Genomic DNA, 57,671 nt, shown 5'->3' on the forward strand with positions numbered 1-57,671 from the left:
TGAAGCGGTTCCACAATGCGCAGCCGGACTGGGCGGAGAAAGCTGCGCCGTCGCGGCCCTTCGGCCGGCTGATCAATTCAGATGATGTGGCGCGGATGGTGGCGTTTCTGGCCGGGCCCGAGTCGTTTCCAATGACCGGCTCGAACATCGATTTCGAGCAATCGGTGTTCGGTGGCAATGCCGGGGCGATGGGGATGGCCGGTTATCCGGTGGCCAGCAAGGACTAGACCGGAGCCGCGATGCGCGGCCCCGATGCAGTGGTCTTCGATCAGGCGTGGCTGAGCGCCTGTGGCCGGTTGTTGGCTTCGACCCAGTAGATGAAGGCCGATGCGCCGATGATCAGCAGGGCACCGGGCCAGAACAGGACGCCCGGCACCTGACCCAGCGCGATCCAGGCGATGAGGCCCGAGAGCGGTACCTTGATATCTCCGAAGGGCTGCAGATAGGTGGCATCGGCCACGCGATAGGCGAAGGCCAGCAGATATTGCGCGATCGCCGTAAGCAGCCCGAGCAGGCCGAGCATCCACAGGCCGTCGCCCGAGGGAAGGGCGAAGGGGAAGCCCGTCGCGAGGCCGGCCGGCATCACGGTTGGCAGCAGGGCGCCGAGGGCGTTGACGATCAGCAGGATGGCGAGGTGGTTCGGCGTCATCAGCACCAGCAGTGAAACGGTCAGGGTTTCAGGGCTTTCGGTGCGGGCCAGATACTTGGTCAGGACGTCGGTGACGGCCCAGAGCGCCGCAGCGGCGATTGGGATCAGCGTCAGCAGTCCCAGGCCCTCGGTGCCGACGCCGGAGACGATCACCGCGCCGACGAAGCCGACCATTGCCGCGCCGATGCGGGCGGGCGAGGCGCGTTCGCCGAGAAACAGCACCGAACCGAGGATGATGAACAGCGGGCCGGTCGCCAACAGGGTCACCATCTGCCAGATGGGGACACCGGCGGCATAGCCGTAAACGAAGACATGGACGCCGAGCGCCGAGGCGAAAGCGCGCCACTCATGCAGCATCGGGCGGCTGGTGCGCAGGTTCTTGAGCCCGATGCGGAAGATGAGCGGCAGGGCCAGCACCGAGGCAATGAGATATTGCCAAAAGGCCATGCCGGTGGAGCTCATGCCCACGCCGCCATACTCGACGGGGGTCGGCAGGATGGATTGCAGCGTATTGGAGCCCGCGAAGGCCAAAGACGCTGCGATCATGAAGGCAGCGCCGAAAGCGGCGGTGCGGGTGGGAGCAGAGGAAATCTGGTTCATCGTCGATCCTTTCCGTAACCAGTTTCCTCAGGGTTACGGGGATCGGCGCCGCGCAGGACCCGGCCTTCGCAGCATGCGAATAGGCACAGGCGCCGCAAAGGCGCGCATCCCGTTCTCTTTCATCCGGACTATGACCGTCGGCTTCGGAGTTACACCGAATCTGCTGACCCTTCGCCGGAAACGGCCAAGGCGCTCGCGGGCTTTGGGAGAAACCTCCCATCTACCGCCGGTGGGGAGTTTCACCCCGCCCTGAGAACATGCCGCCCTGATCAGGGCAGCGCTGTCTATTTAAGAGGGGCGGGCCGGCGGATCAATCGCCAAAATTGCATCAGCGCCGTTCGCAAATCGCGAACGCTGTGCCCTGCACGCGCTCTGGCGGATGCTGGCCCTCAGGAGTGAGTGGGTTTGGGCCGCCGCATCTGCAGCAGGGTCGCGGTGACCACGCCGAGCGCGACAACGGCGATGATGATGGTCGCGAGCGCGTTGACGTCGGGCGAGACGCCGAGGCGGACTTTCGAGAAGATCACCATGGGCAGCGTCGACGAGCCCGGTCCGGACACGAAGCTGGCGATCACCAGATCATCGAGCGACAGGGTGAAGCTCAGCAGCCAGGCCGAGATCAGGGCCGGGGCGATCATCGGCAGGGTGACGTCGAAGAATACCCTGACGGGGGTGGCGCCGAGATCCATCGCCGCTTCCTCGAGGCTCAGATCGAGATCGAACAGGCGGGACTGGACGACGACGGTCACATAGGCCGTGCAGAAGGTGGAGTGTGCGAGAATGATGGTCAGCATGCCGCGGCCATTGGGCCAGCCGAACATCGCCTGCATGGAGACAAAGAGCAGCAGCAGGCTGAGCCCGGTGATGACGTCGGGCATGACCAGTGGCGCCGACACCATGCCCTGCATCAGCGTCTTGCCGCGGAAGCGGCGGAAGCGGACCAGCGCCACAGCGGCTAGCGTGCCGAGAACGAGCGCGATCGAGGCGGAGATGAAGGCGATCTGCAGGCTCAGGACCGCTGCGTCGATCATCTTGGGGTCGGCAAACAGCTCGGAATAGGCGTCCAGCGAGAAGCCCGACCAGACCGTCACGAGCCGGTTGGCGTTGAAGGAAAAGACGACCAGCGAAATGATTGGGGCGTAGAGAAAGGCGAAGCCGAGCGCCGCGACGATGGGGACGAAGAGACCGCGGCGCATCAGCTTTTCTCCGTCACGGCGGTCTGGGCGCGCTGCATCAGAACGATCGGGATAATGACGACGACCAGCAGTGTCACGGCGAGGGCCGAGGCGCGGGGCCAGTTGGTCTTGGAGAAGAACTCGTCCCACAAGACGCGGCCGATCATCTGCGTGCCAGGGCCGCCGAGCAGCGAGGGAATGACGAATTCGCCGATCGCCGGGATGAAGACCAGCATGCCGCCGGCGATGACGCCGGGCATTGAGAGCGGCAGGGTGACCGACATGAAGGTGCGGAACGGGCGCGCGCCGAGATCGGCGGAGGCCTCGAGCAGCGCCGGATCGAGCTTCACCAGGCTGGTGTAGAGCGGCAGGACGAAGAAGGGCAGATAGGAATAGACGATACCGACATAGACCGCGAAATCGGTCTGCATCATGGTCAGCGGTTCGATGCCGACGAGGCCGAGCAGCTGATTGATGATGCCATTGCCGCGCATGAAACCGGTCAGCGCATAGACGCGCAGCAGGAAGGACGTCCAGAAGGGCAGGATCACCAGCATGAGAAGCAGGTTGCGCCATTTGTCGGGCGCCCGGGCGATCGCATAGGCCATGGGATAGCCGATCAGGATGGCGATGGCGGTCGAAATGGCGGCGATGCGGATCGAGGAGATGAAGGCGCGGAAATAGATGCCCGCCGGGTCGGTGAAAATGCGGGCGTAATTGGTGAGATTCAGCGTCAGCTGAACCGTGCCGTCCTTGGCGGTGACGAGGTCGGTATAGGGCGGCTGACCAAATTGCTTGGCGGTCAGCGATATGCCGAACACCACGGCGAGCGGGATCAGGAAAAACAGGGTCAGCCAGAAAAAGGGCGCGGCGACGACCAGCGTTCTGCCCGACAAACCCAGCGCGGCAAGGCCCCGGCGCAATAGTCGAAGGGCGGGCAACTGGTCGGGAGCGCCGCTCATGATGTCAGCACCGAGCCGGACTCGCTGCCCCAGGTAGCCCAGACATATTCGTCCCAGCGAATGGCGTCGGGGTCGCCGCGCAGCGAATTGGCCTTGGTGACGCGGATGCGCCGGCCGGAATCGAGCAGGACCTGATAAACCGAGGTGTCGCCCAGATAGGCGATGTCCTCGACATAGCCGCGCACGATATTGGCGTCGCCATCGGGGCGCTCGCGATGCAGCGAGATCTTTTCGGGGCGGATGGCGTACCACAAGGTCTGGTCGGGCGCGCAATCGACGCCATGGCCGACATGGATGTCGGCACCGAGTTCTTCGGACCGGATGCGGATATGGTCGGCTTCGTTCTCGGTGACCGTGCCCTCGAACATGTTGACCGAGCCGATGAAGCCGGCAACGAAGCGCGAATTGGGAAATTCATAGACATCGGCCGGCTCGCCGACCATGGCGATTTCGCCGTAGTTCATCACCCCGATGCGGGTGGCGAGGCTCATTGCCTCTTCCTGGTCGTGGGTGACGACGATGAAGGTGATGCCCAGCGTTTCCTGGATCTTGACCAGTTCGAACTGGGTTTCCTCGCGCAGCTTCTTGTCGAGCGCGCCGAGCGGTTCGTCGAGCAGCAGCAGCTTGGGGCGTTTGGCCAGTGAGCGAGCGAGGGCGACACGCTGGCGCTGGCCGCCGGAGAGCTGATTGGGCCGGCGCTTGCCATAGTCCTGCAGCTTGACCAGCGTCAGCAGTTCGGCGACGCGATCCCTGATCTCTGCGGAGGGCAGGCCGTCGCGCTTCAGGCCATAGGCGATATTCTGTTCCACGTTCATGTGCGGGAACAGCGCGTAGGACTGAAACATCATGTTGACCGGGCGCGCATAGGGCGGGACGCCCGTCATGTCGACGCCGTCGATCTCGATTGTCCCTTCGGTCGGCGCCTCGAAACCGGCCAGCATGCGCAGCAGGGTCGATTTTCCCGAACCGGAGCCACCGAGCAGGCAGAAGAGTTCGGAATGGTAGATGTCGAGCGAGACTTCGTCGACGGCGATCACGTCACCGAACTGTTTGGTCACGTTGCGGATTCGCACGAAGGGCTTGGCGTTCGGATCGCGCCAGGGCCTGGTATCCGCGGCGGTGGGTGCCGTCTTGGTCAATCTGTCCCCCGAAAAAGTCGGGGAGCGGGACGGATCCCACTCCCCAGGTCAGCTTACTGGCCGGCGCGGACGCGCTGCCAGGCCTCGGTCATGATCTCATCGTAGTCCGGGGTGTGGGCCTTGAGCGTGAACAGCTTGGCCGAGACTTCCGGGGTCGGGTAGATCGAAGGATCGTTCTTGACCTCGTCGTCAATCATGTCGAGCGCCGCCTCGTTGCCCGAGGCGTAGTAGACATAATTGGTGTTGGCGGCCGCCACGTCGGCGCGCAGCATGTAGTCGATGAATGCGTGCGCGTTCTCGGGATGCGGGGCATCGGCGGGAATGGCGAACAGGTCGAACCACTTCACCGCGCCTTCCTCGGGAATGACATAGGCGATCTCGACGCCGGCATCTGCTTCGGCGGCAGAGGCCTGGGCGATGAAAACGTCACCTGAATATCCGACCGCCAGGCAGATTTCGCCATTGGCGAGGTCGTCGATGTACTGCGAGGAGTTGAAGTAGCGGATGTAGGGGCGCACCGACATCACCAGCTCTTCGGCCTTGGCGAGATCTTCGGGGCTTTCCGAGTTCGGGTCGAGACCGAGATAGTTCAGCGCGGCCGCGAAGATTTCCGACGGAGCGTCGAGCACCGATATGCCGCAGTCGGCGAGCTTGGCGGCGGTTTCGGGATCGAAGAGCAGGTCCCAGCTGTCCAGCGCTGCGTCTTCGCCAAGCGCCTCGGTCAGCATGCCGACATTGTAGCCGATGCCGGTGGTGCCCCACATGTAGTCGACCGAATAGGTGTTGTCGGGGTCATGCTCGGCGGTCGCGGCCATGACGTCCGGGTCCATGTTGCCCAGATTGGTCAGCTTGGACTTGTCGAGCGGCTGGAACAGACCGGCGGCGGCCTGGCGCTCGAGGAAGAAGCCCGAGGGGACGACAACGTCGTAGCCGGAATTGCCGGCCAGCAGCTTGGCTTCGACCAGCTCGTTGGAATCGAAGACGTCGTAGTTCACCTTGATGCCGGTTTCGGCTTCAAAGTTCGGGATCGTATCCTCGGCGATATAATCGGACCAGTTATAGACATTGACCACTTTTTCCTGCGCGAGCGCGGGGGTGGCGACGAGCAGGGCGCCGAGTGCGACCAGCAACGTGTTTTTCATCGAGATACTCCTTGGACGAGGGGGCGGCCGCGCAATGCGGCACGTGCAAAGACCGCCACGCGGACAAACCGGGTGGCGGGCGTTTGGTCACGGCCGAATGACAAAGGTGTGTCATGCCGGCCGGTGAATGTGGGGTAGCGGGACTGGGCCGGGTGCGATTGTGCACCGGCAGGATGATCATCAAGGGGCCGTGCGGCCACGAAGTCACCGGACACGCGCAGGATCGGCGCGAGCCTCGGGGAAACACAAGACGTGTTCAGCGAAGTAACCCTTCCCGCGCGAGAGAGCCGTTGGGTGGCACGCTAGTGGCAAATCCCCCATGGAGCAAGGGGATGGCGGTAAATCATCGCGGACGGTTCTGTCCATGATGACGCATCTGGCGCCGTGCCATGCCAGTGGCACAGGCCAACAGTTGAAATCATCGCTTTTCGGGTGCACACCGGGCGCCGTATCAACCTGCCTGGAGTGCCCGCCTCGTGAGCCTCACCGACCATATTGCCATCTCCCCCGACGTGCAGACCGCCCTCGATGCCGGCAAGCCGGTCGTGGCGCTCGAATCGACCATCATCACGCATGGCATGCCCTATCCGCAAAATCTCGAGATGGCGCGGCAGGTGGAGCAGGTGATCGTCGACAATGGCGCGGTGCCGGCGACGATTGCGATGATGGACGGGGTGTTCAAGGTCGGGCTGACGGACGCCGATCTCGAAACGCTGGCCAAGACCGGTCAGGCGGCGGCGAAGGCGTCGCGGCGCGATGTCGCAGCTCTGCTCGCCGGCAAGGTGACGGCGGGGACGACGGTGGCGACGACGATGATGGCGGCCGACGCGGCAGGCATCCGGCTGTTCGCAACCGGTGGCATCGGCGGGGTCCACCGCGGGGCGGAAACGAGCTTCGACATTTCCGCGGACCTCGACGAACTCGGCAAGACCCAGGTCGCGGTGGTGTGCGCCGGGGCGAAATCGATCCTCGATATTCCGAAGACCTTGGAGGTGCTGGAAACCAAGGGCGTGCCGGTGCTGGGCTTTGGTACGGATGCCTTTCCGGCGTTCTGGACCCGCGACAGTGGTGGCGGTGTCGACCAGCGGGTCGATGACGGCGCGGCTGCGGCGGCGATCATCGGGCTGCAGTTCGAGCTTGGTCTGGGTGGCGTACTGGTGGCGAACCCGATCCCCGAAGCCGATGCGCTCGATGCCGCCGAGATCACGGCGCGGATCGAGGAAGCCGTCGCGGATGCCGAGGCGCAGGGTGTGACGCGCAAGGCGCTGACGCCGTTCCTGCTCAAGCGCATCTTCGAGTTGACCGAAGGCAGGAGCCTCACGGCCAATATCGCGCTGGTGAAGAACAATGCCAAGGTGGCGGCACAGATTGCCGTGGCGCTGGCGGCGCGCGGCTGATGCGCAATGCCCCCGGCCGGGTTCTGGTCATTGGCGATGTGATGACCGATGTCATCGTGCAGCCCGAGGGGCCGCTGGTGCGGGGCTCGGACCGGCGCGCGGCGATTGCGTCGCATCCCGGCGGATCCGGCGCGAACCAGGCGATGTGGCTGGCGGACAAGCAGGTGCCGGTGGGCTTCGTGGCGCGCGTCGGTGCAGCGGATGTGACGGCGCTGGCGGCGCATTTTGCGGCGCGCGGGGTGACCCCGCTGTTTGCGGCGGACCGTGACGCCGGGTCAGGCGTGCTGGTCACTATTGTCGACCCCGATGGCGAGCGGAGTTTTCTCACCGATCGCGGCGCGAATGCGCGGCTGAGTGACGCCGATCTGCCCGAGACGCTGCTGGACGGGACCCGGGTGGTGATGGTTTCGGGTTACGCGCTGTTCGAGCCCGGACCACGGGCCGCGGTGCAGCAGCTGGCGCAGGCGGCCATGCGCCGGGCCATCCCGGTGATGGTCGATGCGGCCTCGACGGGGTTTCTGAACGAGGTCGGTCCCGAGCGGTTTCTGGCCTGGACGGACGGGTTTCACACGCTGTTCGCCAATGTCGAGGAAGCCGAAGCGCTGTCGGGGACGGCGGCGCTGAACACCCAGGTCACCCGGCTCGGTGCGTCCTATCGGCGGGTCATCATCAAGCGCGGCGCCTATGGTGCAGCGCTTGGTGGACGCGACGGGGTGCGCTGCAGCCTGCCGGCGCCGATGGCTACGGTGGTCGACACGACCGGCGCGGGCGATGCATTCGCCGCAGGGTTTCTGGCGGCCGAACTCGGCGGGATGATCGAGGATGTCACGCTCGGCCATGGCATCGCGGCGGGATCGGCCGCGATCGGTTTCGTGGGCGGACAGCCGCGACGATAGGTTCTTTCGTCAGCTTTCTTGGCGCAGGAAGGTGGCGGGGCGCCGCGAGAGGGCGCTCCAGGTGGTCGCCATGCCGACCACGATTGCCAGAGCGATGGTCGCCAGCACCACCCAGACGACCAGCATCAGATCGAGCCGGAAGTCGATTTCGAGCAGGAAGGTGACGAAGGCCCAGGTGCCGGCGATGCCGATGAGCGCCGCGAGGACGGCCGAGAGCGCGCCGAGTAGCCCATACTCGACGAGATAGGCCCACAGCACATTGCCGCGGGTGGCGCCGAGCACTTTCATCACCACGGCATCGGCTTCGCGCTGGCGGCGGCCGGCCGCCATGGCGCCGGCGAGCACCAGGACGCCACTGACAACGGCGAGGCCGCCAATGACCTCGATGGCGCCGGTGACGCCGTTGAGGATGACGGCGAAGGTTTCGATGGCGTCGGAGATGGGGACGAAGATCAGTTCGGGGAAATCGGCGATGATGCGTTTTTGCACCCCGGTCTCGGCGCCGGGCACGGTTTTCATCAGGCCCAGATAGCTGATCGGGAAATCGGCGAGGGCGTTGGGCGACAGCAGGAAGGCGAAGTTCACGCCGCCGTCGCGCCAGGCATAATCGCGGAAGCTGCCGACGGTGGCGGTGACGGTGTCGCCGAAAATGCGGAACTCGAGTTTGTCGCCGAGTTCGAGGCCGAGCGGGGCGCGGAGGCGGTTGAAGACCGAGACCAGCGGCGTGCCGTCATAGTTTTCCGGCCACCACTCGCCTTCGGTGATGGTGGTCTTTTCGGGGATGTCCTCGGCGATGGTGAGCGGAATCTCGCCGCTGAGGAGGCCCGAGAATTCCGAGGGGACGTCGGCTTCGCGTTCGGCCAGCGGGGTGCCGTTGATGGTGGCGAGCGTGCCGGTGATCATCGGGGTGGCGCTGAAGCTCTCGATCTCGGGATCGGCGGCGGTGTAATCCGTCAGCATCGTCACTTCGTCGTCGAACAGGTCCATGTAGACGAAGCTCGGCGCGTCGGGGATGGACTCGCTGTCGAGCTGGGTGCGCAGATTGCCGTCGATCAGGGCGATGAGCAGGAGCAGCGCCAGACCAAGGCCAAGCGAGAGGATAACGACGGGGGCGGGTGCGCCGGGGCGGTAGATGGCCTTGAGCGCATTCCGCGGGAAGGCATGGGGCAGCGGCGGGATGAGGCGCAAGAGGCGCTGCAGCAGCCAGGCAGCGGCGCGCAACAGCGCAATGGCGACCACCGAGCCGATGGCGACCCAGACGACGACGATCGGGCGGCCGGTCGAGAGGACGGCGAGGCCGAAGACCATGGCGAGTGCGATGCCGAGCGGCAGCCAGAGGCCGGGCTTCAGATAGTCGCGCCAGCCGAGGCCGCCTTCGACCGCCGAGCCGGCGGAGCGAAAAAGCAGCGCCGGCTGCAGGGTCTGGGCGCGGCGGAGCGGCAGATAGCCGAAGACGAAGCCGGTCAGGAGGCCGAAGCCGGCCGCGGTGAGCAGCGCCGGCAGATCGACGACCGGGGCGAGGGTGATGCCGAGCAGCCCGCCGAGGATCGGCAGGGCGATGATGGTGACGACGGCGCCGAGGATCAGGCCGAGGATGATGCCGACGAGGGTGAGCAGCATCACCTGCAGCAGGAAGTGCCCCATGATGCGGCCGCCGGTGGCGCCAAGTGCCTTGAAGGTGGCGATGGAGCGCTGGCGCTCGGTGACATAGGCGGCGATGGCGTTCGAGACGCCGACGCCGCCGACGAGCAGCGTCGAAAGCCCGACGATGGTCAAGAAGCGCGAGAAGATATCGAAAAAGCGCGCCAGATCGGCGGTCGCATCTTTCGGCGCGCTGATTTCCCAGCCGGCGGTCGAGAACCTGTCGGTGATGGCGCCGGAGGCGGTGTCGAAGTCGGTGCCGTCGAGCAACGTGCGATAGCGGTAGCGGGCGAGAACGCCGGGTTCGAGAATGCCGGTTGCCGTCAGCGCCTCGGTGGAGATGACGACCGGCAGGCCGAGCGACAGACCGCCGCCGATCTGGTCGGGCAGATGGGTGATGGTGCCGGTGAGGGTGAAGCTGGCACTGCCCAGCTCCAGCGTGTCGCCGATGGCGATGCCGAGGCGATCGAGCAGCAGCGGATCGGCGACGAGGCCGAAGCTGTCGCCGGTTTTTGCCGTCAGCTGCGGGATGGGCGTCTCGCCTTCAGAGGTCTCGGCTGTGCCGAGCAGCGGATAGGTGTCGTCGACGGCCTTGATGGAGACGAAAGCGGTGTTGGGGCCGGCATTGGCGCGGCCCATGACTTCGATGACCTCGCCGGTGGGGCCGAAGCCCTCGAACAGCGCGCGTTCCTCAGGCGTCGCGGAACGGTAGGACAGCCGTGCTTCGATATCGCCACCAAGCACGGTGCTGGCATCGCGCAGGAGCGCCGATTGCAGCGCAGCGCCGGTCGAGCCGACGATGGTTATGGTGCCGACGCCGAGCGCCAGACAGGCGAGCAGCACTGCGAAGCGTTTGACGCCGCCCCGCATGTCGCGAAACGCAAGGCGCAGCCAACCGGCAATGACGTTCATGCGAGGGCGCTTTCGGTCAGGCGGCCTTCGTTCATTCTCAGCGTGCGATCGGCTTCGGCGGCCAGCGCCGGATCGTGGGTGATCAGCAGGATGGCCGTACCGCGCTTGCGGGCCAGCGAGAACATCAGCTCGATGACGCGGGCGCCGGTCTCCTGATCGAGATTGCCGGTCGGTTCGTCCGCGAGCAGCAGGCGCGGCTCGGCCACCATGGCGCGGGCGAGGCCGACGCGCTGCTGCTCGCCGCCCGAAAGCGCATTGGGCAGGTGATCGAGGCGGGTGCCGAGGCCGACATCGGCCAGCGCCGCGGCGGCCTTGTCGCGCAGGGTCTGCCAGCGGGCGCCGGGATCGGCGATCTCAAGCGTCAGGGTGACGTTTTCGAGCGCCGTGAGCGAGGGAATGAGATGGAAATTCTGGAACAGGATGCCGAGGTTGTTGCGCCGGAAGATGGCGAGGCGATCCTCATCGAGGCCGGAGATAGTTTCGCCGGCGATGGTGATGGTGCCGGAGGTGGGCCGTTCCAGACCGCCCAAAAGCATTAGCAGCGAGGTCTTGCCGCTGCCGGACGGTCCGACAATGGCGGCGACTTCGCTGGCGCCGAGGGTGAGATCGACGTCCTTGAGGATGTGCAGCGCGCTGGTGCCGCTTTGCAGCTTGAGGTTGACGCCATGGGCATCGACGATTGGAGCGGCCACGGGTTCACCCTGAGCTGTTGATCCTTCCGCACATAGGGGTTTGACGGGGCAGATCAATGGGGTGCGACGTTGCCGCACCCCGATGTGATCAGAGGCCGAGCTTGTCTTTCAGCGCGTACCACCACGAGCCGAGCGTGGAATAGGGGGCGCGGAAGACGCGGCCACCGGGGAAGGGAATCCACGGCAGGGCGGCGAAGGTGTCGAAGCGGGTCATGTCGCCATGGATCGCTTCGGACAGAATGCGGCCGAACAGGTGCGAGCCGGTGACGCCGTGGCCGGAATAGCCGTGGGCGAAATAGACCGATTGGCCGAGCCGGCCCATCTGCGGGACGCGGGAGAAGCTGAGGGCGAAATTGCCGCTCCAGGCGTAATCGATCTTCACGTCCGCGAGGTGGGGGAAGACCTTGACCAGGTTGGGCCGGATCTTGGCGACGACATCGGCGGGATCTGTGCCGCCGTAGACGACGCCACCGCCGAAGATCAGCCGGTGATCGGCCGAGACGCGGAAGTAATCGAGGATGTAGCGCACGTCCTCGACGCACATGCCGGTGGGCAGCAGCGCATTGGCGCGCTCCTCGCCCAGCGGCTGTGTGGCGATCATCTGGGTCGAGACCGGCATGACGCGGGCGGTGAGTTCGGGGACGACATTGCCCAGATAGGCGTTGCCGCAGACGATGGCGGTATCGGCGATGACGCGGCCATTGGCGGTGGTGACGGTGGCCTTGCCATTGGCCTGGGTGACGCCGGTGACCGGGGAGTGCTCGTAGATCACGCCGCCGAGGCTTTCGAGCGCCCTGGCTTCGCCGAGAGTGAGATTGAGCGGGTGCATGTGGCCGCCCGAATGATCGATCATGCCGCCGGCGTAGACGGTCGAGCCGATGTGCTGGCGAATCTGAGTGGCATCGAGCAGCTCGTGGTCGTCCATGCCGTAGCGCCGCCAGAGGGCCTGCTTGTCGCGCAGCTCGCCCATCTGCTTTTCGGTATAGGCGGCATAGATGTTGCCGGTCTTGAGATCGCAGTCGATGTCGTAGCGGCTGACGAAATCCCGGATGATCCCGGCGCCTTCCTGGATCAGCCCGCCGACAAAGCTGGCGGTCTGATCGCCATAGCGGCGCTTGATGGTGTCGAGGCTGGCGTTCAGGCCGTTGACGACCTGGCCGCCATTGCGACCCGAGGCGCCCCAGCCAACCGCCGCGCCTTCGACCAGAACGACCTTGTAGCCCTTTTCGGCGAGATGTAGCGCCGAGGAGAGGCCGGAATAGCCGGCGCCGACAACGACGATATCGGCAGTGACTTCACCCTCCAGCCGCACCGGGGTGCGTTCGATGTTGCGCGAGGCGGCGTAGTAGGACGGCGGATAGGCACCGTCGCCGGCATAGGACTGCGCGGACATCAAACGATCTCCAGATAGGCGGAAAACTCGAGGTCTGTGACCTGCGTCGCGAAGCCGGCGATTTCCTGACGCTTGCAGGCGACGAACATGGATTGCAGCATCGGATTGAAGATGCGCGGGATCATGGCGCCGTCCTCGAAGGCGTTGACCGCCGAGGCCCAGTCGGCTGGCATTTTCGGCAGGCGCTCGGAATAGGCGCGGCCAGTGGAGGGTTTTGGCGGCTTGATTTCGTCCTCGATGCCGACCAGAGCGGCGCCGAGAATGCCGGCCAGAACGAGATAGGGGTTGGCATCGGCCCCGGAGACGCGATGCTCGATGCGGCGGGCCTTGTTGGAGCCACCCGGAATGCGGACCGCGGTGGTGCGGTTCTCATAGCCCCAGGAAATGGCGGCCGGCGCGTGGGTATCGGGCCGCAGGCGGCGGTAGGAATTGAAGTGCGGCGCAAACAGCAGCGTGGTTTCCGCCATGCCGTTGAGCAGGCCGCCCACTGCATGGTGCATGATGTCGGAGCCGGACTCGGTGCTGTCGTCGAAGACATTGTTGCCGGCCGCATCATTGACTGAGAAATGCGCGTGGAAGCCGTTGCCCGAGCGCGTGCCGTAGGGCTTGGCCATGAAGGTGGCGACCAGGCGATGCTTGCGGGCGACGCCCTTGACGATACGCTTGAACAGCACCGCGTCGTCGGCGGCCTTCAGCGCATCGGTGTGCAGCAGGTTGATCTCGAACTGGCCGATGCCGTTCTCGGCGATGGCGGTGTCGGCTGGAACGTTCTGCTGTTCGCACTGCTGATAGACGTCGCGGAAGAACTCGCCGAAATCCTCGAGCTCGTCGAGCGACAGGATGGCATCGGAATCGAGGCGCTTGCCGGTATAGGGCGAGATCGGCGGGACGGCGGAATCAGCGTCGGGGTCGACGAGGTAGAATTCGAGCTCCGTGGCGACGACCGGATGCAGGCCGTGTTCGGCATAGCGGCGGACGACGTGGGCGAGGGCCTGCCGGGGATCGGCGAGAAAGGGGGTGCGTGCATCCTCGAACAGCCACAGCGGAATCATGGCGCTGGGGCGGGCGGTCCAGTTGATCGGCAGGGCGCCGCGGCCGGTGGGGGCGCAGATGCCGTCGGCGTCACCGCCGGCAAAGACCATGGGGTTGCCGAGGATATCCTCGCCCCACACGTCCACGCCAACGATGGACAGTGGCATGCGGATGGCGTTTTCGGCGATGCGCCGCGCCTGATCGATGGGAAGGCGCTTGCCGCGCATGATGCCGTTCAGATCGCAAACGGCGGTGTGCAGGACTTCAACCTGCGGGTGACTGTCGAGCCAGGCGACAATGTCGGTGGTATCATTGGGGTCGGCGGGCATGCTGGTCCTGGCGAATTGTGAAAGCTGAACGCAACCCTAGCAGGTGCTTGCCGCTTGTGGGAGATTGCAGCTTGCGAAGCGACCGCGGAGCCAACGGCGACAAATGCTTACACATGAACCTCCCGTAATCGGCGTGATCGCCTGCACGCGCGCCGTGGAAGGCGAGCCGGCGCAGGCGGTCAAGCATCGCTATCTCGAAGCGGTGGCACGTCATGCGCATGCCGTTCCGGTGATCGTGCCGACGAATCAGCCGGTGGAAAATGCGGCGGCGATCGTGGCGCGGCTCGACGCGGTGCTGCTGACGGGCAGCAATTCGAACATCGCGCCGGGGCGGTACGGTTCACTCGAGGCGCAGAGCGGCATTCATGATCCGGGCCGGGACGATCTGAGTACGGCGCTTATCCATGCGGCGATTGCCGCGGGCAAGCCGCTATTCGGGGTCTGCCGGGGGCTGCAGGAAATCAACGTGGCGCTGGGCGGGACACTGGTCGACATGCGCGCGCGGGCCAATGGCGGCGGCCATCATGCGCCGGACGATGCCGATATCCCGGCGATGTTCGCGCATGCGCATGACATTGAGGTGGGTGCCGGCACGATGCTGCATCGGGTGACGGGGGCCGTTCAGCTCAGGGTCAACAGTGTGCACTACCAGGCCATCGACCGGTTGGCCGAGGGGCTGGTCAGCAATGCGACCAGCCCCGACGGCATTATCGAGGCGGTCTGGGCGCAGGATACATCGGCGCCGGTGTTCGCGGTGCAATGGCACCCGGAATGGCGGCCGGAGGAGCGGGCGCACGACGTGGCGTTCTGGAATTATCTGGGTGAGGCGGCGCGTAGCGAATATATGCCTGCACCCGCAGTGGAGACGGCGTGATGGAAGACTTCGATACCAGCCTGTTCATCGACGGGGATTTCGTTGCCGGCGAAGGGGCGCCGGAGGCGACGTATGAACCGGCGATCGGCCAGCAACTGGCAGACGTCGCGTCGGCGAGTGCCGGGCAGGTCGATGCGGCGGTACAGGCCGCACACAAGGCCTATCGCGGCTGGTCGCAGCAGGCGCCGCGCGAGCGCTCCAATGCATTGTTGAAGATCGCGACGCTGATCGAGGATCGCGCCGAGACGCTGGGCGCGGTGGAATCGCGCAATGCCGGCAAGCCGCTGCGCTATGTGGTGGGTGCCGAGCTGGTGAATGTGGCGGATGTGTTCCGCTTCTTCGGCACGGCGGCGCGCAACATGCCGGCGACGGCGGCGGGCAATTTCCGCTCCCGGGCCCGGACCAGCATGATGCGGCGTGACCCGATCGGGGTGATCGCGCAGATCGCGCCGTGGAATTATCCGCTGCTGATGGCGGCGTGGAAGATCGCGCCGGCGATTGCGGCGGGCAATGCGGTGGTGATCAAGCCCTCGGAAAACACGCCGCTGAGCCTGATCGCGCTGGCGCAGATCTTTGCCGAGGTGCTGCCGCCGGGCGTGGTCAATGTGATCACCGGCAATGGGCCGGATGTCGGCAAGACGCTGATTTCGCACGATCTGGTGCGGATGATATCGCTGACTGGCGATGTGCGGACGGGCCGTGCCGTGCTGCAGGCGGCGGCGGGGAACATGATCAAGCGCACGCATCTCGAATTGGGCGGCAAGGCCCCGGTGATCGTCAATGCCGATGCCGATCTCGATGCACTGGTCGAAACGCTGCGCGAGGCGAGCTTTTACAATGCGGGGCAGGATTGCACCGCGGCATGCCGGATCCTGGCGCATCGCGATGTGGTCGAGACGCTGACCGGCCGGCTGGAACAGATGGTCGGATCGCTGGTCTATGGTGCGCCGGAGCGCGACGATGTCGAATTCGGCCCGGTGATCAGTGCGCGTCAGCAGGAGCGGGTCGAGGGCTTCGTTGAACGCGCCGGCGCTGCCGGGGCGGATGTGATGCGCGGCGCGGCAGCCGAGGGTGAGGGCTACTATGTGCGGCCGACGCTGGTCGCGGCGCCGATAGAGGCGGAGATCGTGCAAAAGGAAGTGTTCGGGCCGGTGGTCAGCATCACGCCGGTCGACGATATGCAGCAGGCGGTCGAGTGGGCCAATGATTCTGAATACGGGCTCGGCTCGTCGGTGTGGAGCCGCGACACGGAAACGGCGATGGGCGTTGCCAATGCGCTCGAATATGGCGTCACCTGGATCAATACGCATGGGGTGATGTCGACCGAGATGCCGCATGGCGGGATGAAGAACTCGGGCTATGGCTCGGACCTCTCCATGCAGTCGCTGCTCGACTACACGCAGGTGCGGCACGTGATGATCAGCTAGCCGCGCAGTTCAATCACACATAATCGGCGATGGGCGGTGGCCGGAGGTTCCGGACGCGGCGCGTGTCGCCAGCAAGAAGACCACGAAAAGGGAGACGATAGATGGGGGAGCAGGTGCGTTGGGGCATTCTGGCGACCGGCGGGATTGCCGCGAATTTCACGGGTGATCTGCTGAAGCACGGGCATGCCGTCGGGGCGGTCGGATCGCGGCGGCTTGAGAGTGCCCAGGCCTTTGCCGAAAAGCACGGGATCGGCCGGGCCCATGGCAGCTATGAGGAGTTGTGCGCGGACCCAGAGATCGATGCGATCTATGTGGCGACGCCGCATCCGATGCATGCCAAAAACGCCAAACTGGCGCTGTCCAATGGCAAGCATGTGCTGGTGGAAAAATCCTTCACGGTGAATGCCGCCGAGGCGCAGGCGATTGCGGATCTGGCCGCCGAGCGCGGGCTGGTGGCGATGGAGGCGATGTGGACGCGTTACCTGCCGCATATGGTGCGAATCCGCGAAATCCTCGCCGAAGGGCTGCTGGGCGAAGTGCGGTCCGTAGTGGCCGAGCATCTGCAGGACCTGCCGGACGATCCGGCGCACCGGCTCAATGATCTGAAGCTCGGCGGCGGCGCGCTGCTCGACCTCGGGATCTATCCGATCTCGTTCACCTTCGACGTGCTCGGTGCGCCGAAGACCATCGCGGCCGCGGCGCGGATGCACGAGGACACCGGCGCGGACCGGACGCTGGCGACGCTGTTCACCTATGAGAGCGGCGCGATCTCCCAGACGATTTCGGCCAGCGACACGGCGGGCCGGAACATCGCGGCGATCCACGGTACGGACGGGCGTATCGAGATCGACAAGACCTGGTATGCGCCGACGACGTTCCGCCGCTATCTCGGCAAGGACGAGCTGGTCGAGACCTATGAGTCCAAGGTGAGCGGCCGGGGCATGCAGTATCAGGCGGCCGAACTGGAGCGGCTGGTGGCGGCTGGCGAGATTGCCAATGACATCCTGCCGCCGGCGCAAAGTGTCGCCATCATGCAGTGTCTCGACACCATCCGGGACCAGATCGGTCTCAGCTATCCGGGCGAGCACTGAGCTTTATCGGCGGGGCGGCATCTGATAGGTGCCGCCCTTTGCAGTTTGCACCTTCAAGGAGGGTTGGGCGCCCGTGACGTACGAGCAGATCTTCCTTTTCAGCCTGCTGGGGCTGGTGTTCGCGTTCCTCGTTTGGGGGCGCATCCGTTATGACCTCGTGGCCTTTGCGGCGCTGATCATCGCTACGATTGGCGGCGTGGTGCCGGTCGATGAGGCCTTCATCGGGTTCGGGCACGAGGCGGTGATCATTATCGCGCTGGTGCTGATCATCTCGCGCGCCATGGTGAATGCCGGCGCGGTGGAGCTGGTGGCGCGGCTGGTGATCTCGGCGGGGCGGCCGCTCTCCACCCATATCGGCATCATGTCGCTGGTCGGGGCGGCGCTGTCGGCAATCATCAACAATGTCGCGGCGCTGGTGATGCTGATGACGCTCGATATCGAGGCGGCGAAGAAGGCCAAGCGCTCGGTGTCGCGGTCGCTGATGCCGCTGAGCTTTGCGACGATCCTGGGCGGAATGATCACGCTGATCGGTACGCCGCCCAATATCGTGATCTCGCAGTTCCGCGAGCGGGCGCTGGGCGCGCCATTTTCGATGTTCGATTTCACCCCGGTCGGGCTGGTCTGTGCGGTGATCGGCATCGGCTTTGTGACGCTGATCGGCTGGCGGCTGATCCCCGAGGGCGCGCAGGCGCCGGTGACGGCGGACGAGGCCGAGAGCGTCTTCGTTGCCGAGGCGGTGGTGGGCGAGAAATCGAAGAGCATCGGCAAGATCACGCGCGAGCTGTTCCCGGTGGCGGAGGAGCACGACATCACCATTCTGGGGCTGGCGCGCAATGGCCGCCGGCTGCCGGGGTTCTCGGCCTATGAGGAAATCGCCCACAAGGACGTGATCCTGCTCGAGGGCGACCCGAAATCGATCGAGGCCTTCATCGGCGCGGCCGATCTCAACACCTCGGACAGCGAGGATACGGGCGATCTGCGCGGCAAGTCGCTGACGCTGGTCGAGGCGATCGTGCCGGAAAACGCCCGGATGGTGGGGCGGACGGCCGAAGGGCTGGGGCTGCTCTATCGGCGCGGTGTGGCGCTGCTCGGCGTATCGCGGCAGGGCAAGCGGTTCCGCGAGCGCGTGCGCAAGCTCACCATCATGCCGGGCGATCTGGTGCTGCTGCTGGGGCCGGAGAACCGGGTGAACGACACGGCGGAGTGGCTGGGCGTGCTGCCGCTGGCCGAAAAGAGCCACAACGTGATCCAGCGCTCGAAGGCGCTGTTCGCCATCGGCGCTTTCGCGGTGGGCGTGGGCGCGGCGGTGGCCGGTCTGGTGCCGCTGGTGATCGGGCTGGCGGGAGTGGTTGTCGCCTATGCGCTGGCACGGATCGTGCGGGCGCGCGAGGTCTATGAGGCGGTGGAGTGGCCGGTGATCGTGCTGCTGGCCTCGCTCATCCCGCTGGGGCTGGCGCTCGAAAGTTCGGGCGGCACCGAGCTGATCGCACAGGGAATCCTGTCGCTGACCGGCGCGCTGCCGGCCTGGGTGATCCTGACGCTGCTGATGATGGTGACGATGACGCTGTCGGACTTTTTGAACAATGTCGCGACCGCGCTGATCGCGGCGCCGGTGGGGCTCTCCATCGCGCAGTCGCTGGAGGTGTCGCCGGACCCGTTTCTGATGGCGGTGGCAGTGGCGGCCTCCTGTGCGTTCCTGACGCCGATCGGGCACAAGAACAACACGATTATCATGGGCCCCGGCGGCTATCGCTTTGGCGACTACTGGCGCATGGGCCTGCCGCTCGAGCTGCTGATCATCGCCGTGGCGGTGCCGTCGATCCTGCTGTTCTGGCCGCTGTAGAGGCGGCCAGTCGACGACCCGCGTTTGCGGGCGAGGGCTATAGCAGGCGCTGGTTGGCGTTGCCCTGGGTTCCCGCCTGCGCGGGAATGACCCGGAGCGTGGGCCTTGCCCGCGTCATAGCAGCAGCATGGCTGACGACTACTGACGCCGGTGGGCGTCAGTAGTCGAGTTCGTAGAAGATCCCGAGTTCGGTCTCGCCGTCGGTGCCCGTCGAGGCGCGGGCCTTGATGTCGTCGGTGAGATCGAGATTGACGGTGACGCGGGAGTCGCCATCGGCGCCGGCCTGAACGCCCAGATAGACATTGTCCTGGACATAGGCGCCGGCCTGCACGGCGAGATTGCCGTCCTCGCCCGCGACGATATCGAGGTCGGCGAGGCCGGCCTTGTCGCGCAGGGAATCGACCAGCGAGGTGCTGGAGCCGCCCGCCAGTTCGGCGGCGGCGCCGGCGAGCTTGGCGAGCTGCAGGGGCGTCAGTTCGCCCATCGAGCGGTCGAAGATCAGGCGCGACAGCACTTCATCCTCGGGCAGCGTGGGGTTGGACGAAAAGCTGATCTCGAGATCGGAGACGCGGCCGGTGACATCGACAAAGACGGTGATGCCGTCGCCCTGGGTGCGGGCGCGGAAATCGAGGAACGGGTCGAGATCGCCGACGAGGGTGACGAGACCTTCCTCGAAGGTGATGCGCTGGCCGAGGATCGCCATGCGGCCGCGGGTGAGGGTGAAGCCACCCACCGGGCGGATGTCGTTGACTGACCCCGTCAGCTTGACCTGGCCACCGACTTCGGCGTCGAGGCCGCGGCCCCGGACGAAGATCTGGTTGGGGGCCGAGACATTGACGTTGAGCTGAACCACCGACGGCCGGCCGCTGGCATTCCTGAGGCGGCCCTGTTCGTCGACCCGGGCCCGGGCGAGGGTTGCCGCGGCGCCTGCGGGGGTGTTGCGATGCTGGGTGTCGATCAGTGCGGCGGCGCCACCGAAACTTTCGGGAATGGTGATGTCGGCCTTGTCGATCCGCAGATTGCCCGAGAGCAGCGGATTGTTGGCGATGGCGCCCGACAGCTGCAGATTGCCCGAGGCGGTGGCGACGAACATGTTGCCGTCGGCGTAGCGGGCGTTGTTCAGCCGGATCGACAGGTCGGCGACATTGCCCCCCGTGAGACCGACCGAGCCGCCGATGGAAACCGAGCCGCCGGTCGACAAATTTGCGGCGAGCTGATCGATGACCAGACGGTCGCCGTTGAGGCTGGCAGTGCCGCCGATGCCGACGAGGCGCAGGTTGAGCTCGGGATCGACATAGCCGGCGCCGCCGGTGGAGACGGTGCCGGTAAAACGCGGATCGGCGAGCGAGCCGGTGACCCGGGCGCGCAGGTTGGCGGTGCCCGAGAACTGGCCGCCACGATCGGCGACGAAGCGGTTGGCGAAGGCGAGCGGTGCGGAGCCCGAGATGTCGATGGCGAGACCGCCGCCGTCGAGCGGCACCTGGCCGCTGCCGGTGACCTGAAGCCCGCCACGGCCATTGGCGGTGAGGCTGTCGAGGGTAATCATGCGACCGGTGAGGCGGCCGCGCGCCGTGGCCTGCAGCGGCGACAGGCCGGCATTGAGCAGTGTGGCGTCGCTCTGGGTCGAGGCATTGACGGTGAAGCTGGTGGTGCCGCCGGACTGGTTCGCCTCGGCATCAAGCTGATCGATGGTGAAGCCGCCGGCGATGAGGGTGCGGGCGGTGACATTGCCGGTGATCGCCGGGGTGCCGAACAGGTCGGTCAGCGTGGCGCGGATGTCGGCTGTGCCGACCCGCACGTCGTTTGCCCGAAGGTTCTGGATGTTGCCGGTGACCGCGGCGGCCTGCGTGCCATTGCTGGCGCTCAGGGTGATGCGCGCATCGGCGCTGCCCGAGGCGGTGATGGCGGCGAGCGCTGCGGCGGTCGAGACATCGGAGGAAACGAGCGCCAGTTCGCCGGTGATGAGACCGTCGGTGTTCTGCACCAGATCGCCGGTGAGTCGGGTGGCGCCGGCGGTGAAGGCGAGGCCGCTGAGCCGGTTGCCGGTGTCCGAGGTGGCGAGGTCGCCGGTCAGCGTCACTGGGGTATTGCCCAGATCGGCATTGCCATTGAGCTTGCCGGTCAGGGTGCCGGCTTCAGCCAGAGTGCCGTCAAAGCCGAAGCGCGCGTCGCGCAATTGCTTGCCGGCGAGCTGGCCTTCGGGGACGCGGCCCGTGAGGTTGAGGGCGATGTCGCCCTTGCCTTTGGCGGAACCGGTGATCTCGAGCCGGCCATTGGCGTTGTCGGAGATCAGCGAAAGGCTCGACAGGTTCATGCCGAAATCGAAGTCGGCGGCACCGGTGGCGAAACTGCCGTCGGCGGTGATGGCGACCTTGTCGTTGCCGATGCGGAAGTCGCTGGCGGTCAGGCCCTGGGTGTCGCGGGCGACGCGGCCGGAGAGCGCGACCTGGCCGGCGAGGACGCGATCGAGCACCGGTTCGGAGAGCTTGAGATTGGTCGCGGTGCCATCGAGGGCGAGGTTGAAGCCCCCGACCAGCGGGCTGAGCGTGCCGGTTGCGGTGAGCGACATGGCGCCGCCAAGCTGGCGGTCGGCCAGGCCGGAGAACGGCGCGATCGAGCTCGTCTCGATGGTGATGTCGCCATCGAAGATATTGTCGTCGATAGTGCCGGCGGCGGCGAGCGTCAGGGCCCGGCCAACGAGGCGTAGCTGCGCCAGCTGGATCGGTTCGCCGGCGTTCCACAGGCCGGCAACGCCGAAGCCGGCGCTGTCGCCGAGGGCCTTGGTGATGGCCGGATCGGCACTCGAAATGCCGGCAATGGTGCCATCGGCATTGAAGGTGAGGCGGCGGTTGGCGGGGTCTTCGATATTGGCGGCGACGCCCGAAGCGGTGACGGTGATGTCGCGGGCGGCCAGATCGCCATTGGTGAAGCCACTGGCAGTAATGTCGGCGGTCCAGCGGCCCTGGTCATTGCTGCCGAAGTCGACGGCGATGTCGGCGCTTTCGATGCTGGTCTTGCCACCGGGGACCGGGAGCACGACGACGGCATTGCCGGTCTGGTCGGCGATGGTGCCGGTCAGCCTGAGGCGGTCGAGGAAGCCATCGGAGGTGGTGCGCAGCTGGCCATCGAGGTTGAGCTGGCCACCACCGAGGGTGAATTTCGAGACCTCGACGCCGCCGCTGTCGCGGACGACGGCCGATGCGGAGAGGCTGGAGTTCTGGCCGAAAAAGGCACGGAAATCGGGGGCGACGAGCATGCCGATCGGGCCGCCGAGATCGGCGTTGACCGCAAGGCCCTCATCGGTGCCGGTGAAAGTTGCAACGCCCTCGAGCGCGCGATTGCCGCCGGCGTCGAGCGCCAGGGTGGTGCGCAGATCCTCGACGGGGCCCTTGCCGGTGACGCTGAGGGCGATCTCCGGCCTGCCTTCGATGCTGAGCAGGTTGGCGACGATGCCATCCGGCGGCTCGGTGAGGGTCACCGCGACGTCGATGCTCGACTCCTCGTTCACATAGGCGACCCTGGCGTCGAGCTTGCCGCCCGGGCCGTCGAGGCGGGTGATGTCGAGGGTCGAATTGAGCGAGCCGTTCTCGAGCTTCAGATTGCCGGCCACGGAGATTTCCGAGCCGAGGCCGAAGACGGCATCGCCGAAGGTCACCTTCGGCACGGCCAGCTTGTCGAGCTGGATGGCGACCGGGAATTCCGGGACCTCGAAAGGCTGGGCCTCGGGCGCCGGCAGGTCGGGATCGGTGCTGGGGATCGCGTTGCGGATGAACTCGATGCTGTCGGCGGTGAGTTCCCTGACCAGCAGCCGGCCGGTGAAGAGCGCGCCCTGGTCCCAGTCGATGGCCGCATTGTTGATGCGCAGCCAGACGCCTTCGCTGTCGGAGATCGTCACTTCACGGATCGAGGCGGTGTCGGAGAGCACGCCATCGATATTGGAAATGCGGATCTGACGTTCGGGCGTCGAGAGCTGGCCTTCGACGAACTGGACGAACCAGTCCTTCTGCTCTTCGGGCGACATCTGGTCCTGCGCGACCAGCGGGACGGCGAGGCCGAGACCAGCCCCGACGACGACGAGTGCGAAAATTTTGCGCATCAGAAGGCCTGCCCTATGCCGACGTAGAGGGCGTAATCGGGGTCGCCCGCCTGCTTGTTGAGTGGGAAGGCCAGATCGGCGCGCAGCGGGCCGAGGCTGGTGTAATAGCGCAGGCCGATACCGGCACCGATGCGCAGCTGGTCGAAGCCGGGGAAGGTGTCGGCAGCGACATAGCCGCCATCGACGAAGCCGACGACGCCGATCTCGTCGGTCGCCTTGTAGCGGGCCTCGAGCGAGCCTTCGAGCAGGTAGCGGCCGCCGGAGACGGTGCCGCCATTGTCGACGCCGATGCTGCGATAGGCATAGCCGCGGACCGAGCCGCCGCCGCCGGCAAAGAACAGCCGGTCGGGGGGCAGATTGTCGATGTCGGCACCGACCACGGCACCGATCTTGGCGCGGGCGGCGAGCACGAGACTGTCATCGGCCAGGGGGGACCAGTAGGTGCGGGCTTCGGCGGTGGCGCGGAAGGCGAGGTAGTTGTTGTAGAACTCGTAGAAGGGCTCGGCGGTACCGGCCAGATAGAAGCCCTCGGTGGCGTCCTGCTCGTTGTCGCGGGCATCCCACACGGCGCCGGCCGTGAGGCCGGCAATCGAGAAGTTGCGCGTGCCATAGTCGTCCTCGAACAACGAGCGTTCGTAATAGGCGCCGCCATCGAGGGTCACGTCGTCGGTGAGATATTGCGTCAGGCCGAGCTGGGCGATGGCCGAGGTTTCGGTATAGGCGGGCAGCACCGTGCGTTCGGCGGAAATTGCGGCAACGAGGTCGTTGTCGGGATTGAGGAAGCCCGGCTTGGTGAAGGTGGCACCGAAAGCGTAGTCGAACTCGGCGCTGTCGATCGGCCAGTTGATGCCGGCGACCTTGGCGTCGAGACGCAGCCGCTCGGCGCGGCCGAACAGATTGCGCCACAGGTGGAAGGCTTCGACGCCGATGCCGTCGACGCTGGAATAGCTGGCGCCGGCACCGAAGCGGCGCTGGGCCTGTTCCTCGACGATGACATTGATGGGCAGCACGCCATTGCTGCCGATGCCGCTTTCGGCGGCTTCGATGCGCATGGCGCGGAAGACATCGAGCCGGGCGAGGCGCTTTTCGGCGCGCTCGATCTCGTCGGGGTCATATTCCTCGCCGGCGATCAGGCCGGTCTGGCGGGCGACGAAGTCGGGGTCCATGCGGTTGGCGCCGCGCACACCGACCGGGCCGAAGACGGCGCGGCGACCGGGTTCGACGATGATCGCCACATCGACGGTTTTCGTTGCGTGATCGGCGACGACCTGGCGGTCGGCCACTTTGGCTTCGGCATAGCCGAGCTGCTCCCAGGCCTGGATGGCGAGGGTTTCGGTTCTGACGATCAGGCTGGAGCGGGCGACGTCGCCGACGGCAAAGCCGATCGATTCGGGCGCCTCGACCTGGTCGTCGGTGCTGACGTCCTCGGGGGCGCGGTTGACGATGCCGATGCGGCCGAAGCGGAAGAGCGGGCCGGGGTCGACATCGAGGGTGACGGCAACTGGATCGGGCAGGCGGGCATCGGGGCGCAGGCTGGCGGCTTCCCTGCCACCGACCTTGATGGAGATGACGGGCCCGTAATAGCCCTCGTCATAGAGCGCACCGAGGATGCGCTTGTAATCGCCACGGGCGCGCGCCAAGAGGCCGGCTGCGCCATTGGCGGGCCTGTCCTGCTCGGCCAGCAGGGTGGAGGCGTCGCGGATAGCCGATTCGAGGTCGCCGGTGGCGGTGGTCGTCAGTTCAGCCGAATAGGCCTGAGGATCGGCAATGACCGAGTCCTCATCGATTTCGCTCTGATCTTCAAAAAATTTAAAGCCGAGGATGTCGAACGCCTGGGCGCTGCCAATCATCGACGTCAGGGCCAGCGTTGCCAGCCCGATCTTAAACACACGCAATACCAGTGTCCCGTTCCCGCTCGTTAGGCGCCACGCTGCCGGGGGCGACGCTCGATCCGGGGCCCCGGACCGATCTTCAACCAGATTATAGACCCGCCACGTATACGGCAGGTTTATGGTCCGGCATTGGCCGTTTATGAAGTGCGGGAAAAAGACAGACAAGCCGTTGCACAAACGCAGCAGTTCAAAAGCCTGTTGGCTAGGTGATTGCGTTGTCATGCGCTGAGGTGTCGCGCGCACATCGGGCCGCGTGGCCGATTTTTCCTTCTGTTTCAGAGTGTCATGCGCGTATAAAACCCGTGGGTGTATCAAAGAGCGCAAGCAACGCATGACGATGCCGGTAGCAGAGAGCAGGATGGCTTGAGTACACGTCTGCTCATTGCGGGTGCCGGATTGTGGGCGGCGCTGATCGCCCAGCGTGTCACCCATGCGCATCCCGATGCCGAAATTGTCATTCTCGAAGGCTCGCAGCGGCCGTTCGGCGAGCATACCTGGTCGTTTCACGACACCGATATCGGCGCCGGGGACTGGGCCTGGATCGAAGAGCTGGTCGCCAAGCGCTGGCCGGCGCAATCGGTCAGTTTTCCGACGCGGCAGCGGCACTTCGATACCGGATATGCCAGCCTGAGCAGCGATCGGGTGCTCGAGGTGATCGAAAAGGCACCGCGGATCGAGATCATGCGCGGCGCCAGGGTGACGGCGCTGGAGGCGACGGGCGCGGTGCTGGACGACGGACAGCGTATCGCGGCCGACTGCGTGATCGACGCGCGCGGGTTCGCGCCGCATCCGGCGCTGGTGCTGGGCTATCAGAAGTTTCTGGGGCTCGAAGTCGAGATCGCCGGTGGGCACGGCGTCGCCAATCCGCTGATCATGGATGCAACGGTGGATCAGCTCGATGGCTACCGGTTCGTCTACCTGCTGCCGTTCACGCCCGAGCGGGTGCTGATCGAGGATACGCGCTATTCCGATGGCGGCGATCTCGACGTCGCCGAACTCGAGCGCGATATCGAGGCCTATGCGGCGGCGCGGGGGTGGACAGTTTCGCAGGTGGTGCGGCGCGAGGCGGGCGTCTTGCCGATCGCGCTGGGGTTCGATGCCAAGCGCTTCTGGGCCGACCGGCCGCAGGACGTGGCGACGGTGGGGATGCGCGCCGGGCTGTTTCACCCGACGACCGGCTACAGCCTGGGCGAAGCGGTGCGGGTCGCCAATCTCGTCGCCGATGCCTGGCCGGTCAAAAGCCCGGAGCTGGCCGCGAGGGTGCGTGCGCATGCGCTGGACCGGGCCAGGAGCCAGAGCTTTTACCGGCTGCTCAGCCGCATGCTGTTCAAGGCGGCCAAGCCCGAACAGCGGCGGAAGATCCTGAGTCACTTCTACCGACTGCCGCAGGCGCTGGTCGAACGGTTTTACGCCGGGCGGACGACGCCCGCCGACATCGCGCGGATCTTTTTCGGGCGGCCGCCAGTGGCCGTGTCGAAGGCGCTTCCGCTTGTTTCCGAACGCTCATTTCTGGCGGCAAGACCATGACGACTTCCAAGACAGCGATTGTAATCGGCGCGGGCTTCGGTGGGTTGGCGCTCGCCATCCGGCTGCAGACGGCAGGGATCGCCACGACGGTGCTGGAGCGGCGCGACAAGCCTGGCGGGCGCGCCTATGTCTATGAGCAGGACGGGTTCAAGTTCGACGCTGGCCCGACCGTCATCACCGACCCCGATTGTCTCGACGAGTTGTGGGAGATCAGCGGGCGCAAGCGCAGCGACGATGTCGAGTTCATGCCGGTGACGCCCTTTTACCAGCTGTGCTGGGAAGACGGGTATCGGTTCGACTATTCGGGCGAGCAGAGCAGCCTCGACAGCCAGATCGGGGCCAAGCGGCCCGAGGACGTCGACGGCTATCAGAAGTTCCTGACCTATTCCGAGGACATCTATCACGAGGGCTATGAGAAGCTCGGGACCGTGCCGTTCCTCACCGTCGGGAGCATGCTGAAGGCGGCGCCGCAGCTGATCCGGCTCGAGAGCCATCGGAGCGTCTTTTCCAAGGTGTCGCAGTATATCGGCGACCCGAAGCTGCGCGAGGCGTTCAGCTTCCATCCGCTGCTGGTGGGCGGCAATCCGTTCGAGACCTCGTCGATCTATACGCTGATCCATGCGCTCGAGCGCAAAGGGGGCGTGTGGTATGCGCGCGGTGGTACCGGGGCGCTGATTTCGGCGATGACGGAACTGTTCAAGACCTTGGGCGGCGAGGTTCGGCTGTCGGCGGAAGTCGACCGGATCGAAGTGGTCGACAACCTGGCGCGCGCTGTGGTGCTGATGGACGGGACGCGGCTCGAAACCGACATGGTCGCCTCGAATGCCGACGTGGTGCACACCTATCAGCACCTCTTGCGCGACACGCCGCGCGGCGATGCGGAGGGCAAGCGGCTGGCCAAGAAGCGCTACTCGATGGGGCTGTTCGTCATCTATTTCGGGTTGAAGGGCAATCGCGACGACCTGGCGCATCACATGGTGCTGTTCGGACCGCGCTATCGCGAGCTGATCCAGGAAATCTTCCATGGCAACACGCTGCCAGAGGATTTTTCGCTGTATCTGCATTCGCCGTCGGTGACCGACAAGAGCATGGCGCCCGAGGGGCACAGCGCGCATTACGTGTTGTCTCCGGTGCCGCATATGGGCAATGCCGAAATCGACTGGGAGGTCGAGGGGCCGCGCTATCGCGACAAGATCCTCGACTATCTCGAGGCGCGCTATATTCCCAACCTGCGCCGCGATCTGGTGACGGTGAGCCATATGTCGCCGCTGGATTTCAAGTCCGAGCTCAACGCGCATCTAGGCTCCGCCTTCTCGATCGAGCCGATCCTGACGCAGAGCGCCTGGTTCCGGCCGCATAACCGCGACGACAAGATTTCGAACCTTTATATCGTCGGCGCCGGGACGCATCCGGGCGCGGGTATTCCGGGCGTTGTGTCGTCGGCGAAGGCGACCGCGGGGCTGATGGTGGAGGACGCCCGGTGAGCGATGCTGCCGTCGTCGCCGCGAGTTCGGAAGCGATCCGCAAGGGGTCGCAGAGCTTTGCCGCGGCGGCGCGGCTGTTCGACCCGGAAACGCGCGACGACTGCGTGATGCTCTATGCCTGGTGCCGGCACTGCGACGACGTGATCGACGGCCAGTCGCTGGGGCATGATGCGCGCGACGATTATCGCGACGGACAGGACGAGCGGCTGGCGCTGTTGCGGGCGCAGACCCATGCGGCAGCGAATGGCCAGCCGGCGGATGACCCCGTGTTCAAGGCGCTGGCCGCGGTGGTGAAGCGCAAGCGCATCCCGACCCAGCATCTCGACGAACTGCTCGACGGTTTCGCGATGGATGTCGCCGAGCGGCAGTATGCGACGGCCGGCGACACGCTCGATTATGCCTATCACGTCGCGGGCGTCGTCGGCGTGATGATGGCGATGATCATGGATGTGCGCGACCCCAGAATCCTCGATCGGGCGTCGGACCTGGGGCTGGGGTTTCAGCTCACCAATATTGCGCGCGACGTGGTGGACGATGCGCGGGCGGGGCGCGTCTATGTGCCGGCGGAATGGCTGGCGGAAGAGGGTCTGGTCGAGGTCAATGCCGACGACCAGTCGCAATGGCCGGCGCTCTATCGCGTGGCGCTGCGGCTGCTCGATACGGCCGAGCCCTATTACGAGTCGGCCCGGATCGGCATGGCCCATCTGCCCTGGCGCTCGGCCTGGGCGATTGCCGCTGCACGCCGGGTCTATCGGGCGATCGGTACGCGGCTGCGGGCGCGTGGAGCGGAAGCATGGCACCAGCGGGTGTCGACGAGCAAAGCGGAAAAACTGATGTTGGTCGGGCTGGCGCTGGGCGATGTGATCGCGTCGCGATTCAGCAAGTCCGATCCGCCGCGCACGGGCCTTTACGACCGGCCGGGCCGCGGCTGACCACATCGACTTTGGCTAGTGATTGGGCGCCTGGCCCAGTTCGATCAGCCGGGCGCGATAATCGGGCAGACGCCACCACGGCACCTGCGGGCGGTCATGATGCTCGTGGTGATAGCCGAAGTGGAAGCAGGTCAGCAGCGACAGCCAGTAGGGGTAGTCGTTGCTGCGGGCGCGATGGCGATCGGTAAACGGCGGCTCGCCCAGATGGTGGGGGCGGAAGGTGCCGAAATAGAACAGCTGCACCGATGAAACGATGGCCGGAATGGCCCAGAACAGCAGGGCGTTGGGGAAGCGCTCGCGCAGGATCAGCACATAGATGACGACCACCACGGTGAGCACGGCGAGTTCGCGCCAAGCGAAATAGGTGCGGAAGAAGCGGATGTACCAGGGCCAGAACTCGGTCGGGTGGTCCGGGTCGAAATCCGGGTCCTTTTCGGTGCCGGCGTAGCGGTGATGGTCGTGATGCGATTCGTAGAGCTTGGAATAGCTGAAGCCGGCATAGATGGCGACGAGCGTGCGCCCGACCCATTCGTTGATCGTCTTGTGACCCGGCACGAAGGAGCCGTGCATGCAGTCATGCGCGATGATGAAGAGCCCGACCGACAGCCAGGTCTGCACGGCCATCACCGGCAGGGCGGCAAGCCACATGTTGGGCGCGGTCCAATCGACAAAGAAGATCGCGGTAATGTGGATGGTCAGCCAGGTGCCGACGATCAGTGCGGCGAAAATGATGCCGGGCACCGCTTCGGCGACGGTACGGGGCCGGAAGGTGTCGAGTGCCCTGGGGGGCTGGCCGGCGGTGGCGTTGGAGGTCGCTTTTGAGGTCATGGCGTCCACTCACAGCTGGAGTCTGGTTCGCGACACGGCTAGGGCAGCAAGGGCTCCGATACATCCGGTGGCCCCTAGAAGAGCAAGCGAGGGCAGCAGGTCCATGATCGGCTGACCGCGCCAAAGCGAGCCCTGATAGGCCTCGACCGCCCAGGCGTTGGGCGTATACCAACCAATGTCCTGCAACCATGGCGGCATCATGAAGCGCGGCACCATGGAGCCGCCGATGGCCGAGCAGACGAGAACAAAAAAGGTTGAAGCGGTCTGGGCCTGCTGTTTGGTGGTGGCGATGGAGGCGACCAGCATGCCGAGGCCCGAGGCGGCGCCGGCGCTTGCCAAGGTGACGAGCGCCAGGGCGGGCAGATTGCCGGCGACGTCGACGCCGTAGAACAGCGCGGCGACCAGCAGGATCAGCGCGACCTGCACGCAGCCCTGGGCGATGAGGAACAGGAACTTGCCGATGACGATGACATCGGTGCCGGCGGGACCTACGGCGAGGCGATCGACGATGCCGGAAAAGCGCTCCTCGATCAGCGAGGCGGCGCCCTGCATGGACGAGAACAAGAGAAAGAGGATGGCGACCGCACCAGCGTAATAGGTGACGGTAGCGCCCGCGCCGCTCGCGCCACCGAGGGTTTCGGTGGTGACGATGCCGGTCGACTCCTCGGTGTCGGCGCTCTCGGCGTCGGGCAGGCTGGCGATGGCGGCGTCGATGCGGGCGGTCTGCTCGGGGGTGAAGCCGCCGGCGAGGGATTCGATCGAGGGCAGGGTCCGCTCGATGCCGATGTCGGGCAGGTCGGCGGCGATGATGCGCTGCACCTGGCCGGCGATGATCGGGCCGGCCATAAGCTTGCCGGGGTCGGCGATGACGCGGAAGGGGCTGGTTTCGAGGTCCGTCAGGTCGCCGGTGACGACCAGACCGACATCGGCCCCGCCATTGGTGACGACATCGCGGACTTCGGCCTCGGTGGCGAGGGTTTCGGGGTTGATGCGCAGAGAGGCTTCGGCGCGGAGCGCGGTCTCGAAGCGCTCGACGGCAGGGCTGGTGACCGTGCTGCCGTAGCTGACGCGCAGGCGCAGCTGGTCGCCGCTGGCGCCGGCAAAGATCGCCGCGAAGATCACGAAGATGGCTGGCGGCAGCAGGAAGGCCATGGCGAGCGCGCCACGGTCGCGCACGAGGCTGAGGAACATGACGCGGAGGGCGGCGAGGATCATGGTTTCGGCTCCTCCCGGTCGTCCGGCGTGCCGCGCGCGAGAGCGGCGAACAGCGTGTCGAGGCCCGGGGCGCGCTGGCGCACTTCGCGGATATCGACGCCGATCCTGCTGAGCCCGCCCGACAGCCGGGCGACGGAGTCGTCGGAATAGGTGCCAAAGACCGACCAGGTGCCCTCGGTGCCATCGGGTTCGAAGCCGGATTCGAGCAGCACCTTGCGCTGGCGGGCGTTGAGCCGGCCACGCACGGCTATCGACAGGCTCCGCTTGTCGGCGAAATTCTGTTCGATCAGCGTGTTGGGCGCGCCGACCGGATCGAGCCGGCCGCGGCGCAGGAAGCCGACGCGCATGCACAGCGCCTCGGCCTGATCCATGTCGTGGGTGGCGAGCAGCATGGCCATGCCGCCGTGGCTGAGTTCGCGGATCAATTCGTGCAGCTCGTCGCGCGCGTCGATATCGACGCCGACGGTCGGCTCATCGAGGATCAACAGATCGGGATGATGCAGGATGGCGGCGCCGATATTGGCGCGGCGTTTCCAGCCGCCCGAGAGGATGTCGATCCGGTCGTTGAGCCGTTCGCCGAGATGGGCGACCTCGATGACCCAGGCGACGGCATCGGCGACGGCGCGGCGGGGCACACCGGAGAGCCGGGCGAAGACTTCGAGGTTCTCGCGCACCGTCAGATGCGGATAGAGCGCGATATCCTGCGGCACGAGGCCGATGCGGCGCAGCGTGGCGCGGGCGCGGTTGGTGCGCCCCATGATCCGGACCTCGCCGGCGCGCGGCGTGATGCGGCCGCAGATGGTGCGGATGAGCGTGGTCTTGCCGGCGCCGTTGGAGCCGAGGAGGCCAAAGATTTCGCCGGGCTGCACATGCAGTGACAGGCCGGACAGGACGGACCGGTCGCGATAGCGAACGTCGAGGCCGTCGATCGAAAGCGTTTCGACAGCCGTATCCTGTGCTGGAGCCTTCTTCCGGATCACTGGCCGCCCAGTTTCGGCAACTTGAGGGCGCGGCTGACGACAAGCCGGATGGCGGTGGGGTCGATGCCGCTGGCAACGAGCGCCGCATCGGCGCGCTTGAGATGCGCGAGGCAGGTGTCGCGGGTTTCTTCGAGCCCGAGCAGGCTGACGACATTGGTCTTGTCGCGATCCTTGCCGACATCCTTGCCGAGCTGGGTGGCGGTGCCGACCCGATCCTGCAGATCATCGGCGAGCTGGAAGGCGAGGCCCATTTCGGTGGCGAAGCGGGTGAGCTGTTCTGCCTGTTGTTTGTCGACACCGCGCAGCACGCCGCCCATGGCGATGGCTGCGACGAACAGCGTGCCGGTCTTCAGCCAGTTGACGTGCTTGAGGCCTTCGGGATCGGCGACGACGCCCGCGACATCGAGTTCCTGCCCCGCAACCAGCCCCTGCCAGCCGACGGCGCGCTCGAGCAGCGCGATCAGCTCGATGCGCTTTTCCGGCGCGATGGTGGATTCGCCCAGCAGGCCGAAAGCCCGGTTGAGCATGGCGATGGCGGTGAGAATGGCGGTGGCTTCGCCGAAGGCGCGATGGGTGGCCGGCCGGGTGCGGCGGGTCTCGGCGTCATCCATGCACGGCAGATCGTCGAGGATCAGCGAGGCGGTGTGGACGAGCTCGACGGCCGCGCCGGCGCGCAGCGCCTCGGGATCGGGGGCGGTATCGGCCGCGACCAGATGCAGCATCAACGGACGGATGCGTTTGCTGGGACCACGCAGGGCATGGGAGGCAGCGGCCATCAGCGAGGCCGGCGCGCCAGCGTTCTGGGCAACAAGATCTTCGAGGTAGGTTTCGAAACTGGCGCACAGGGCGTCGAGCTGGTCGTCCGAATCCGCAGTGGCGATCTTGGGCTCTGACATCTTCAGCTGCTCGGCTCCCGGTTCCCCATGCTCCCGCAGAGCGGCAGCCACGACTGGCGGCAGTTGACGTTTCGAAGGGCTCGTGAATGATATATCGGTAAGTACCGAAAGCTCAACATGATTAGTGACCGCAAGAATCAGCATCTCGACATTGTCTTGTCGGGAAAGGCGCAATCGAACGCGGTAACGACCGGTCTTGAGCATATTGTCTTTGAACATTGTGCTCTGCCGGAGCTCGATCTCGACGCGATCGACCTGAGCCAGCCCTTCGTCGGCAAGCGGCTGGAGGCACCGCTGCTGGTGAGTTCGATGACGGGTGGGCCGGCGCGGGCCGAGGCGATCAACCGTAACCTCGCGGCAGCCTGCGCGGAACTGGGGATCGCGCTGGGCGTCGGTTCGCAGCGCATTGCGATCGAGGGCGACGGGGCGGACGGATTTTCCAGCGATCTACGCAAGGTGGCACCGGATATCGTGCTCCTGGGCAATTTCGGTGCGGCGCAGCTGAACACCGGGTTCGGTCTGGATCAGGCGCGGCGGGCGGTCGAGATGATCGGGGCCGATGCGCTGATCATTCACCTCAACCCGCTGCAGGAGGCGGTGCAGCCGGAAGGCGATCGCGACTGGCGCGGCTTGCTCGACAAGATCGGGGCGCTGGCGCAGGGGCTGGACGTGCCGGTGGTGGCCAAGGAGGTCGGTGGCGGGATTTCGGCCAAGGTGGCCGGGGCCCTGCTGGAGCGTGGGGTCGCGGTGATCGATGTCGCGGGCGCCGGTGGAACGAGCTGGGCCGCGGTCGAGGCCGAGCGGATTGCCGATCCGATGCAGGCCGAACTGGCGCGCAGTTTCACCAATTGGGGGATTCCGACCGGTGCAGCGATCGCCGCGGTGCGGGCGGCGCATCCCGAAGCGGTGATCGTCGGCTCGGGCGGCATTCGCAGCGGGCTCGACGTCGCCAAAGCGATCCGGGTCGGAGCCGATGTGGTGGGGCAGGCCGCCGGGGTGCTCAGCGCGTCGGTCGACTCGGTCGAAGCCGTAGTGGCGCATTTCTCGCTGGTGATCGCGCAATTGCGCATTGCGTGTTTCTGCACGGGATCGAAGGATCTCGCGGCGCTGAAACAGGCGCCGCTGGTCGCAATCGGGCGGTGAGCCGCAGCTAGCCCAGAAGGCGGCGCAGGGCGGTGATTGTACGGGCGTCGGTATGAGCGACGTTGAAGCGCATGTGATCGGCCGCCGATTGCGCCGGGCTGAAGACATTGCCCGGGGCGAGGACGATATTGTCGTCGAGCGCGGCGCGGGCCAGATCGGCGGCATCGCGGCCATCGGGCAGACGACACCACAGCAGCATGCCGGCCTGAGGCGCATGCAGCGGGACGATGCCGATCTCGGCCAAAGCCGCGCCGACCGCGATCCGTGCACCGGCAAGGCGCAGGCGCAGCTGCTCCATGTGCCGGCGATAGCCGCCATCGCCGAGAACGGCCAGCACCAGGGCGGCATCGAGACTGCCGCCGCCGAAACTGGTGGCGATCCGCAGATCGGCCAGGCCATCGATCCACTCGGGGCGCGCGGCGATGAAGCCACAACGGGCGGCGGCGGAAATGGTCTTTGAGAAGCTGCCGATCTGGATCACCCGATCGAGCCCGTCGAAGGCGGCGAGGCGCGGGGCAGGGGTGAGTTCGAAATCGGCAAAAATGTCGTCTTCGACGATGGTCAGGCCGTGCTGTTCGGCGAGCGTGAGCAGGCGATGGGCAGTAACCGGCGAGAGCGTGGCGCCGGTGGGATTGTGGATGCCGGAATTGGTGATGTAGAGCCGCGGGCGGTGGGTCGCGAGGCTTTTGGCGAAACACTCCAGATCGGGGCCGGTGGCGGTATAGGGTACGCTGACGACATTGGCGCGATGGGCGCGCAGCAGGGCCTGGAAGTTGAAGTAGCACGGGTCATCGAGCAGCACAGTGTCGCCCGGCTCGATGAGAAAGCGCAGCAGCAGATCGATCGCCTGGGTGCCGCTTTCGGTGAGCAGGATGTGGTCGGGCGCGACGGCAACACCGGTGCCGGCGAGACGCTGGGCGATGAGCTGGCGCAGCGGGGTCAGGCCGAGCGGGGTGGCATAGTCGGTCAAGTTCGACGGGGCGGTGCGCGCCAGCTGGCGCAGCGCCTTGCGGACCAGATCGAGAGGCAGCCAGTCGGGCGGCAGCCAGCCGCAGCCGGGTTTCGGCATGTCGTCACCGGCATCCAGCGATTGCCGCGACACCCAGAGTGGATCGACCGCGCGATCCCGGCGCGGTGCAAGTTCGGCGAGGGCCAGCGGCGCCGTCTGGCTGGCGACGAAAAAGCCGGAGCCGGGCCGCGCAAAGATGACGCCCTGGCCGACGAGGCGGTCATAGGCTTCGACGACCGTAGAAGTGGAGACCTGCAGGGTTCGGGCCAGGCCGCGCACCGAGGGGAGGCGGGCGCCGGGCGTCAGGGCGCGCGTCGCGATGCGCTGACGGACCGTTTCGACGACCATGTCGATGCGCGATCCCGCCAAGTGTACTGCCTTTGATACCATACAGTTTTGCCAGATTGTACCGGAGTGTCACTGGTGGCGGCAAGGCGCTGCTGGCATGCGGAGACGTTGGGAGAACGTCGCATGCAGGTCTCGTCGCAAGGGTGGTTGAACGGATTGATGGGGGTGCTGATCTTCAGCGGCTCCCTGCCGGCGACGCGGGTTGCCGTTGCGGCCTTCGACCCGGTGTTTCTGACGCTGGTGCGGGCCGCCGTCGCCGGGCTGCTCGGGGCAGGGCTGCTGGTAGCTTGCGGGGCGAAGCGGCCATCGCGGGCCGATCTCGGGGCGCTGGTGATCGTGGCGTTCGGGGTGGTGATCGGGTTTCCACTGCTGACCGCGCTGGCGCTGCAGCATGTCACCTCGGCCCACTCGGTTGTGTTCATCGGGCTGCTGCCGCTGTCGACGGCGATCTTTGCCGTGCTGCGTGGCGGCGAGCGCCCGCGTCCGGTGTTCTGGCTTTTCTCGATGCTGGGCAGTGCGCTGGTGGTGGGCTTTGCCCTTCAACAGGGGGCGGTGGCCGCGCCGTTGGGGGACGGGCTGATGCTCGCGGCGATCATCGTGTGCGGGATCGGTTATGCCGAAGGCGGGCGGCTGTCGCGGCGGCTCGGCGGGTGGCAGGTGATCTCCTGGGCATTGGTGATCGCGCTGCCGATGACGGGCGTTCTGGCCTTGGTGACGCGGCCGGACTCGCTGGCGGGGATTGCGGCGCCGGCCTGGCTCGGCCTCGGCTATGTGACGGTTTTCAGCATGCTGATCGGCTTTGTCTTCTGGTATCGTGGGCTGGCCCAGGGCGGCATTGCCAGTGTGGGACAGCTGCAATTGCTGCAGCCGTTCTTCGGGCTGGCGCTCGCCGGAGTGCTGCTCGGGGAAGCGGTGACGCCTGCGATGCTGGCCGTCACGATCGGTGTTATCGCCTGTGTCGCAGGTGCGCGGCGGTTTGGAAACTAGGAGCGGCAGATGTATACGCCACCGGCATTTCGCGAGAACGATCCGGCTGAACTTCATCGCCACATGCGCGCAGCACGGCTGTCGACCCTCGTCACCAGCACGGCGGACGGTCTGATGGCGACGCCGCTGCCCCTGATGCTGGATGACGCGGAGGGCGAGCATGGCGTGCTCTATGGTCACCTCGCCAGAGCCAACCCGCAGTGGTCGACACCATCTTCCGGTGAGGCACTGGTGATTTTCAACGGCCCCGACGCCTATGTGACGCCGAGCTGGTATGCGGCCAAGCGCGAGCACGGCAAGGTGGTGCCCACCTGGAACTATGTCGCGGTCCATGCCTATGGGGCGCTGGAGCTGTTCGACGACGCGACGCGGCTGCACGACGTGGTGACGCGGTTGACCGCGCTTCATGAAGGATCGCGACCAGACCCCTGGGCGGTGAGCGACGCGCCCCAACAGTTCATTGCGGCGCAGCTCAAGGGGATCGTCGGCGTGCGCGTGGTGCTGAGACGCATCGAAGGCAAGGTCAAGATGAGCCAGAATCGCAGCGAGGCCGACCGCAGGGGCGTCGCGGACGGGCTGGCGGCGAGCGAGCGGGCCGGCGATCAGGTGGCGGCGAAACTCATTCCGTGAGGTCCGCGACTTCCGGCCGAGTTCCTAGAGCCCAGCGCCGCATATCGGCGCAGTGCCTTGGGCGTCGACTAGGCCGATCTGAGATGCATTGAGGTGAAAATCGGAATGGTGGAGCTGAGCGGGATCGAACCGCTGACCTCGTCATTGCGAACGACGCGCTCTCCCAACTGAGCTACAGCCCCATCCGATTTGCGTGCTCTTAGCGGATCAGAAGCGATTGGCCTAGCCCCTTTTTTCAACTCGCGTCGGGTGGGGTGATGACGCCCTGGGCGATCAGGCTGTCGACGCTGGCCTTCAGCATCTGAGGATTGGTGATGAAGCGGTGGCCGAGCAGGGACTCGGCGGCGGTGGGATCGATGCGCTTGACGATGCCGAGTTCGCCCAGATTGGAGCGGATGTCCTTGTCGAACAGGGCGACGAAGCGGACCAGCCAATTGGGCGCTTCGAAACGCGGAAGCTTTTTGGCGAATGCCGGGAAGGCCTTGCGCAGGGTATTGGCGATCTCGTGCATGGAATCGGTCGGCCCGGCGCTGGCAAATCGCTGGCCGCCGGCATCGGGCGTGGTCATGGCCTTGAGGTGCAGTTCGGCGACGTCGCGCACGTCGATCATCGAGAGGTAAATGCGCGGCGCGACCGGCACCGAGCCATCGAGCAGGCGCTTGAGCAGTCCCACCGAGGTGCCGGGATCGTCGTCGAGCAGCGGGCCGAAGATGGCGGATGGATTGATGACGGCGAGATCGGCACGGCGGCCGAAACTGTCGGCGATCGACCAGGCCTCGCGCTCGGCCCGGGTCTTGCTTTCGACATAGGCGGTGACGTCGCGGCCGGTGAGGTCGGTCCAGTCGGCGGCGGTGAAGGGCGCGCTGCGGTCGGGCGCGTGGCCATACATGATGGCGGCCATGGACGAGGTGAGGACGACGCGCCCGACCCCAGAGGTATAGGCGGCGTGCAGCGCGCGGCGGGTGCCGTCCACGGCGGGGCGGATCAGTTCCATCTTGTCGTCGGGCATGGTGGTGACGAAGGGCGAGGCGGTGTGCTGCAGGTAGCGGACGTCCTGCATGGCCTCGGCCCAACCCTCATCCGACAGCAGATCGAGCGCGACGAACTCGAGGCGGGAGACATCGGCGCCGGCGGCGGCGAGCGTGGCGCGCACCTTGTCGGACTTTTCCATTCGGCGGACGGAACCGCGCACGATATAACCCGCTTCGAGAAGCTTGAGGGCGACATGGCCGCCGAGGAAGCCGGAGATGCCAGTGAGCAGAACGCGGTCGGCCATGGGACGATTCCTTGGGTTGCGTCAGAAAGTGAACGGAATGTACGATAATCGTTCAATTCGTTCAATAGTATTTCGAGGGTGACCAGTGGCGGGTGACGACAAGCGAGAGCAGATCCTTTCAGCAGCGCGCGAACTGATGCTGGCGCAGGGGCCGCGTGCGACCTCGATGGAGGCGATCGCCAGGGCGGCCCAGGTGGCCAAGCCTACGCTCTATAAATACTACGGGGACAAGTCGGCGGTGTTCGCAGCGCTGGTGGCGGAGTTGCTGGTCGATCTCAATGCCGATTTTCTCGCGGCGCTGGCCGGGCCGGGCGACATCGCGACGCGGCTGACGCTGGCGATCTCGGCGAAATATGCCGCAATCACGCGGCTCGTGGGGCGATCTCCGCATGCCGCCGAACTGATGGGCGAGCAGGAGCGCAGCCCGACGCCGCAGGCGGTGGCGACCGAGCAGGCGGTGACGGAGACAGTGATCGAGGCGCTTAAAGCCGATGGCATTGCCGAGGCCGAACTGCTGGCGGAAACGGTTCTGCACGCATCCTGGGGGCTCTATCGGCGGACGACGAGCCCCGAAGTGTTCGAGGCGCAATTGCAGCTGCTGGTGGGCCGGATGATCGGGCACGCCCGGCGGCACTAGCGGCTTGCCCAAAAATTGCCGCACCGTGCCTCGGGTTTGACCCGATGATGAATGCCGGCGCCGGTGCATGGACCGGGCGCCGGCCGGATGGTTCAGCTGCGGGCCGCCAGATGGGCAAGGAGCGGGCCGAGCTCGGGCGGCGGCGGCTGTTCGATGCGGCGGTATTCGCGACCATCGACGGTGCGGCGCAGCAGTTTGGCGTCGATCATGGCGCGGCGGATCAGGGCATGGTCGCCAAAACCGTTCCAGCCGCGCAGCAGGTCGCTGACCTGGCGCTCGGTATAGGTGGCATCGCGCGGAATGCGCGACCAGAAGACCCACAGGCACAGCGTCTGATCGAGATAGCGGGCCGGCCAGCTGGCGAGCCTGCCCTCGGCATCGAAATAACGCGCGGCCTTCGAGACCTTGCCGAGATCGGGCGGCGGTACGGCGACGGTGGCGGCGCTGAGCCGGCCGCTGGCGCCGGCATTGGCGCGCAGGTGCTGGTAGTTGCGAAAGCCGGCGGCCTTGGCGAGCAGGTTGAGCAGCTCGACATGGCTCGGCGGCGCCTCACGCGCGGTAAGGGCCTGACGCAGGGATTTGGCGAAGGGGGCGAGGTCGCTGACCTCGAGGGGTACGGCGGTGCGGGACATGGCTCATCCTCGGTTGGTGCCGATCCTTGAAAAGGACGTCGTGGCCGCCGGCTTGCGAACTGGCACGAAGGACAAGTGCTGGGTTCCGACCGACGCAGGTTTAGCTGGCCCCGAGGGGCGGCGGCGCCTGGGTGAACTGCGGACCCGTCCCAGGTTATATCGTCGCCTGGGGATTACGCGCAATAATCATGCTGCGGCCAGAATCGGCCGCAAAGTCGATGCGACTGACACGGGGGGCAAAGTGGCCGGAATCGCGAAGCGGCATCGCTGGGCAGTGGACCTGTTGGCGCCAAGGGATGGCGAGCGGGTGCTGGAGATCGGCTGCGGCCATGGTATCGCGACGGGGCTGGCGCTGGCCGCCGGGGCGCATGTGGTGGCCGTCGACCGCTCGGCGAAGATGGTCGCGGCCTGCATGCGGCGAAACGCCGAGAGCGACCGGCTGGCGGTGTTCGAGAGCGCCTTCGAAACGCTCGAACTCGTGCCCTTCGATGCGGTGTTTGCGGTGAATGTCGACTTTTCGCGGGCGAAGGACGCGGGCTGGAGCAAGGCGCTCAATGCGCGGATCGGGCCGGGTGGCCGGGTGGTGCTGGTTCTCGAAGCGCCGGCCATCCTGACGCTCGAGCGCTTCGTCACTGTCACCAGCGATGCGCTCAGCGGTTTCGGCTTCGAGGTGGAGCCGGCGCTGGGGGAGGGCATGGTGGCGGTGCTGGGGGTGCGCGAGCCGGACGGCGCAGCGATATAGGACCGTGCCAGCAGCGCCCATTTCCTTGACTCTCGGGGCGTTCGGGCTTATGCGAGCCACATATTCCGTCAGGTTCGACACCTGAAGGCCGACCGGGACCCGTGAAGGTACAAAGAGATCCCGGAGGCTAACACCCGACAGCGCGTTGCGCCCTCGGGTGTGTTTGGCGTTTGCGCTGACGGACCTGCGGGTGGCGGTTTTTTCGGGCAGCCCCCCGCGACAAGTGCGAGATGACGACCCATATCCCGTGATCATGCGGCACGGGAGAATGAGGAAACTGGATGTTTGAGAGCTTAGGCGATCGCCTCGGTAAAATCTTCGACGGTCTGCGCGGGCGCGGTGCGCTGGGCGAGAAGGATGTCGACGAAGCGCTGCGCGAAGTGCGCCGGGCGCTGCTCGAGGCCGACGTGTCGCTCGAAGTGGTGCGCGCCTTCGTGGCACAGGTGCGCGACCGGGCCATCGGCGTCGAGGTCACCCGCTCGGTGACCCCGGGGCAGCAGGTGGTCAAGATCGTCCATGACGAGCTGATCAAGGTGCTGGGCGAGACCCAGGTGCCGATCGACTTCAACACCACGCCGCCGATGACGATGCTGATGGTCGGTCTGCAGGGCGCGGGCAAGACCACGCATGCCGGCAAGATCGCCAAGCGCATGAAGGAGCGGCAGAACAAGAAGGTGCTGCTCGCCTCGCTCGACGATCGTCGTCCGGCCGCCAAGGAGCAGCTGCGGGTGCTCGGCGAGCAGATCGGCGTCGATACGCTGTCGATCCGCGAGAACGAGAACCCGGTCGAGATTGCCAAGCGTGCGCAGAACGAAGCGCGGCTGGGCGGCTATGACGTCGTCATTCTCGATACCGCGGGCCGCACGCATGTCGATGCGGAGCTGATGGAAGAAACGGCCGCGGTGAAAGCCGCGACCAACCCGCATGAAATCCTGCTGGTCGCCGATGCGCTGACCGGTCAGGACGCAGTGAACCTGGCGCGCTCGTTCGACGAACGGGTCGATATTTCGGGTATCGTCCTGACCCGCGTCGACGGCGATGGCCGCGGTGGCGCGGCGCTGTCGATGCGCGCGGTGACCGGCAAGCCGATCAAGCTGATCGGTACCGGCGAAAAGATGGATGCGCTCGAGGATTTCCATCCCTCACGCATCGCCGACCGCATTCTGGGCATGGGCGATATCGTCAGTCTGGTCGAAAAGGCGGCACAGAATGTCTCGGCCGAAGACGCCGAGAAGATGTCGAAAAAGCTCAAGAAGGGCCAGTTCGACCTCGAGGATCTGCGCAGCCAGCTGCTGCAGATGAAGAAGATGGGCGGCATGGGCTCGCTGATGGGCATGATGCCCGGCATGGGCCAGATGAAAAAGGCCATGGCCGGCGCCAATGTCGACGAGAAGGTGTTCGACCGGCAGGTGGCGATCATCAACTCGATGACCAAGGCCGAGCGGACCAAGCCCGAACTGCTGAACGCCAAGCGGCGGGTGCGCATCGCCAAGGGCTCCGGGACCAAGGTCGAGGACGTCAACAAGCTGATGAAGCAGCATCGCCAGATGGCGGACATGATGAAGAAGGTCTCGAAAGGCGGCATGGGCTCGCTGGCCGGCATGTTCGGCGGCAAGATGGGCGGTGCCATGGGCGGGATGGGCGGCATGGGCAACATGCCGAACCCCGAGGACATGGACCCAAAGCAGCTCGAAGAGATGGCGCGGCGCATGGGGATCGACCCCGCGTCGCTGCCGCAGCAGGCCGAAGCCCCCAAGCAGCTGGCCCCGAACAAGCTGCCCGACGATGTCGGCAGTTTCCTGAAATCCGGTTCGGGCAAGCTGCCCGGGCTCGGCTCCGGCGCGCAGCGCTTCCCCGGCCTTCCGGGCCTCGGCGGCGGCTTCGTGCCGAAGAAGAAATAATCCTCAGATCACCATATCAACCACTCAAGGACTGACCTCATGGCCCTCAAGCTCCGCCTCGCTCGCGCCGGCACCAAGAAGCGCCCCTACTACCACATCGTCGTTGCCGACGCCCGCAGCCCGCGCGATGGCCGCTTCATCGAAAAGATCGGCAATTACGATCCGCGTCTCGCCGACAAGTCGGCCCGCGTGAACCTGATCACCGAGCGCGTGCAGCATTGGCTGGGCGTCGGCGCACAGCCGACCGACCGCGTGGCGCGTTTCTTCGACGCCGCCGGCCTGCTGAAGCGCGAGCCGCGCAACAACCCGAACAAGGGTCAGCCGGGCAAGAAGGCCACCGAGCGCGCCGAAGCCAAGGCCCAGGCCGAAGCCGATGCTGCCGAGGCCGCTGCTGCTGCTGCCGCTGCGCCCGCCGAGGACGCGCCGGCTGAAGACGCGGCTGCCGAGTAAGACGAGGCAGCGGTGTCCACCACCGACAAGAAGCTGCTCATGGGCCGCATTGGTGCGGCCCATGGCATCAAGGGCGAAGTGCGCATCCAGTCCTTCACCGAGGACCCGCTGGCGCTCGCCTCCTATGGACCGCTGACGACCAATCGGCCCGGGCTGGTGATCGAGATCACCTCGGCGCGCACGACGACCAATGTGCTGGTCGCGCGGGTCAAGGGCATTACCGACCGCAATGCGGCCGAAACGCTGAACGGCGTCGAGCTCTATGTCGAGCGCGCGCTGCTGCCCGAGCCGGATGATGAAGAAGACTTCTATCATGCCGACCTGATCGGGCTCAGGGCGCAGCTCGACGACGGCACGACGATTGGCCAGGTGACGGCGGTGCCGAATTTCGGCGCGGGCGACATCCTGGAAGTGCGCGGACGGGAAGGGGACACCTATCTCTATCCGTTCACGCGTGAGGTGGTGCCGCATATCCACCTCAAGGACGGTTATCTCGTCATCGTTCCGCCCGTCGAGACGGAGCCGGGCGACGAGGAACCGGATTGAGCTTTTCCGCGCAGATCATCACGCTGTTCCCAGAGCTGTTTCCCGGCCCGCTCGGTGCCTCCGTCCTCGGGCGGGGCCTGAGGGATCAACTGTGGTCACTGGACGCGGTGCAGCTGCGCGATTTTGCCACCGACCGGCACCGGACGGTGGACGATACGCCAGCCGGTGGCGGGGCCGGCATGGTGCTGAAACCAGACGTATTGGCGCGCGCCATCGATCATGTTTCGCCGCCGGACGATCCGCGGCCGCGGCTATTGATGAGCCCGCGCGGCAAGCCGCTGACGCAGGCGATGGCGCATGAGCTGGCCGCAGGGCCGGGCGCGGTGATCGTCTGCGGGCGGTTCGAGGGCGTCGACCAGCGGGTCATCGCGGCGCGGGGGCTGACCGAGGTGTCGATCGGCGATTATGTGCTGGCCGGTGGCGAGGTGGCGGCGATGGTGCTGCTGGAGGCCGTGGTGCGGCTGATCCCCGGCGTGCTCGGCGCGGCCGAAAGCCATGCCGACGAGAGCTTCGAGCATGGGCTGCTCGAATATCCGCAGTTCACCCGCCCGCAGAGTTTCGAAGGCCGCGACATCCCTGAGGTGCTGACCTCGGGCGACCATGGCAAGGTCGACAAATGGCGGCAGGCCGAAGCGCTGGCGCTGACCCGGGTGCGGCGGCCGGATCTGCTGGACGAGTAGGACCGCGCGTCGTCTCATAACCGACTTCTCTGCCCTCATAGCGGGTACATCCCGGCCATGAGGTACGCTGCTGCGATATCCAGCTGCAGCACCGGGACACGCCCGGTAATGAGGTGCGCGCGATGTGCAGCCGACGCGCGCCGGTGCGGTTCAATCGTTCAGATAGCGCAGCCACTTGCGGGTGATCGCGGCCTCGATGTCGATCTGCTGGGCGCGGCAGTAGAGCAGCAGCTGACCGAGGAGGTCCGCCGCCTCGCTTTCCAGTGCCTCGCGACTGCCCTGGGTGCCATCGGCATGCGGCCGGGCCCGGCCACTCAGCCGCAGGTGCTCGGCCGTCAGCTCGCCCAGTTCCTCGCTCAGCTTGAGCAGATACCAGTCGGTACTCCGCTCGATGCCATGCCTGCTCGCGTAAATGTCCCCGACACGTCCGACCTTTTCGCTGAGCTCTTGGATGCTTGTGCTCATGTCCAGCCCCTTCACCTGCACCAATAGGGGCTGCTTCGCCCGACGTCGCAAGGGTGGACGCTGTAACCCTCTGCCGCGGCTTTTTCAGCTGGATCACCGGGACAAGCCCGGCGATGAGGGGCAAAGGGCACGAGGCAAGGGGCAGACGCAAGAAAGGCCGGCTTGCGCCGGCCTTTTTCAATTCGTCAGAGTGATGGTGTTCAGCTCGCCTTGGCGGCGGCGCGGGCCATCTTCTTGCGCTCGTTGGGGTCGAGGGCGATCTTGCGCAGGCGGATCGACTTGGGGGTCACCTCGACATATTCGTCATCGGCGATGTAGCCGAGCGACTGCTCCAGTGTGAGCTTTTTGGGCGGGGTGAGGCGGACGGCCTCATCCTTGGACTGGGTGCGGATGTTGGTGAGCTGCTTGCCCTTGAGCGCGTTGATCTCGAGGTCGTTCTCGCGATTGTGCTCGCCGACGATCATGCCCTCGTAGATGTCGACACCGGCATCGATCATCATCGAGCCGCGCTCTTCGAGGTTCCACAGCGCATAGGCCACGGCCTGGCCGGTGCCGTTGGAGATCAGCACACCGGTGCGGCGGCCGGGCAGGGCGCCCTTGTAGGGCTGGTACTCGTGGAACAGGCGGTTGAAGATCGCCGTGCCGCGGGTATCCGACAGCAGCTCGGGCTGGTAGCCGATGAGCGAGCGGGTCGGGACGTAAAAGCGCAGGCGCGAGCGGCCGACGCCCGAGGGGCGCATGTCGACGAGTTCGCCCTTGCGCTCGGTGAGCTTTTGCACGACGACGCCGGAATGTTCCTCATCGACGTCGATGATGACTTCCTCGATCGGCTCCAGCTTCTTGCCGTTCTCTTCACGCAGCACGACGCGCGGGCGGCCGATGGTGAGCTCGAAGCCTTCGCGGCGCATGTTCTCGATCAACACCGCGAGCTGCAGTTCGCCACGGCCGGCGACCTCGAAGCTGTCGGCGTCCTGACCCTCGGTGACGCGGATGGCCACATTGCCCTCGGCTTCGCGCAGCAGGCGCTCGCGGATGACGCGGGACTGCACCTTGTCGCCCTCGCGGCCGGCCAGCGGGCCATCGTTGATGCGGAAGGTGACGCTGAGGGTCGGCGGATCGATCGGCTTGGCGGGGATCGGATCGGTGACCGACGGGACTGCGATGGTATGGGCGACCGTGGTGTCGGAGAGGCCTGCGATGGTGACGATATCGCCGGCCTCGCCCACCTCGATCGGCGTGCGCTCTAGGCCACGGAAGGCGAGCACCTTGGAGATGCGGCCCTTTTCGATTTCCTTGCCGTCGCGGCTGAGCGAATGGACGGCATCGCCCGACTTCACGCTGCCCGACTCAACGCGGCCGGTGAGAATGCGGCCGAGGAAGGGGTTACGCTCGATGGTGGTAACCAGCATGCGGAACGGGCCCTCTTCCACCTTGGGCTCGGGCACGTATTCGACGACCTTGTCGAGCAGCGGCGCCATGCTTTCGCGCGCGCCATCGGGCTCCGACGCCATCCAGCCGTTCTTGCCCGAGCCGTAGAGCACCGGGAAGTCGAGCTGTTCGGAGGTCGCGTCGAGGGCGATGAACAGATCGAAGATTTCCTCGAGCACTTCGAGGTGACGCTCGTCGGGGCGGTCGATCTTGTTGATCGCCACGATGGGGCGCAGGCCCTGGGCCAGCGCCTTGCCGAGCACGAACTTGGTCTGCGGCATCGGGCCTTCGGCGGCATCGACCAGGATGACCACGCCATCGACCATCGACAGAATGCGTTCCACCTCGCCGCCGAAGTCGGCGTGGCCGGGGGTGTCGACGATGTTGATGCGGGTGTCGCCCCATTCGAGCGACGTCACCTTGGCGAGAATGGTGATGCCACGCTCGCGTTCGAGGTCGTTGGAATCCATGGCGCGTTCTTCAACGCGCTGATTGTCGCGGAAGGCGCCGGACTGCTTGAGCAGCACGTCGATGAGCGTGGTCTTGCCATGGTCAACGTGGGCGATGATTGCGATATTTCGCAGGGACATAGGTCGGACAGGCCTCTTTGGCACGATCCCAATACCTTTGTCCGCGTTCGGCGGCGGCGAATGGCTGAATCATGCAGGAATAAGGATGGCGCCCAGCCCGGTTCAGCCCGGGGCGGGCGCGTTCGGCGCTGCCTTACAGGAAGACGGGGTTTTCCACAAGCGCAGGGGACGCGGGCCTGCATTGCGGGGCCGCCGAAGGGCGGGGCTCTGCGGCGCGATGCCGGTTTGAGCCGGTTCATCGCGCCGCCTTGATGTTTGGGGCCTATCTCAGCGAGCGCGGATAGTCTTCCGACTGCCAGAGCCCCAGGCCAAAGCCATCGGGGTCCAGAAAGTCGGCGCTCCAGCCCCCGGGGGCTTCCGACACCGGGGTGACGATGGTGACGCCTTTTTCGGCGAGGTCGGCGACGATATCGTCGATGCCGCCCTCGCCGATGTCGAAGACCAGCGCGGGCGAGCTGCCGCGCGTACCCTCCATCTGAAAGAAGATCAGTTCCGGCCCGTCATCGAGCCGGCCCTGTAGCCAGAACGGCTCGGCGCCCTCCATGCGGGTGAGGCCCAGGTTGAAGGTCTCGTTGTAGAAGGCCTCGGTGCGGATGATGTCGGTGACGTAAAAAACGATGCTGGCGCTTTTGGGTTTGAGGTTCACGGCAAGCCCTTTCTTTCGGTTGCATCTATCAGTTGCCGCCGGGGCGCGGAACGTGAGCTGTGCACGACAAATAAATGTCCATCGGGATCGTGCGTGGCGAATTGGCCGGCACGGAGATCGAGGGCTGCCTGCAGCGCCGCGCGAATGCGGCCATAGGCGAGGTCAAGATTGAGACCGGTGAGTTCCGACGGCGCGGCGAGGCCACGGGCGGCCAGGCGGCGTTTCAGGGCAAGAATGCGCTGGCGCAGGGCGGTGTCGGGCAGATCGAGCAGCCAGGCGATCTCGCGGCGGTTGTGGCCGGTGAGAACGAGTGCCGCGAGGGTCCTGAGCGCCGGTGGCAGATCAGTCAGGATTTCCGGCAAGCGGGTGCTGGACGACTGGCCGGGCGGTTGGGGATCGGTGTGCCAGCCGCTGTCGCGCCGCAAGCTGCGGTGGGCCGTGCGGGCCGCCATGCGGGCGCGGTTGCGCACCACACCCTTGAGCCAGCGGGTGTTGGCCGGATCGGTCAGATTCAGTCGGCCACTTTCAACGGCCACCAACATGGCGTCCTGCACCACATCCTCGGCATGATGCACGCCGACCGTGCGCCGGGCGATGGCAAGGAGCTGGGTATGCAGGGTGCTGCGCATGGCGCGGAGATTTGCAGAACCCTCAGGCGCGGGCAAGCGGGCCTGAGAGCAGACAAGGTCGGCCGCCCCGTGGGGCGGCCGCGGCGTGTGCAGTGGGCTGTGGCGGATCAGCGGATCAGTCGGCCAGCGTGTCGCGGATCATGGGTTTGAGCATGAGGCCGTCGATGGCGGTGAACTCGAGGTCTTCGCGGCCGAAATAGGCCTTCTGGTTGATGAAGCTCCAGTCGTTGCCGGCGATGATGTAGGTGGCTTTTTCCGGCAGGCCGGTGGGGGCCGCGTAGAGGAAATCGCCGGTCCGATCCGCGAGAGGGATGTCGCCATCCTGATTGGTGCGGTCCAAAATGGCGGCGAGGGTTGCCGCATCGACCTCGGCGGTGACGATCTTGCCTTCGAAGCGCAGGATCGAATTGTAGTCGTAGAGGCTGACAGGGCCGGCCGGAAAGCCGGTGCCGAACGAGGTGTGGCCGATGAAGCCGACATCGGCGCCGGCCGCCTTGGCGATTTCTTCGGCAACGTAGCGGCCGGTTTCGCCCAGGCTCATCGCGGTTTCCATCGTGCCGATGCTGGCCCGCTCCTCGTCGGTCAGATGCTCGGCGAGGACGGCCTCGATCTGGGCGGCAAGTTCAGCGTCCGGTGTGGCGTCGCGGGCGATGGCCAACTGGGTCAGCTGGGGCGCAGCGCCGGGGCCTGGCAGGCTGGCGACGGTGATCATGTCCGACCACGACCCGGTATGTACATAGCGCGTGGCGCCCTCGGCGTGGACGAGGCGCAGGTGATCATGGCCGCCAATCAGCAGGGTCGCGTCGGGCAGCAGGGGCAGAATGGCGCGGTCGGCGACGACGCCGGCGTGGCTGAGCACGATGTTGATGGCGTCGGACTGCAGCATGCCGGGGAGGTTTTCGGTCGCCCATTCCGCCGGATCGGGAATGGTCATCATCTCGCGCGTCGCGGCGGGATAGGTGTTGATGGCCGCGGTGGCAATGCCGGTCACGGTGACAGGCTGGCCGGCTAGCTCGAGGGTGGTGCTGGCCGGTGCGTAGGCGGCGCCGGTGCGGCTGTCGATGATGTTGGAAACGACGGTGATGCCGAGGTCTTCGGCCTGGGCCACGACGTTTTTCAGGTCATTGTCGAAATCGGCTTCGTGATTGCCGATGTTGAGCACGGTAGGCGCCAGCGCGGCGAGCTTTTCGAGGAAGTGCCAGTCGACCGCACCGGCGGAGCGGTTGGCGGCGACATTGCCGGCTTCGAAGACGTCGCCATTGATGAGGATTATCGTCGCATCCGGGGCGGCGGCGACTTCCTCGGCGACAGCGGCCAGAACCTGGCCCATGCGCTCATAGGCGGAATGCAGATCCGACAGGATGACGGCGCGGAGACCGGGTTGCTGGGCGCGGACGGCGGAGCCGAGGAGGGGCAAGGTTGCGGAAGCTGCCATGAACTGAAGGAGGGTCCGGCGGGAAACGGGAGAAAATGTCATTCGATCATCACCTTGGTGCAAAACAGAGCGCTGCAATAGGTCAGTCGTGCCACACTGATGCGACAGCGGCCAAAACAGGGTCTGCGGCGATGGCCGGTCAGTCGCGCTTCTGGAAGCTCACCAGATCGGCAGAGATATCGGCCCGCAGCCCGGCGGAATCGTAGTCCAGCGCGACATTGCTGTCGATAACCCCGGCGAGGCCGGCGCGGATGAGCCGGGAGCCAGAGCCGCTGCGGTCGGGCGCGGTAACCTGTGGCCCGCCGCGCTCGCGCCAGGTGAGCCAGAAGCTGGCTGGCGTGACGGAGGTGTCGCTGCCCCAGCGCAGCAGCACATCGCCCTGCTCGTTGGACAGCGCGCCATATTTGGCGGCATTGGTCGACAGCTCATGCAGCAGCAGGGAGAGCGACAGCGCCGGCTGCGGCCCGACGATCATGTCGGGGCCTTCGGTGTCGAAGCGGTGGGCCAGATGATCGTCATGCACGCTGACCGTGCGGCGCACGATCTCGCCGACGGTGGTGCAGCCGCTTTCGCCGGAAATCAGCGCGTCATGGGCGCTGGCGAGGGCGCGGATGCGGTTGCTCAGCGACTCGCCGGCGGTCGCCAGATCGGGGGCGGAGCGCAGGGTCTGCGAAACGATCGCCTGGATCATCGCTAGCTGGTTCTTCATGCGATGGCCAAGCTCGCGATTGAGCAATTGCTGGCTGGCCTGACTGTCGAGCCGGGCGATGGCGGCGTAGGTCGCATCGGCGACGCCATGGGCGAAATCGACCTCTGCCCTGTCCCAGTCGCGCGGCTGCGCGCCGCTGGCGAACATCATGGCGACGAGGCCGCCTTCGCCGAGCAGCGGGATGGCGAGGATGGTGGCGACGCCAGCGCGGGCAAAGTAATCGCGATCCGTGCCGAGCCATTCGGTCGTAGCGATGTCGTGAACCGCCAGCGGTAGGCCGGACTGCAGCCGGGCAACTGTGTTGGAAAGGCCGGCGAGCGCGTATTCGCCCGGCGTGCGGTCAAGACCCGGCGCGGCCCAGTCCTGCTCCAGATTCAGCTGGGTGCCATGGCCGGAAAACCTGCCATAGCCGGCATTTCCGATGTCGAGCGTTTCGCCCAGAGTTTGCGAGGCGACGGCCATGGCCTGCTGCGGGGAGGTGCAATTGCGCAGCGCGTCTCCCAGATCGAGCAGCGCCGCCTGATGTGTGACGAGACGGCGCCGGTCGGTGACGTCCGTCACCGTGCCGAACATCCTGACAACATTGCCGGCGTCATCGTGGATGAACTCGGCGCGGCGGGCCAGCCAGCGCAGCTGGCCATCGCTGGGGCGCCGGATGCGGTATTCGACGTCGACCGGTGCGGTCCCGCTGGCCCGGGTCGCATCGCTTGAGCGGACCGATGCGTCTTCGGGGACGATGACCTGTTCAAGGACCGATGTGGGGTAGGTGCGCGCCACCGGCACGCCGAAAATCCGGCAACACTCGGGCGACAGCGTCATCCGGGAGTCGGCGACGCTGACGTCGAAAGTGCCGATGCGCCCGGCCTCTTCGGCGATCTGATAGCGCAGGGCGCGGTTTTCGCCATCGGCGAGGCGCTTGCGGGCCTTGAGCAGGACCATCACCTGGCGGGCGAGCGTGCGCAGCACGTCCGCCTGCTGAGCGGTGAGCCCCTGGGGACGGATCTCGGTATCGATGACACACAGGGTCCCGATGATCTGACCGTCGTCGGTGACCAGAGGCGCGCCGGCATAAAAGCGGATGGCGGGATCCTCGGCGACCAGCGTGTTGGTGCTGGTGCGCGGATCCGCCGTCAGGTCCGGGATGATCAGCAGTTCGGTCTGGCCGAGCGCGTGGGCGCAGACGGACTGCTCGATCGGGGTTTCACAGGCTTCAAAGCCGACGCGGGCCTTGAACCACTGGCGGTCCACCTCGACCAGGCTGATAAGCGCCACCGGCGTCGCACAGATACTGGACGCCAAATGGACGATGTCGTCGAACTCGTTTTCCTCGGGGGTATCGAGGATGTCAAAGCTTGCCAGAGCCGCCAGTCGGCTGTCGGCGCGCAAATTGCGGTCGTAGTCGTCCATGTCCGGCGTGTTCTCAGGCATTTCAGTTTCAATCTGCGTCATTGCCTGACAGGGCGCAAAAGACAAGTCGAATCGCGAATCCCGACCTGGCCGGAGCGCCGTACTCACCAGCCTGTTACCCGCGGTTGAAGCGGGCTGCGAAACTTCGATTCAACAGCGCCGTAACTGTGCCCGTCAGCTTACACAAGACGAGGACCGGACGCCGTGGACGAGGTGTACAGGGGGTATCGGATTGCCATCCGGCAGGACGACAAATGGATTGCGCGGATCACCCATGTGCGCGGGCATGTGGTGCCCGGACGCCCGCAGGCCAGTGCGCTGGAAGGCCCGGAAATGTGCCTCAAGCGGGCCCGGGTGCATGTCGACCGCTACGTGGAGTTCCTGAAGCTGCCGGATGCGGATCTCGAGGGCTAGGTCTCAAGTGCCTGTCGGATCGCCAGTGGCAATATGGCCCTCGGGATCACGATGCCAAGCGGTTGGTCAAGGCCGGGCGTAGCGGCGTTTTCAGCATGTTTCCGACCGCGTCGGCACTGATGGGCGGGGAGAACAGGAAGCCCTGCACCTCGTCGCAGCCGTGCCGGCGCACCACGTCGAGCTGCGCCTCGGTTTCGATGCCTTCGGCGGTTGTGGTCATGCCCAGCGACTGGCCGAGGCCGATCACCGCCTTGATGATGGCGAGGCTGTCGGATTTGGTCGTCAGATCGCGCATGAAAGAGCGGTCGATCTTGATCTTGTCGAAGGGAAAGCTGCGCAGGTAGCTGAGCGACGAGTAGCCGGTGCCGAAATCGTCCATCGAGATGCGGATGCCCAGTGCCCGCAGGCGGTGCAGCGTCTTGAGCGTTTGCGCCGAGTCGGCGAGCAGCAGGGACTCAGTGATTTCGAGTTCGAGCCGGAGCGGGTCCAGACCCGCGTCGTGCAGGGCCGACTGAACGAGTTCGAAAAGGTGATTGTTCTTGAACTGCACGGCGGACAGATTGACCGCGACCCGGACATCGGCCGGCCAGGTGGCGGCGGTGCGGCAGGCCTCGCGCAGGACCCATTCGCCGATGGGGACGATCAGGCCGGTGTCCTCGGCGACCGGGATGAACTCGGCAGGTGGGACGGTGCCGTCCTTCGTCTGCCAGCGCAGGAGCGCTTCGAAACAGGTTATGCGGTTGTGCTCGAGCCCCAGAAGCGGCTGGTAGGCCAGCTCGAACTCGCTCCGGGCCAGGGCGCCGCGCAGGCCGGCTTCGAGTGTGCGGCGCTTCTGGATGGCTTCATCCATGCCGACTTCGAAGAACTTGAAGACCGATCGGCCCTCCTTCTTGGCCCGGTAAAGCGCCAGATCGGCGTTCTTCATCAGCGCCTCGGTGGTGGTGCCATCCTGCGGCGCCATGGCAATGCCGACGCTGGCACCGACAACGATCTGGTTGCCCTCTATGGCAAAGGGTTCGCTCATGACCTTGGTGATGCGCTCGGCGGTGCGCGCGGCTTCGGCCGGGGAGCCGACACCACGCATCATCAGCGCGAACTCATCGCCGCCGAGGCGCGCCAGCAGGTCGTTCTCATGGCTGGTGCCCCAAAGGCGGGCGGAGGTCTGTTGCAGGACCTTGTCGCCGAGGGCGTGGCCCAGCGTGTCGTTGACGGATTTGAAGTCGTCGAGATCGATGCAGAGCACGGCAAGGCCGTCGCCACGACCGATGTCCGCCTCGGTGGCGGCCATCTCTTCAAGAAACTGCATGCGGTTGGGCAACTGGGTGAGGCCGTCGTGGCGGGCAAGATGACGGATGCGTTCCTCGTGCTGGCGCTGCTCGGTGATATCCTCGTGAGTGGTCACCCAACCGCCGTCGGGCATGGGGTGGTGCTGCATCAGGATGGCGCGGCCACCGAACTCGTGGATGTATTTGCCGTATTCGCCACGGGAGATGATCTCGCGACGCATGCGCAGATAGTCATCGCGGTTCTTGCCGGCCCGCATGCCCCCGTCAAACAGGTGATTCAGCACGTCGTGGATGTTGGTGCCGGGCATGAGCAGGTGGGCCGGCAGATTGTAGATGCGCTGGTAGGGCTTGTTCCACAGCACCAGACAGCCCTTGGCGTCATACATGCCGATGCCCTGACTGATATTGTTGACGGTGGCGTCGAGCCGCATGTTCTGCAGTTCGAGTTCCCGCTTGCGCTGCTGGGTCAACTCGTCTTCGGCGATTTCGTCAGTGACATCCTCATGGGTCACGACCCAGCCCAGACCCTCGGAATAGGCCCAGGCGGTCTCCAGCGTGCGACCGCCTTCGACGCGCTCGCGGGTTTTGGCGCGGCTGCCGGTGCGATGGGCGAGCAGATCGTGCTGGTAGGCGGCGAGGAATTCACCGGGCGACTGATCGGGGTGGTTGCCGAGGTCGGACGACAATTGCACCACTGCTTCGAGCGTCATGCCCTTGAAGATCCGCGAAGCGGGGAAATGGTAGATGTCGAGATAATGCTGGTTCCACATGACCAGCCTGAATTCTGGCGACCAGACGCAAAAGCCATATGGGATGCTGTGCAGGGCTGCGTCCAGCAGCGCATCCTCAGCCGTCAGTTCAGTGTCGCTCCGCGCCACTCGCCCGTCCCTGAAAGAGTTACCGAGTATAGTCTTCGGTTGATCAGTGAAAACACGTGTTGGTTAACAACGAATTTCTTCTGAACGGGTATATAACCGCGATGTGAACTGTTCCCGACGGCCGGGGAACTTGCGGGGCGACCCGGATACGGCGCTCCGTCGTGTGGGCGCGCGCGCAAGCCCACGAGCTGCTGGAGGGCTGGCGGTGCAGCGTTCGCCATTGGCCCCGCCGCACGGAGATGATAGGCAGCGCAATCGCTCTGCGGAGACCACCCTGATGCCCGACTTCATCCCCGACCTGCCGGTGATCCTGGCCTTTGCACTGGCGGCATTCGTGATCGCCATCACGCCTGGCCCGGACATGGCCCTGCAGCTGAGCCGCGCCATCAACTACGGACGGGCGCATGGGTTGGCCTCGATGGCCGGGGCGATGAGCGGCATCGTGGTGCACACGGTGCTGGTGGCCTTCGGCATCTCGGTGCTGATCGTCGCGGCGCCGCCGCTGTTTCTGGCGCTGAAGATCGCCGGCGCGGTCTATCTGTTGTGGCTCGCCTTCCAGGCGGTGACGCAGGGCGGCGGGCTGAAGCTGACAGAAGCTGCCAAGCGCGCGCCGACGGTGTGGCAGAGCTATCTGACGGGGGTGGGGATCAATCTGCTGAACCCCAAGGTGGTGCTGTTCTTCATGACCTTCCTGCCGCAGTTCGTGTCGGCGGGCGATCCGGCAGCGAGCAGCAAGCTGTTCTTTCTCGGGGCCGAGTTCATTGTCGTGTCGATCCCGTCCGGCGTGCTCACCGTGCTGGCGGCCGGCTGGCTGGTCGATGCGTTCCGGCGCACGCGCTGGGTGGAGCGGACGCTGAACTACAGTTTTGCCGCCATTTTCACCGCCTTTGCTGCGACCATCCTCACGGCACAGGCAAGGCATTGAGATGAACTATTCCCACGCCTTCCATGCCGGCAATTTCGCCGATGTGCTCAAGCATGTCGTGCTGACGCGGCTGGTCGAATATCTGAAAAAGAAGGACACCGCGTTCCGGGTGATCGACACCCATGCCGGGATCGGGCGCTACGACCTCGGCGGGGCGATCGCCAAGCGTTCGCCGGAATGGAAGGACGGGATCGGGCGTCTGCTCGATGCGCAGCTGCCGAACAAGGCGGCGCCGCTCGTCGCGCCCTATCTCGAGGTGATCCGGTCGCTGAACCCCGATGGCGGGGTGAAGACCTATCCGGGCTCACCGCTGCTGGTCCGGCAGTTGCTGCGGCCGCAGGACCGGCTGTCGGCGCTCGAACTCCACCCCGAATATGCGAAAAAGCTGAGCGGGCTGTTCGAGGGCGACGTGCAGGTGCGGGTCAACCATCTCGATGGCTGGCTGGCGCTCAATGCGCATGTGCCGCCCAAGGAAAAGCGCGGGCTGGTGCTGGTCGATCCGCCGTTCGAGGAACGCGGCGAGTTCGACCGGCTGCTCGACGGGCTGGCCAAGGCGCATGGCAAGTTCGCCACGGGCGTTTATGCGCTGTGGTATCCGCTCAAGGATACGCGGGCGGTACATGACTTCATCTCGGCGCTGCGCGACATGGGCATTCCCAAGATGCTACGCGCCGAAGTGAGCGTGCGTCCGGCCTCGAACCCGCCGAAGCTGCACGGCTCGGGGATGATCATCGTCAATCCGCCCTATGTGCTGGAAAGCGAGTTGCGCATCCTGCTGCCGGCGCTGGCGCTGCTCCTGGGTGACCCCGGTGCGGGCCGGCACAAGCTGGAGTGGTTGGCGGGGGAATGACCCCCGCAGCGCGTCACAGCCTGAACAGATAGTACTGGATCGTCTCGTCCTCGACGGGGTCGAGCTTGCGGTAGAGCGCGTTGGCGGGGTCGTTGTCGGTTTCGGTGCCGATCCAGGCTTCATTGACACCCAGTTCCCGCGCCCAATCGAACATGGCCTGCATCATCGCCTCGCCGATACCGCGACGCAGGTAGGCGTCGGCGGTGCCCAGTTCGTCGACATAGAGTTCGGTGGGCTTGTCGGGATGGTAGTGCAGCACGCCGACGCACTGGCCGACGACGGTGTCGTCATCGAGGGCCAGCAGCATGAGGTGTCCGGGTTCACGCAGATAGACGATGAGCCGCTCGCGATCGATCTTCTCGTCGAAGACGCCGGGCGAAATCTTGCGCAGCAGGGCGGCGTCGCCGGGGCCGATGCGGCGATAGGTGATGGTCATCGTCCGTCCCCCCGCATGGCGGCATAAAGCGGCGCGAGCCGGTCGCCGTAGCGCGCGGCCATGCCGATCGAGTCGCGGTTGATCGGTGAGCGGACCTGGGCGGCGCTGGCGGTGTGGACCGGGCGGTCGGTGCGATGGAAATCGAGGCAGGCCGGGTCGAACGCGAGGCCGCAATAGTCCAGCAGCCGCCGGGTCTCGCCCTCCTGATCGGCGACCAGCGCCTCGTTGGAGATGTCGTAAAATCCGTCGGGCAGCAGGTCGCGCCAGTGCTGCATGACGCGCGCATATTGCCGGTAATAGTGGCCGAGCTCGGTGAGGTCGTAGGCGTAGTTCAGCGCCGAAGCGAAGTAGCTGCGCCACACGGACAGCGCGGTATCGGCCGGGTCGCGGGTGCAGTGGATGATCCGCGCATTGGGCAGGATCAGCCGGATGAGGCCGATCAGCATGAAATTGCCGGGCAGCTTGTCGGTGACGAAGCGGCCGCCGCGCGGGGCATAGGCGCGGAGGCGCCGGACATAGTCGGTGCCCATGGCGGTCAGCGTCGGCCCGTCGAGTGTTGCGAGCAGGGAGCCGAAGCGGACGGGGCGCTCGGTGGTCGCCTCGGTCAGCACATTGCGCAGGGTCAGCAGTTCGCCGGCGCCGACGACAGCGGGGTGGCTGGCAAGGATCTGTTCGACCAGCGTGGTGCCGGAGCGCGGCATGCCGAGGACGAAGATCGGGGTGGGGTCGGGATCGCCGAAGCCGGAAAGACGCACCATGGTCTCGGGAGTGAAGGCGGCGATGACGTCGTCGAAGCTGCGTTCGGTTTCCGTCATGTCATAGGTCAGGCCGGCGCGGCGCAGGCGGTTGGCGGCATCGAGAAAGCGGAAGGCGGCGTCGTAGTCACCGGCGCGCTCGCTGTCGCGGCCGAGGGCGAACCCCAGATGCATGCGCTGTTCGTCGGAGAGTGCCGGATCGGCAAAGCGGGATTCGCGCTCGGCGCGGCTGCCGGTCTCGGCGTCGAGCATGCCGAGCATGCGCTGGTAGCCGGCATTGCCGGGGTCGCGTTCGAGCGCCGCCCTGAAGCTCGCGGCGGCGCCGGCGCGGTCGCCATAGGCGAGCAGGGTATTGGCGAGATCGGCGTGACGCCGGGCCGTGTTGGGGTCGAGGGCGATGGACTGGCGGTGCGCGGCGAGAGCGCCTTCGCGGTCGCCCAGCCGGTCGAGGACGAGACCGAGCGTGCCATGGGCCGCGGCAAGGCGCGGGTTGGCGCGAATGGCCGCTTCCGCGGCGCGGCGGGCTTCGGTCACCCGGCCAGTGGATTCGAGGACCAGCGCCAGGCTGTTCTGGGCCTCGGCGAGGTCGGGGCGCAGTTCGAGAGCGCGGCGGTAGAGCGGCTCGGCGCCGGCGATGTCGCCACGTTCGCGCTTGAGATTGCCGAGATTGACCATGGCCTCCGGCGCATTTGGCTTGAGCTCGAGGGCCTTGGCGAAATGGGTTTCTGCCTCTTCTGGGCGGTTCTCGCCCATCAGCGCCAGGCCGAGATTGGAGTGCGCGCCCGCGTCGCCG

Annotated in this window: 49 protein-coding genes, 1 tRNA gene and 1 riboswitch (2 of these 51 running past the window's edge); of the genes, 22 read left to right on the top strand and 28 right to left on the bottom strand. The window is 66.0% G+C overall.

The features are described 5' to 3' along the window. Positions 1-227: the end of an SDR family oxidoreductase gene (locus ACN0TK_RS00560; protein ID WP_417307480.1), read on the top strand. The gene continues 610 nt to the left of window position 1, outside the view; the window shows 227 of its 837 coding nt (coding positions 611-837); its start codon lies off the left edge, out of view; it ends in the stop codon at positions 225-227. A gap of 41 nt (positions 228-268) precedes the next feature. Here the strand turns inward: ACN0TK_RS00560 and ACN0TK_RS00565 are convergent, their stop codons facing one another. The 5 genes from ACN0TK_RS00565 to ACN0TK_RS00585 form a co-directional block, all read right to left on the bottom strand. Then, on the bottom strand, positions 269-1,249 hold the full coding sequence (locus ACN0TK_RS00565; protein WP_417307481.1) for a DMT family transporter: 981 nt from the start codon (positions 1,247-1,249) through the stop codon (positions 269-271). A gap of 107 nt (positions 1,250-1,356) precedes the next feature. Continuing rightward, positions 1,357-1,510: riboswitch (FMN riboswitch) on the bottom strand. A gap of 128 nt (positions 1,511-1,638) precedes the next feature. Beyond that, complete coding sequence (locus ACN0TK_RS00570) at positions 1,639-2,445, bottom strand: ABC transporter permease subunit (protein WP_417307482.1); 807 nt, start codon at positions 2,443-2,445, stop codon at positions 1,639-1,641. Next, a complete protein-coding gene (locus ACN0TK_RS00575) occupies positions 2,445-3,386 on the bottom strand; it encodes an ABC transporter permease subunit (protein ID WP_417307483.1) in 942 nt (313 codons plus the stop codon). Before ACN0TK_RS00575 ends, ACN0TK_RS00570 begins: the two co-directional genes overlap by 1 nt. Further along, positions 3,383-4,525 carry an ABC transporter ATP-binding protein gene (locus ACN0TK_RS00580; RefSeq protein ID WP_417307484.1) on the bottom strand — a complete coding sequence of 381 codons (1,143 nt, stop codon included), beginning with the start codon at positions 4,523-4,525 and terminating at the stop codon, positions 3,383-3,385. The genes ACN0TK_RS00575 and ACN0TK_RS00580 overlap by 4 nt, the downstream gene beginning before the upstream one ends. 53 nt (positions 4,526-4,578) lie before the next feature. Continuing rightward, positions 4,579-5,667, bottom strand: coding sequence for a polyamine ABC transporter substrate-binding protein (locus ACN0TK_RS00585; protein ID WP_417307485.1), 1,089 nt, complete (start codon positions 5,665-5,667; stop codon positions 4,579-4,581). 476 nt (positions 5,668-6,143) lie between these two features. Between ACN0TK_RS00585 and ACN0TK_RS00590 the strand changes: the two genes are divergently transcribed. Beyond that, positions 6,144-7,064 (top strand): pseudouridine-5'-phosphate glycosidase, encoded by a 921-nt coding sequence (locus ACN0TK_RS00590; protein ID WP_417307486.1) that lies wholly within the window; start codon positions 6,144-6,146, stop codon positions 7,062-7,064. Beyond that, positions 7,064-7,960, top strand: coding sequence for a carbohydrate kinase family protein (locus ACN0TK_RS00595; RefSeq protein ID WP_417307487.1), 897 nt, complete (start codon positions 7,064-7,066; stop codon positions 7,958-7,960). Before ACN0TK_RS00590 ends, ACN0TK_RS00595 begins: the two co-directional genes overlap by 1 nt. A gap of 9 nt (positions 7,961-7,969) precedes the next feature. On the opposite strand, the gene ACN0TK_RS00600 is transcribed toward ACN0TK_RS00595, so the two are convergent. The 4 genes from ACN0TK_RS00600 to ACN0TK_RS00615 all read right to left on the bottom strand — a co-directional run bounded on the left by ACN0TK_RS00600 (position 7,970) and on the right by ACN0TK_RS00615 (position 13,959). Further along, entirely contained in the window at positions 7,970-10,513 is a 2,544-nt protein-coding gene (locus ACN0TK_RS00600) for an ABC transporter permease (RefSeq protein ID WP_417307488.1), read from the bottom strand. Continuing rightward, a complete protein-coding gene (locus tag ACN0TK_RS00605; RefSeq protein WP_417307489.1) occupies positions 10,510-11,205 on the bottom strand; it encodes an ABC transporter ATP-binding protein in 696 nt (231 codons plus the stop codon). Before ACN0TK_RS00605 ends, ACN0TK_RS00600 begins: the two co-directional genes overlap by 4 nt. Positions 11,206-11,293: 88 nt before the next feature. Further along, positions 11,294-12,598, bottom strand: coding sequence for an NAD(P)/FAD-dependent oxidoreductase (locus ACN0TK_RS00610; protein ID WP_417307490.1), 1,305 nt, complete (start codon positions 12,596-12,598; stop codon positions 11,294-11,296). Continuing rightward, complete coding sequence (locus ACN0TK_RS00615; RefSeq protein ID WP_417307491.1) at positions 12,598-13,959, bottom strand: glutamine synthetase family protein; 1,362 nt, start codon at positions 13,957-13,959, stop codon at positions 12,598-12,600. Before ACN0TK_RS00615 ends, ACN0TK_RS00610 begins: the two co-directional genes overlap by 1 nt. A gap of 64 nt (positions 13,960-14,023) precedes the next feature. Here ACN0TK_RS00615 and ACN0TK_RS00620 point away from each other — a divergent pair, with 64 nt between their 5' ends. From ACN0TK_RS00620 to ACN0TK_RS00635, 4 genes are all read left to right on the top strand, one after another. Beyond that, entirely contained in the window at positions 14,024-14,833 is an 810-nt protein-coding gene (locus ACN0TK_RS00620) for a gamma-glutamyl-gamma-aminobutyrate hydrolase family protein (RefSeq protein WP_417307492.1), read from the top strand. After that, the gene (locus tag ACN0TK_RS00625; protein WP_417307493.1) at positions 14,833-16,260 is read left to right on the top strand and encodes an aminobutyraldehyde dehydrogenase; all 1,428 of its coding nucleotides are present in this window, start codon (positions 14,833-14,835) and stop codon (positions 16,258-16,260) included. Before ACN0TK_RS00620 ends, ACN0TK_RS00625 begins: the two co-directional genes overlap by 1 nt. 101 nt (positions 16,261-16,361) lie before the next feature. Then, positions 16,362-17,351, top strand: coding sequence for a Gfo/Idh/MocA family protein (locus ACN0TK_RS00630; protein WP_417307494.1), 990 nt, complete (start codon positions 16,362-16,364; stop codon positions 17,349-17,351). Between the two features lie 73 nt (positions 17,352-17,424). Then, positions 17,425-19,194, top strand: coding sequence for an SLC13 family permease (locus ACN0TK_RS00635; protein ID WP_417307495.1), 1,770 nt, complete (start codon positions 17,425-17,427; stop codon positions 19,192-19,194). A gap of 157 nt (positions 19,195-19,351) precedes the next feature. Here the strand turns inward: ACN0TK_RS00635 and ACN0TK_RS00640 are convergent, their stop codons facing one another. Together ACN0TK_RS00640 and ACN0TK_RS00645 are read right to left on the bottom strand one after the other, a co-directional pair. Further along, positions 19,352-23,290 (bottom strand): translocation/assembly module TamB domain-containing protein, encoded by a 3,939-nt coding sequence (locus ACN0TK_RS00640; protein WP_417307496.1) that lies wholly within the window; start codon positions 23,288-23,290, stop codon positions 19,352-19,354. Next, positions 23,290-25,179 (bottom strand): autotransporter assembly complex protein TamA, encoded by a 1,890-nt coding sequence (locus ACN0TK_RS00645; RefSeq protein WP_417307761.1) that lies wholly within the window; start codon positions 25,177-25,179, stop codon positions 23,290-23,292. The genes ACN0TK_RS00640 and ACN0TK_RS00645 overlap by 1 nt, the downstream gene beginning before the upstream one ends. A 366-nt stretch (positions 25,180-25,545) precedes the next feature. Here ACN0TK_RS00645 and crtY point away from each other — a divergent pair, with 366 nt between their 5' ends. Genes crtY through ACN0TK_RS00660 form a run of 3 tightly spaced genes read left to right on the top strand, consistent with a single transcriptional unit; the run spans position 25,546 to position 29,125 of the window. Next, complete coding sequence (gene crtY, locus ACN0TK_RS00650; RefSeq protein WP_417307497.1) at positions 25,546-26,709, top strand: lycopene beta-cyclase CrtY; 1,164 nt, start codon at positions 25,546-25,548, stop codon at positions 26,707-26,709. Then, entirely contained in the window at positions 26,706-28,193 is a 1,488-nt protein-coding gene (locus tag ACN0TK_RS00655; protein WP_417307498.1) for a phytoene desaturase, read from the top strand. The genes crtY and ACN0TK_RS00655 overlap by 4 nt, the downstream gene beginning before the upstream one ends. Then, on the top strand, positions 28,190-29,125 hold the full coding sequence (locus ACN0TK_RS00660; RefSeq protein WP_417307499.1) for a phytoene/squalene synthase family protein: 936 nt from the start codon (positions 28,190-28,192) through the stop codon (positions 29,123-29,125). The genes ACN0TK_RS00655 and ACN0TK_RS00660 overlap by 4 nt, the downstream gene beginning before the upstream one ends. 15 nt (positions 29,126-29,140) lie before the next feature. Here ACN0TK_RS00660 and ACN0TK_RS00665 read toward each other — a convergent pair whose 3' ends face one another. From ACN0TK_RS00665 to ACN0TK_RS00680, 4 genes are read right to left on the bottom strand one after another with little or no spacing between them, the layout of a single operon-like run. Further along, positions 29,141-29,953 carry a fatty acid desaturase gene (locus tag ACN0TK_RS00665; protein ID WP_417307500.1) on the bottom strand — a complete coding sequence of 271 codons (813 nt, stop codon included), beginning with the start codon at positions 29,951-29,953 and terminating at the stop codon, positions 29,141-29,143. A 9-nt stretch (positions 29,954-29,962) separates the two neighbouring features. Beyond that, positions 29,963-31,168: an ABC transporter permease gene (locus ACN0TK_RS00670; protein WP_417307501.1), complete on the bottom strand. Its 1,206-nt coding sequence runs from the start codon at positions 31,166-31,168 to the stop codon at positions 29,963-29,965. After that, positions 31,165-32,148, bottom strand: a complete 984-nt coding sequence (locus tag ACN0TK_RS00675; RefSeq protein WP_417307502.1) for an ABC transporter ATP-binding protein — start codon at positions 32,146-32,148, stop codon at positions 31,165-31,167. The genes ACN0TK_RS00670 and ACN0TK_RS00675 overlap by 4 nt, the downstream gene beginning before the upstream one ends. After that, positions 32,145-33,044, bottom strand: coding sequence for a polyprenyl synthetase family protein (locus ACN0TK_RS00680; protein WP_417307503.1), 900 nt, complete (start codon positions 33,042-33,044; stop codon positions 32,145-32,147). Before ACN0TK_RS00680 ends, ACN0TK_RS00675 begins: the two co-directional genes overlap by 4 nt. A 117-nt stretch (positions 33,045-33,161) precedes the next feature. Here ACN0TK_RS00680 and fni point away from each other — a divergent pair, with 117 nt between their 5' ends. Continuing rightward, on the top strand, positions 33,162-34,187 hold the full coding sequence (gene fni, locus ACN0TK_RS00685) for a type 2 isopentenyl-diphosphate Delta-isomerase (RefSeq protein WP_417307504.1): 1,026 nt from the start codon (positions 33,162-33,164) through the stop codon (positions 34,185-34,187). A gap of 7 nt (positions 34,188-34,194) precedes the next feature. Here the strand turns inward: fni and ACN0TK_RS00690 are convergent, their stop codons facing one another. Further along, positions 34,195-35,586, bottom strand: a complete 1,392-nt coding sequence (locus tag ACN0TK_RS00690; protein WP_417307505.1) for a PLP-dependent aminotransferase family protein — start codon at positions 35,584-35,586, stop codon at positions 34,195-34,197. A gap of 81 nt (positions 35,587-35,667) precedes the next feature. Here ACN0TK_RS00690 and ACN0TK_RS00695 point away from each other — a divergent pair, with 81 nt between their 5' ends. Then, positions 35,668-36,531: a DMT family transporter gene (locus ACN0TK_RS00695; RefSeq protein ID WP_417307506.1), complete on the top strand. Its 864-nt coding sequence runs from the start codon at positions 35,668-35,670 to the stop codon at positions 36,529-36,531. Positions 36,532-36,540: 9 nt separating this feature from the next. After that, entirely contained in the window at positions 36,541-37,161 is a 621-nt protein-coding gene (locus tag ACN0TK_RS00700) for an FMN-binding negative transcriptional regulator (protein ID WP_417307507.1), read from the top strand. 106 nt (positions 37,162-37,267) lie between these two features. Here ACN0TK_RS00700 and ACN0TK_RS00705 read toward each other — a convergent pair. Together ACN0TK_RS00705 and ACN0TK_RS00710 are read right to left on the bottom strand one after the other, a co-directional pair. After that, positions 37,268-37,343, bottom strand: a tRNA-Ala gene (locus ACN0TK_RS00705). A 53-nt stretch (positions 37,344-37,396) separates the two neighbouring features. Next, positions 37,397-38,437, bottom strand: coding sequence for an SDR family oxidoreductase (locus ACN0TK_RS00710; protein WP_417307508.1), 1,041 nt, complete (start codon positions 38,435-38,437; stop codon positions 37,397-37,399). An 85-nt stretch (positions 38,438-38,522) separates the two neighbouring features. Between ACN0TK_RS00710 and ACN0TK_RS00715 the strand changes: the two genes are divergently transcribed. Continuing rightward, positions 38,523-39,074, top strand: a complete 552-nt coding sequence (locus tag ACN0TK_RS00715) for a TetR/AcrR family transcriptional regulator (RefSeq protein WP_417307509.1) — start codon at positions 38,523-38,525, stop codon at positions 39,072-39,074. A 92-nt stretch (positions 39,075-39,166) separates the two neighbouring features. On the opposite strand, the gene ACN0TK_RS00720 is transcribed toward ACN0TK_RS00715, so the two are convergent. Next, positions 39,167-39,706, bottom strand: coding sequence for a DUF2087 domain-containing protein (locus ACN0TK_RS00720; RefSeq protein ID WP_417307510.1), 540 nt, complete (start codon positions 39,704-39,706; stop codon positions 39,167-39,169). 241 nt (positions 39,707-39,947) lie between these two features. Here ACN0TK_RS00720 and ACN0TK_RS00725 point away from each other — a divergent pair, with 241 nt between their 5' ends. The 5 genes from ACN0TK_RS00725 (at position 39,948) to trmD (ending at position 44,025) form a co-directional block, all read left to right on the top strand. Beyond that, on the top strand, positions 39,948-40,448 hold the full coding sequence (locus tag ACN0TK_RS00725) for a class I SAM-dependent methyltransferase (RefSeq protein ID WP_417307511.1): 501 nt from the start codon (positions 39,948-39,950) through the stop codon (positions 40,446-40,448). Positions 40,449-40,729: 281 nt separating this feature from the next. Beyond that, on the top strand, positions 40,730-42,349 hold the full coding sequence (gene ffh, locus ACN0TK_RS00730; protein ID WP_417307512.1) for a signal recognition particle protein: 1,620 nt from the start codon (positions 40,730-40,732) through the stop codon (positions 42,347-42,349). A gap of 39 nt (positions 42,350-42,388) precedes the next feature. Continuing rightward, positions 42,389-42,799, top strand: a complete 411-nt coding sequence (gene rpsP / locus ACN0TK_RS00735) for a 30S ribosomal protein S16 (protein WP_417307513.1) — start codon at positions 42,389-42,391, stop codon at positions 42,797-42,799. A gap of 12 nt (positions 42,800-42,811) precedes the next feature. Then, on the top strand, positions 42,812-43,345 hold the full coding sequence (gene rimM / locus ACN0TK_RS00740; protein ID WP_417307514.1) for a ribosome maturation factor RimM: 534 nt from the start codon (positions 42,812-42,814) through the stop codon (positions 43,343-43,345). Beyond that, a complete protein-coding gene (gene trmD / locus ACN0TK_RS00745; protein WP_417307515.1) occupies positions 43,342-44,025 on the top strand; it encodes a tRNA (guanosine(37)-N1)-methyltransferase TrmD in 684 nt (227 codons plus the stop codon). Before rimM ends, trmD begins: the two co-directional genes overlap by 4 nt. 150 nt (positions 44,026-44,175) lie before the next feature. Here trmD and ACN0TK_RS00750 read toward each other — a convergent pair whose 3' ends face one another. The 6 genes from ACN0TK_RS00750 to ACN0TK_RS00775 form a co-directional block, all read right to left on the bottom strand. After that, positions 44,176-44,490 carry a hypothetical protein gene (locus tag ACN0TK_RS00750; protein WP_417307516.1) on the bottom strand — a complete coding sequence of 105 codons (315 nt, stop codon included), beginning with the start codon at positions 44,488-44,490 and terminating at the stop codon, positions 44,176-44,178. A 200-nt stretch (positions 44,491-44,690) separates the two neighbouring features. Beyond that, positions 44,691-46,508, bottom strand: coding sequence for a translational GTPase TypA (gene typA / locus ACN0TK_RS00755; RefSeq protein WP_417307517.1), 1,818 nt, complete (start codon positions 46,506-46,508; stop codon positions 44,691-44,693). Positions 46,509-46,770: 262 nt separating this feature from the next. After that, complete coding sequence (locus tag ACN0TK_RS00760) at positions 46,771-47,154, bottom strand: VOC family protein (protein WP_417307518.1); 384 nt, start codon at positions 47,152-47,154, stop codon at positions 46,771-46,773. Then, positions 47,151-47,783, bottom strand: coding sequence for an RNA polymerase sigma factor (locus ACN0TK_RS00765; protein WP_417307519.1), 633 nt, complete (start codon positions 47,781-47,783; stop codon positions 47,151-47,153). Before ACN0TK_RS00765 ends, ACN0TK_RS00760 begins: the two co-directional genes overlap by 4 nt. 115 nt (positions 47,784-47,898) lie before the next feature. Beyond that, positions 47,899-49,218: a metallophosphoesterase gene (locus ACN0TK_RS00770; protein WP_417307520.1), complete on the bottom strand. Its 1,320-nt coding sequence runs from the start codon at positions 49,216-49,218 to the stop codon at positions 47,899-47,901. Positions 49,219-49,357: 139 nt separating this feature from the next. Then, entirely contained in the window at positions 49,358-51,355 is a 1,998-nt protein-coding gene (locus ACN0TK_RS00775) for a GAF domain-containing protein (RefSeq protein ID WP_417307521.1), read from the bottom strand. A 183-nt stretch (positions 51,356-51,538) separates the two neighbouring features. Here ACN0TK_RS00775 and ACN0TK_RS00780 point away from each other — a divergent pair, with 183 nt between their 5' ends. Beyond that, complete coding sequence (locus tag ACN0TK_RS00780; protein WP_417307522.1) at positions 51,539-51,748, top strand: hypothetical protein; 210 nt, start codon at positions 51,539-51,541, stop codon at positions 51,746-51,748. A gap of 46 nt (positions 51,749-51,794) precedes the next feature. Here ACN0TK_RS00780 and ACN0TK_RS00785 read toward each other — a convergent pair whose 3' ends face one another. Continuing rightward, entirely contained in the window at positions 51,795-53,912 is a 2,118-nt protein-coding gene (locus tag ACN0TK_RS00785) for a putative bifunctional diguanylate cyclase/phosphodiesterase (protein ID WP_417307523.1), read from the bottom strand. 277 nt (positions 53,913-54,189) lie between these two features. Here ACN0TK_RS00785 and ACN0TK_RS00790 point away from each other — a divergent pair, with 277 nt between their 5' ends. Both ACN0TK_RS00790 and ACN0TK_RS00795 read left to right on the top strand, forming a co-directional pair. Further along, a complete protein-coding gene (locus ACN0TK_RS00790; RefSeq protein WP_417307524.1) occupies positions 54,190-54,837 on the top strand; it encodes a LysE family translocator in 648 nt (215 codons plus the stop codon). A 1-nt stretch (position 54,838) separates the two neighbouring features. Then, complete coding sequence (locus ACN0TK_RS00795; RefSeq protein WP_417307525.1) at positions 54,839-55,687, top strand: 23S rRNA (adenine(2030)-N(6))-methyltransferase RlmJ; 849 nt, start codon at positions 54,839-54,841, stop codon at positions 55,685-55,687. Between the two features lie 13 nt (positions 55,688-55,700). On the opposite strand, the gene ACN0TK_RS00800 is transcribed toward ACN0TK_RS00795, so the two are convergent. Together ACN0TK_RS00800 and ACN0TK_RS00805 are read right to left on the bottom strand one after the other, a co-directional pair. After that, positions 55,701-56,123, bottom strand: a complete 423-nt coding sequence (locus tag ACN0TK_RS00800) for a GNAT family N-acetyltransferase (RefSeq protein WP_417307526.1) — start codon at positions 56,121-56,123, stop codon at positions 55,701-55,703. After that, positions 56,120-57,671 carry the 3' portion of a tetratricopeptide repeat-containing sulfotransferase family protein gene (locus ACN0TK_RS00805; RefSeq protein WP_417307527.1) on the bottom strand. It continues 224 nt past the right edge of the window, so only the last 1,552 of its 1,776 coding nucleotides appear in the window; its start codon lies beyond the right edge, outside the window — the gene reads right to left on this strand; the stop codon is at positions 56,120-56,122. Before ACN0TK_RS00805 ends, ACN0TK_RS00800 begins: the two co-directional genes overlap by 4 nt.

The sequence above is a fragment of the Devosia sp. genome, assembly GCF_048261455.1.
Lineage (GTDB): Bacteria > Pseudomonadota > Alphaproteobacteria > Rhizobiales > Devosiaceae > Devosia_A.

Bases quoted from the DNA above. Each gene is read 5' to 3' on its own strand.
- ACN0TK_RS00565 (WP_417307481.1), bottom strand. From the start codon at position 1,249: ATGAACCAGATTTCCTCTGCTCCCACCCGCACCGCCGCTTTCGGCGCT.
- ACN0TK_RS00570 (WP_417307482.1), bottom strand. From the start codon at position 2,445: ATGCGCCGCGGTCTCTTCGTCCCCATCGTCGCGGCGCTCGGCTTCGCC.
- ACN0TK_RS00575 (WP_417307483.1), bottom strand. From the start codon at position 3,386: ATGAGCGGCGCTCCCGACCAGTTGCCCGCCCTTCGACTATTGCGCCGG.
- ACN0TK_RS00585 (WP_417307485.1), bottom strand. From the start codon at position 5,667: ATGAAAAACACGTTGCTGGTCGCACTCGGCGCCCTGCTCGTCGCCACC.
- ACN0TK_RS00595 (WP_417307487.1), top strand. From the start codon at position 7,064: ATGCGCAATGCCCCCGGCCGGGTTCTGGTCATTGGCGATGTGATGACC.
- ACN0TK_RS00600 (WP_417307488.1), bottom strand. From the start codon at position 10,513: ATGAACGTCATTGCCGGTTGGCTGCGCCTTGCGTTTCGCGACATGCGG.
- ACN0TK_RS00610 (WP_417307490.1), bottom strand. From the start codon at position 12,598: ATGTCCGCGCAGTCCTATGCCGGCGACGGTGCCTATCCGCCGTCCTAC.
- ACN0TK_RS00615 (WP_417307491.1), bottom strand. From the start codon at position 13,959: ATGCCCGCCGACCCCAATGATACCACCGACATTGTCGCCTGGCTCGAC.
- ACN0TK_RS00625 (WP_417307493.1), top strand. From the start codon at position 14,833: ATGGAAGACTTCGATACCAGCCTGTTCATCGACGGGGATTTCGTTGCC.
- ACN0TK_RS00630 (WP_417307494.1), top strand. From the start codon at position 16,362: ATGGGGGAGCAGGTGCGTTGGGGCATTCTGGCGACCGGCGGGATTGCC.
- ACN0TK_RS00640 (WP_417307496.1), bottom strand. From the start codon at position 23,290: ATGCGCAAAATTTTCGCACTCGTCGTCGTCGGGGCTGGTCTCGGCCTC.
- ACN0TK_RS00655 (WP_417307498.1), top strand. From the start codon at position 26,706: ATGACGACTTCCAAGACAGCGATTGTAATCGGCGCGGGCTTCGGTGGG.
- ACN0TK_RS00665 (WP_417307500.1), bottom strand. From the start codon at position 29,953: ATGACCTCAAAAGCGACCTCCAACGCCACCGCCGGCCAGCCCCCCAGG.
- ACN0TK_RS00670 (WP_417307501.1), bottom strand. From the start codon at position 31,168: ATGATCCTCGCCGCCCTCCGCGTCATGTTCCTCAGCCTCGTGCGCGAC.
- ACN0TK_RS00680 (WP_417307503.1), bottom strand. From the start codon at position 33,044: ATGTCAGAGCCCAAGATCGCCACTGCGGATTCGGACGACCAGCTCGAC.
- fni (WP_417307504.1), top strand. From the start codon at position 33,162: ATGATTAGTGACCGCAAGAATCAGCATCTCGACATTGTCTTGTCGGGA.
- ACN0TK_RS00690 (WP_417307505.1), bottom strand. From the start codon at position 35,586: ATGGTATCAAAGGCAGTACACTTGGCGGGATCGCGCATCGACATGGTC.
- ACN0TK_RS00695 (WP_417307506.1), top strand. From the start codon at position 35,668: ATGCAGGTCTCGTCGCAAGGGTGGTTGAACGGATTGATGGGGGTGCTG.
- ACN0TK_RS00700 (WP_417307507.1), top strand. From the start codon at position 36,541: ATGTATACGCCACCGGCATTTCGCGAGAACGATCCGGCTGAACTTCAT.
- ACN0TK_RS00710 (WP_417307508.1), bottom strand. From the start codon at position 38,437: ATGGCCGACCGCGTTCTGCTCACTGGCATCTCCGGCTTCCTCGGCGGC.
- ACN0TK_RS00720 (WP_417307510.1), bottom strand. From the start codon at position 39,706: ATGTCCCGCACCGCCGTACCCCTCGAGGTCAGCGACCTCGCCCCCTTC.
- ffh (WP_417307512.1), top strand. From the start codon at position 40,730: ATGTTTGAGAGCTTAGGCGATCGCCTCGGTAAAATCTTCGACGGTCTG.
- rpsP (WP_417307513.1), top strand. From the start codon at position 42,389: ATGGCCCTCAAGCTCCGCCTCGCTCGCGCCGGCACCAAGAAGCGCCCC.
- ACN0TK_RS00750 (WP_417307516.1), bottom strand. From the start codon at position 44,490: ATGAGCACAAGCATCCAAGAGCTCAGCGAAAAGGTCGGACGTGTCGGG.
- typA (WP_417307517.1), bottom strand. From the start codon at position 46,508: ATGTCCCTGCGAAATATCGCAATCATCGCCCACGTTGACCATGGCAAG.
- ACN0TK_RS00765 (WP_417307519.1), bottom strand. From the start codon at position 47,783: ATGCGCAGCACCCTGCATACCCAGCTCCTTGCCATCGCCCGGCGCACG.
- ACN0TK_RS00770 (WP_417307520.1), bottom strand. From the start codon at position 49,218: ATGGCAGCTTCCGCAACCTTGCCCCTCCTCGGCTCCGCCGTCCGCGCC.
- ACN0TK_RS00775 (WP_417307521.1), bottom strand. From the start codon at position 51,355: ATGCCTGAGAACACGCCGGACATGGACGACTACGACCGCAATTTGCGC.
- ACN0TK_RS00790 (WP_417307524.1), top strand. From the start codon at position 54,190: ATGCCCGACTTCATCCCCGACCTGCCGGTGATCCTGGCCTTTGCACTG.
- ACN0TK_RS00795 (WP_417307525.1), top strand. From the start codon at position 54,839: ATGAACTATTCCCACGCCTTCCATGCCGGCAATTTCGCCGATGTGCTC.
- ACN0TK_RS00800 (WP_417307526.1), bottom strand. From the start codon at position 56,123: ATGACCATCACCTATCGCCGCATCGGCCCCGGCGACGCCGCCCTGCTG.